The sequence below is a fragment of the Streptomyces sp. NPDC053560 genome (genome assembly GCF_044544605.1).
Taxonomy (GTDB): Bacteria; Actinomycetota; Actinomycetes; order Streptomycetales; family Streptomycetaceae; genus Streptomyces.
Window position 1 is genome coordinate 209710 of the sequence record NZ_JBITXI010000008.1, and the last position, 55440, is coordinate 265149.

Annotated in this window: 55 protein-coding genes and 1 pseudogene (1 of these 56 only partly in view); 32 read left to right on the forward strand and 24 right to left on the reverse strand. The window is 73.1% G+C overall.

Features of this window, described 5'->3' with window-relative positions; genetic code table 11:
* Window positions 1–164: 164 nt before the first annotated feature.
* Window positions 165–815 (reverse strand): endonuclease, encoded by a 651-nt coding sequence (locus ACIGQF_RS20715; RefSeq protein WP_399712034.1) that lies wholly within the window; start codon window positions 813–815, stop codon window positions 165–167.
* A 46-nt stretch (window positions 816–861) separates the two neighbouring features.
* Window positions 862–981, reverse strand: a complete 120-nt coding sequence (locus tag ACIGQF_RS20720) for an LPFR motif small protein (protein WP_281179349.1) — start codon at window positions 979–981, stop codon at window positions 862–864.
* Between the two features lie 265 nt (window positions 982–1246).
* Here ACIGQF_RS20720 and ACIGQF_RS20725 point away from each other — a divergent pair, with 265 nt between their 5' ends.
* The 4 genes from ACIGQF_RS20725 (at window position 1247) to ACIGQF_RS20740 (ending at window position 5039) form a co-directional block, all read left to right on the forward strand.
* The gene (locus ACIGQF_RS20725) at window positions 1247–1870 is read left to right on the forward strand and encodes a D-glycero-alpha-D-manno-heptose-1,7-bisphosphate 7-phosphatase (protein WP_399712036.1); all 624 of its coding nucleotides are present in this window, start codon (window positions 1247–1249) and stop codon (window positions 1868–1870) included.
* 45 nt (window positions 1871–1915) lie between these two features.
* Window positions 1916–3043 carry a glycosyltransferase family 9 protein gene (locus ACIGQF_RS20730; protein ID WP_399712038.1) on the forward strand — a complete coding sequence of 376 codons (1128 nt, stop codon included), beginning with the start codon at window positions 1916–1918 and terminating at the stop codon, window positions 3041–3043.
* A 215-nt stretch (window positions 3044–3258) separates the two neighbouring features.
* Window positions 3259–3807 (forward strand): type 1 glutamine amidotransferase domain-containing protein, encoded by a 549-nt coding sequence (locus ACIGQF_RS20735; protein ID WP_399712040.1) that lies wholly within the window; start codon window positions 3259–3261, stop codon window positions 3805–3807.
* 47 nt (window positions 3808–3854) lie between these two features.
* A complete protein-coding gene (locus ACIGQF_RS20740; RefSeq protein WP_399712042.1) occupies window positions 3855–5039 on the forward strand; it encodes a zinc-dependent alcohol dehydrogenase in 1185 nt (394 codons plus the stop codon).
* A gap of 84 nt (window positions 5040–5123) precedes the next feature.
* Here ACIGQF_RS20740 and ACIGQF_RS20745 read toward each other — a convergent pair whose 3' ends face one another.
* Window positions 5124–6086 (reverse strand): threonine/serine dehydratase, encoded by a 963-nt coding sequence (locus tag ACIGQF_RS20745; RefSeq protein WP_399712044.1) that lies wholly within the window; start codon window positions 6084–6086, stop codon window positions 5124–5126.
* A gap of 101 nt (window positions 6087–6187) precedes the next feature.
* On the reverse strand, window positions 6188–6988 hold the full coding sequence (locus tag ACIGQF_RS20750) for a helix-turn-helix domain-containing protein (protein WP_399712046.1): 801 nt from the start codon (window positions 6986–6988) through the stop codon (window positions 6188–6190).
* Window positions 6989–7059: 71 nt separating this feature from the next.
* Here ACIGQF_RS20750 and ACIGQF_RS20755 point away from each other — a divergent pair, with 71 nt between their 5' ends.
* Together ACIGQF_RS20755 and ACIGQF_RS20760 are read left to right on the forward strand one after the other, a co-directional pair.
* Window positions 7060–8274: an MFS transporter gene (locus ACIGQF_RS20755; protein WP_399712048.1), complete on the forward strand. Its 1215-nt coding sequence runs from the start codon at window positions 7060–7062 to the stop codon at window positions 8272–8274.
* Window positions 8275–8303: 29 nt separating this feature from the next.
* On the forward strand, window positions 8304–8597 hold the full coding sequence (locus ACIGQF_RS20760) for a hypothetical protein (protein ID WP_399712050.1): 294 nt from the start codon (window positions 8304–8306) through the stop codon (window positions 8595–8597).
* Between the two features lie 32 nt (window positions 8598–8629).
* Here the strand turns inward: ACIGQF_RS20760 and ACIGQF_RS20765 are convergent, their stop codons facing one another.
* Both ACIGQF_RS20765 and ACIGQF_RS20770 read right to left on the reverse strand, forming a co-directional pair.
* A complete protein-coding gene (locus tag ACIGQF_RS20765; RefSeq protein ID WP_399712052.1) occupies window positions 8630–10201 on the reverse strand; it encodes a glycoside hydrolase family 32 protein in 1572 nt (523 codons plus the stop codon).
* Between the two features lie 231 nt (window positions 10202–10432).
* Entirely contained in the window at window positions 10433–11446 is a 1014-nt protein-coding gene (locus ACIGQF_RS20770) for a LacI family DNA-binding transcriptional regulator (protein WP_399712054.1), read from the reverse strand.
* Between the two features lie 343 nt (window positions 11447–11789).
* On the opposite strand from ACIGQF_RS20770, the gene ACIGQF_RS20775 reads away from it, so the two are divergent.
* A complete protein-coding gene (locus tag ACIGQF_RS20775; RefSeq protein WP_399712056.1) occupies window positions 11790–13196 on the forward strand; it encodes a sugar porter family MFS transporter in 1407 nt (468 codons plus the stop codon).
* A 40-nt stretch (window positions 13197–13236) separates the two neighbouring features.
* Here ACIGQF_RS20775 and ACIGQF_RS20780 read toward each other — a convergent pair.
* Window positions 13237–13506: pseudogene (locus ACIGQF_RS20780) on the reverse strand (IclR family transcriptional regulator C-terminal domain-containing protein); the annotation flags it as partial.
* Window positions 13507–13778: 272 nt separating this feature from the next.
* Here ACIGQF_RS20780 and ACIGQF_RS20785 point away from each other — a divergent pair.
* The 5 genes from ACIGQF_RS20785 to ACIGQF_RS20805 all read left to right on the forward strand — a co-directional run bounded on the left by ACIGQF_RS20785 (window position 13779) and on the right by ACIGQF_RS20805 (window position 18108).
* Window positions 13779–13976, forward strand: coding sequence for a hypothetical protein (locus ACIGQF_RS20785; protein ID WP_399712058.1), 198 nt, complete (start codon window positions 13779–13781; stop codon window positions 13974–13976).
* Window positions 13977–14261: 285 nt separating this feature from the next.
* Window positions 14262–14642: an HPr family phosphocarrier protein gene (locus ACIGQF_RS20790; protein WP_399712615.1), complete on the forward strand. Its 381-nt coding sequence runs from the start codon at window positions 14262–14264 to the stop codon at window positions 14640–14642.
* Window positions 14643–14727: 85 nt separating this feature from the next.
* A complete protein-coding gene (locus tag ACIGQF_RS20795) occupies window positions 14728–15999 on the forward strand; it encodes an aspartate aminotransferase family protein (RefSeq protein ID WP_399712061.1) in 1272 nt (423 codons plus the stop codon).
* A gap of 194 nt (window positions 16000–16193) precedes the next feature.
* Window positions 16194–17705, forward strand: coding sequence for an NAD-dependent succinate-semialdehyde dehydrogenase (locus tag ACIGQF_RS20800; protein ID WP_361562177.1), 1512 nt, complete (start codon window positions 16194–16196; stop codon window positions 17703–17705).
* 133 nt (window positions 17706–17838) lie between these two features.
* A complete protein-coding gene (locus ACIGQF_RS20805; RefSeq protein WP_399712063.1) occupies window positions 17839–18108 on the forward strand; it encodes a chaplin in 270 nt (89 codons plus the stop codon).
* Here ACIGQF_RS20805 and ACIGQF_RS20810 read toward each other — a convergent pair.
* The 6 genes from ACIGQF_RS20810 to ACIGQF_RS20835 form a co-directional block, all read right to left on the reverse strand.
* Window positions 18026–19108: a DUF6545 domain-containing protein gene (locus ACIGQF_RS20810; RefSeq protein ID WP_399712065.1), complete on the reverse strand. Its 1083-nt coding sequence runs from the start codon at window positions 19106–19108 to the stop codon at window positions 18026–18028. The genes ACIGQF_RS20805 and ACIGQF_RS20810 overlap by 83 nt on opposite strands.
* Before the next feature lie 167 nt (window positions 19109–19275).
* Window positions 19276–19734 (reverse strand): MarR family winged helix-turn-helix transcriptional regulator, encoded by a 459-nt coding sequence (locus tag ACIGQF_RS20815; protein ID WP_399712067.1) that lies wholly within the window; start codon window positions 19732–19734, stop codon window positions 19276–19278.
* A gap of 209 nt (window positions 19735–19943) precedes the next feature.
* Window positions 19944–20846: an anthranilate synthase family protein gene (locus ACIGQF_RS20820; RefSeq protein ID WP_399712069.1), complete on the reverse strand. Its 903-nt coding sequence runs from the start codon at window positions 20844–20846 to the stop codon at window positions 19944–19946.
* Window positions 20847–20973: 127 nt separating this feature from the next.
* Window positions 20974–21396, reverse strand: coding sequence for an O-methyltransferase (locus ACIGQF_RS20825; protein ID WP_399712071.1), 423 nt, complete (start codon window positions 21394–21396; stop codon window positions 20974–20976).
* Complete coding sequence (locus ACIGQF_RS20830) at window positions 21308–21622, reverse strand: hypothetical protein (protein WP_399712073.1); 315 nt, start codon at window positions 21620–21622, stop codon at window positions 21308–21310. The genes ACIGQF_RS20825 and ACIGQF_RS20830 overlap by 89 nt, the downstream gene beginning before the upstream one ends.
* 88 nt (window positions 21623–21710) lie before the next feature.
* Window positions 21711–22031: a hypothetical protein gene (locus ACIGQF_RS20835; RefSeq protein WP_399712075.1), complete on the reverse strand. Its 321-nt coding sequence runs from the start codon at window positions 22029–22031 to the stop codon at window positions 21711–21713.
* 222 nt (window positions 22032–22253) lie between these two features.
* On the opposite strand from ACIGQF_RS20835, the gene ACIGQF_RS20840 reads away from it, so the two are divergent.
* The 5 genes from ACIGQF_RS20840 to ACIGQF_RS20860 all read left to right on the forward strand — a co-directional run bounded on the left by ACIGQF_RS20840 (window position 22254) and on the right by ACIGQF_RS20860 (window position 27116).
* Window positions 22254–24551 (forward strand): ATP-binding cassette domain-containing protein, encoded by a 2298-nt coding sequence (locus ACIGQF_RS20840; RefSeq protein WP_399712077.1) that lies wholly within the window; start codon window positions 22254–22256, stop codon window positions 24549–24551.
* A gap of 108 nt (window positions 24552–24659) precedes the next feature.
* Window positions 24660–25025 (forward strand): FAD-dependent oxidoreductase, encoded by a 366-nt coding sequence (locus ACIGQF_RS20845; protein ID WP_399712079.1) that lies wholly within the window; start codon window positions 24660–24662, stop codon window positions 25023–25025.
* A gap of 11 nt (window positions 25026–25036) precedes the next feature.
* Window positions 25037–26167, forward strand: coding sequence for a flavin monoamine oxidase family protein (locus ACIGQF_RS20850; RefSeq protein ID WP_399712081.1), 1131 nt, complete (start codon window positions 25037–25039; stop codon window positions 26165–26167).
* Entirely contained in the window at window positions 26164–26850 is a 687-nt protein-coding gene (locus ACIGQF_RS20855) for a hypothetical protein (RefSeq protein WP_399712083.1), read from the forward strand. Before ACIGQF_RS20850 ends, ACIGQF_RS20855 begins: the two co-directional genes overlap by 4 nt.
* A complete protein-coding gene (locus tag ACIGQF_RS20860) occupies window positions 26847–27116 on the forward strand; it encodes a hypothetical protein (RefSeq protein ID WP_399712085.1) in 270 nt (89 codons plus the stop codon). The genes ACIGQF_RS20855 and ACIGQF_RS20860 overlap by 4 nt, the downstream gene beginning before the upstream one ends.
* On the opposite strand, the gene ACIGQF_RS20865 is transcribed toward ACIGQF_RS20860, so the two are convergent.
* Window positions 27090–28370: a PP2C family protein-serine/threonine phosphatase gene (locus tag ACIGQF_RS20865; RefSeq protein ID WP_399712088.1), complete on the reverse strand. Its 1281-nt coding sequence runs from the start codon at window positions 28368–28370 to the stop codon at window positions 27090–27092. The two genes, ACIGQF_RS20860 and ACIGQF_RS20865, sit on opposite strands and share 27 nt — an antisense overlap.
* Window positions 28371–28667: 297 nt before the next feature.
* Between ACIGQF_RS20865 and ACIGQF_RS20870 the strand changes: the two genes are divergently transcribed.
* The 7 genes from ACIGQF_RS20870 to ACIGQF_RS20900 all read left to right on the forward strand — a co-directional run bounded on the left by ACIGQF_RS20870 (window position 28668) and on the right by ACIGQF_RS20900 (window position 37975).
* Window positions 28668–29204: a Dps family protein gene (locus tag ACIGQF_RS20870; protein WP_399712090.1), complete on the forward strand. Its 537-nt coding sequence runs from the start codon at window positions 28668–28670 to the stop codon at window positions 29202–29204.
* 186 nt (window positions 29205–29390) lie between these two features.
* A complete protein-coding gene (gene rhaI, locus ACIGQF_RS20875) occupies window positions 29391–30566 on the forward strand; it encodes an L-rhamnose isomerase (RefSeq protein WP_399712092.1) in 1176 nt (391 codons plus the stop codon).
* Between the two features lie 180 nt (window positions 30567–30746).
* The gene (locus tag ACIGQF_RS20880; RefSeq protein WP_399712094.1) at window positions 30747–32786 is read left to right on the forward strand and encodes a bifunctional aldolase/short-chain dehydrogenase; all 2040 of its coding nucleotides are present in this window, start codon (window positions 30747–30749) and stop codon (window positions 32784–32786) included.
* Between the two features lie 68 nt (window positions 32787–32854).
* A complete protein-coding gene (locus ACIGQF_RS20885; protein ID WP_399712618.1) occupies window positions 32855–34264 on the forward strand; it encodes a rhamnulokinase family protein in 1410 nt (469 codons plus the stop codon).
* Between the two features lie 80 nt (window positions 34265–34344).
* Entirely contained in the window at window positions 34345–34887 is a 543-nt protein-coding gene (locus ACIGQF_RS20890) for a 2Fe-2S iron-sulfur cluster-binding protein (RefSeq protein WP_399712095.1), read from the forward strand.
* Window positions 34884–35882: an FAD binding domain-containing protein gene (locus tag ACIGQF_RS20895; RefSeq protein ID WP_399712098.1), complete on the forward strand. Its 999-nt coding sequence runs from the start codon at window positions 34884–34886 to the stop codon at window positions 35880–35882. The genes ACIGQF_RS20890 and ACIGQF_RS20895 overlap by 4 nt, the downstream gene beginning before the upstream one ends.
* A complete protein-coding gene (locus ACIGQF_RS20900; protein WP_399712101.1) occupies window positions 35882–37975 on the forward strand; it encodes a xanthine dehydrogenase family protein molybdopterin-binding subunit in 2094 nt (697 codons plus the stop codon). The genes ACIGQF_RS20895 and ACIGQF_RS20900 overlap by 1 nt, the downstream gene beginning before the upstream one ends.
* A 24-nt stretch (window positions 37976–37999) precedes the next feature.
* On the opposite strand, the gene ACIGQF_RS20905 is transcribed toward ACIGQF_RS20900, so the two are convergent.
* The 3 genes from ACIGQF_RS20905 to ACIGQF_RS20915 are packed head-to-tail and all read right to left on the reverse strand — an operon-like array spanning window position 38000 to window position 40495.
* Window positions 38000–38725, reverse strand: a complete 726-nt coding sequence (locus tag ACIGQF_RS20905; protein WP_399712103.1) for an N-acetylmannosamine-6-phosphate 2-epimerase — start codon at window positions 38723–38725, stop codon at window positions 38000–38002.
* A gap of 43 nt (window positions 38726–38768) precedes the next feature.
* Window positions 38769–39788, reverse strand: coding sequence for an ROK family protein (locus ACIGQF_RS20910; protein ID WP_399712105.1), 1020 nt, complete (start codon window positions 39786–39788; stop codon window positions 38769–38771).
* Window positions 39785–40495, reverse strand: a complete 711-nt coding sequence (locus tag ACIGQF_RS20915) for a GntR family transcriptional regulator (protein WP_399712108.1) — start codon at window positions 40493–40495, stop codon at window positions 39785–39787. Before ACIGQF_RS20915 ends, ACIGQF_RS20910 begins: the two co-directional genes overlap by 4 nt.
* A 130-nt stretch (window positions 40496–40625) precedes the next feature.
* Between ACIGQF_RS20915 and ACIGQF_RS20920 the strand changes: the two genes are divergently transcribed.
* A complete protein-coding gene (locus ACIGQF_RS20920; protein WP_399712111.1) occupies window positions 40626–42026 on the forward strand; it encodes a sugar porter family MFS transporter in 1401 nt (466 codons plus the stop codon).
* A gap of 7 nt (window positions 42027–42033) precedes the next feature.
* On the opposite strand, the gene ACIGQF_RS20925 is transcribed toward ACIGQF_RS20920, so the two are convergent.
* Window positions 42034–43332 carry an MFS transporter gene (locus tag ACIGQF_RS20925; RefSeq protein ID WP_399712114.1) on the reverse strand — a complete coding sequence of 433 codons (1299 nt, stop codon included), beginning with the start codon at window positions 43330–43332 and terminating at the stop codon, window positions 42034–42036.
* A gap of 414 nt (window positions 43333–43746) precedes the next feature.
* On the opposite strand from ACIGQF_RS20925, the gene ACIGQF_RS20930 reads away from it, so the two are divergent.
* The 3 genes from ACIGQF_RS20930 (at window position 43747) to ACIGQF_RS20940 (ending at window position 47077) form a co-directional block, all read left to right on the forward strand.
* A complete protein-coding gene (locus tag ACIGQF_RS20930; protein ID WP_361552423.1) occupies window positions 43747–44016 on the forward strand; it encodes a hypothetical protein in 270 nt (89 codons plus the stop codon).
* Between the two features lie 164 nt (window positions 44017–44180).
* Window positions 44181–44657: a hypothetical protein gene (locus ACIGQF_RS20935; protein ID WP_399712116.1), complete on the forward strand. Its 477-nt coding sequence runs from the start codon at window positions 44181–44183 to the stop codon at window positions 44655–44657.
* Between the two features lie 113 nt (window positions 44658–44770).
* Entirely contained in the window at window positions 44771–47077 is a 2307-nt protein-coding gene (locus ACIGQF_RS20940) for a tetratricopeptide repeat protein (protein WP_399712119.1), read from the forward strand.
* 42 nt (window positions 47078–47119) lie between these two features.
* Here the strand turns inward: ACIGQF_RS20940 and ACIGQF_RS20945 are convergent, their stop codons facing one another.
* From ACIGQF_RS20945 to ACIGQF_RS20965, 5 genes are all read right to left on the reverse strand, one after another.
* Entirely contained in the window at window positions 47120–49078 is a 1959-nt protein-coding gene (locus tag ACIGQF_RS20945) for a PAS domain S-box protein (protein WP_399712122.1), read from the reverse strand.
* A gap of 287 nt (window positions 49079–49365) precedes the next feature.
* Window positions 49366–49851, reverse strand: coding sequence for a DUF1269 domain-containing protein (locus ACIGQF_RS20950; RefSeq protein ID WP_399712125.1), 486 nt, complete (start codon window positions 49849–49851; stop codon window positions 49366–49368).
* Between the two features lie 65 nt (window positions 49852–49916).
* The gene (locus tag ACIGQF_RS20955) at window positions 49917–50411 is read right to left on the reverse strand and encodes an RDD family protein (protein ID WP_399712127.1); all 495 of its coding nucleotides are present in this window, start codon (window positions 50409–50411) and stop codon (window positions 49917–49919) included.
* Window positions 50408–51091 (reverse strand): hypothetical protein, encoded by a 684-nt coding sequence (locus tag ACIGQF_RS20960; protein ID WP_399712129.1) that lies wholly within the window; start codon window positions 51089–51091, stop codon window positions 50408–50410. The genes ACIGQF_RS20955 and ACIGQF_RS20960 overlap by 4 nt, the downstream gene beginning before the upstream one ends.
* A 214-nt stretch (window positions 51092–51305) precedes the next feature.
* Window positions 51306–51767: a MarR family winged helix-turn-helix transcriptional regulator gene (locus tag ACIGQF_RS20965; protein WP_399712131.1), complete on the reverse strand. Its 462-nt coding sequence runs from the start codon at window positions 51765–51767 to the stop codon at window positions 51306–51308.
* 290 nt (window positions 51768–52057) lie between these two features.
* On the opposite strand from ACIGQF_RS20965, the gene ACIGQF_RS20970 reads away from it, so the two are divergent.
* Window positions 52058–52249 carry a ferredoxin gene (locus tag ACIGQF_RS20970; protein ID WP_399712137.1) on the forward strand — a complete coding sequence of 64 codons (192 nt, stop codon included), beginning with the start codon at window positions 52058–52060 and terminating at the stop codon, window positions 52247–52249.
* A gap of 48 nt (window positions 52250–52297) precedes the next feature.
* Window positions 52298–53515 carry a cytochrome P450 gene (locus ACIGQF_RS20975; protein WP_399712141.1) on the forward strand — a complete coding sequence of 406 codons (1218 nt, stop codon included), beginning with the start codon at window positions 52298–52300 and terminating at the stop codon, window positions 53513–53515.
* Between the two features lie 174 nt (window positions 53516–53689).
* Here ACIGQF_RS20975 and ACIGQF_RS20980 read toward each other — a convergent pair whose 3' ends face one another.
* Window positions 53690–54205 carry a DoxX family protein gene (locus ACIGQF_RS20980; protein ID WP_399712143.1) on the reverse strand — a complete coding sequence of 172 codons (516 nt, stop codon included), beginning with the start codon at window positions 54203–54205 and terminating at the stop codon, window positions 53690–53692.
* A 180-nt stretch (window positions 54206–54385) separates the two neighbouring features.
* On the opposite strand from ACIGQF_RS20980, the gene ACIGQF_RS20985 reads away from it, so the two are divergent.
* Together ACIGQF_RS20985 and ACIGQF_RS20990 are read left to right on the forward strand one after the other, a co-directional pair.
* The gene (locus tag ACIGQF_RS20985) at window positions 54386–55327 is read left to right on the forward strand and encodes a metallophosphoesterase family protein (RefSeq protein WP_399712146.1); all 942 of its coding nucleotides are present in this window, start codon (window positions 54386–54388) and stop codon (window positions 55325–55327) included.
* Window positions 55324–55440: the start of a 4'-phosphopantetheinyl transferase gene (locus tag ACIGQF_RS20990; protein ID WP_399712149.1), read on the forward strand. It continues 552 nt past the right edge of the window; 117 of the gene's 669 nt are visible here — the first part of the coding sequence; its start codon is at window positions 55324–55326; its stop codon lies beyond the right edge, outside the window. Before ACIGQF_RS20985 ends, ACIGQF_RS20990 begins: the two co-directional genes overlap by 4 nt.

Here is a 55440-nt window from a genome sequence, read left to right on the forward strand (position 1 = left end):
AGGGGGCGGGGCCAGCTGCGCGGGGCCGCGGGGCCGCCGGTGGCGGGATTGGTGCGCGCCGCCTGCGCCTGGGCGGGGGCGCTGCACACGGCCCCGCGGGGCCCCGCGGCCCCCGGCGGCGCGGCGGCCGGGCTCAGCGGGCCCGGTTTCGGCGGGCCGGGGGTTCAGGAGGTTTCGGCCTCGACGTCCTCCACCACGTCCTTCTCCAGCGCGGCGCGTACCAGGGCGGCGGCGAAGACGGCGGTGTCGTCGGCGGGCACCAGCCGCGCCAGCGCGTCGGGGTCCTTGGGGAGCCCCAGCCGCTCCGCGCCCTGCAGGGCCTTGCCGTCGATGTACGGGATGAGGTCCGGCCAGACGGCCTGGGCCTCGCGCAGGAAGATGCCGGCGCCGGCCGGGCCGAGCCCCGGTACCTTCTGGAGCAGCTCACGCAGCCGGCCGACGTCGCCGCCGGCCTCGTCGCGGAGCTTCCGCAGATCTCCCTTGTAGTCGTCCAGCAGCAGTTGCGCTCCGTCCCCGAGCTGGGTGGCGGTGCGCTCGTCGTAGCGGCGATAGCTGCCCCGGCCCAGGGCGTCCACCCGCTGCTGCCAGGTGGCGTCCCGCATGCTCCGGGGGTCCCGCATGCCGGCCTCGAACAGCTCGTGGGCGGCCGAGACCGCCACCGAGGCCCGGATGCGGGCGCTGAGCAGGCAGGACAGGACGAGCAGCTGGTACAGCGGCTGCGGGGTGTCGCGGAGCGTGATCCCCGCCTCCGCCGCGTATGTCCGCCCGTGCGTCGTCAGCAGGGCCTGTGCGGTCTTCCGCTGGTCACCCGTCATACGCAGGGCTCCTCGTGCGGGTCGGTTCGCGTGGGATACGTGGGGACTAGTGCGCGCCCCGCGAGGCACCGCCGAAGAGGCGGGCGAGTGCGCGGAAGGGGAGCGTCACCACGGCGGCGATGGTGCTGCCGATGGCCCGCAGAACGTCGGCGATGGCGCTGAGCACGATTCCTCCTTGTATGGGTGGACTGTTCCTGTCCCTCGGGTTACCGGAATCGCGGAACGTAATCATGGCCGGTGGGACGCGCGGGCCCGGTGCCGTTCAGCCGGGCGGGTCACCCGGTCGGCGGGGTGCGTACAGGGCCTCCGGGGCGCACTCGGCAGGCGCACCCGGGCCGTCGCCGGTAGAACGGTACGAGATACACAGGGGTCCCGAGAGGCGACACCCCGTGATGCCGTCCACCCGCGTGCTCGTCCTGGCGAGGTGCCGCATGACCGAATTCGTTCACGACGGCGCGCCCCGCGCGGGCGGCCGTCCCGCCGGGCGGCACGAGCGGCCCGCCGCCGTGCTCTTCGACCGTGACGGCACGCTCATCGAGGACGTGCCCCACAACGGCGACCCGCGGCTGGTCCGCGTGCTGCCCGGGGTGCCCGAGGCGCTCCGGCTGCTGCGCGACGCCGGCATCCCCACCGCCGTCGTCAGCAACCAGTCGGGCGTGGGCCGCGGCCTGCTGACCGAACAGCAGGTGCGGCTGGTCAACGCCCGGGTGGACGACGCGCTCGGCGGCTTCGGCACCTGGGTGTACTGCCCGCACCGCCCGGACGCCGGCTGCCACTGCCGCAAACCGAAGCCGGGGCTGGTGATCGAGGCGGCCCGGCGGCTCGCCGTACCGGCCGAGAGATGCGTGGTCATCGGCGACATCGGGGCCGACGTGCTGGCGGCGCAGGCCGCCGGCGCCCGCGCCGTCCTCGTACCCAACGCCGTCACCCGCGCCGAAGAGATCGCGGCGGCGTGCTGCACCGCACCCGACGTGCTCACGGCCGTACGGGGGCTGCTCGGACCCGGCCCGGAGACCGTGCCCGTCGTCGCCGAGACCTGGGGGTGGGACCGGTGATGTCCCTCGTGGCACGCCTCGTACGCTCCGACAGGATGGTGTGACATGACCACCGCAGCCGAACCCACCGGACCCTGCTCGCCGCGGCCCCGCCTGCTGGTGCTGCGCGCGCTGGGCCTGGGCGACCTGCTCACCGCCGTCCCCGCACTGCGCGGCATCCGCCGGCACTTCCCCCACCACGCCGTCGTGCTGGCCACGCCGCCGGCGCTCACCGACGCGGCGCTGGCCACCGGGGCGGTGGACGCGGTGCTCGCAGCGCAGGCGCCGGGCCGCGGCGTCCCCGCACTGCGGCACTGGCCCGGCGCGGCCCCCGACGTCGCCATCGACCTGCACGGAAACGGCCCGGACAGTGCGGATGTGCTGGCGGAGCTGCACCCCGGGCGGCTCATCGCGTACGCGGCGCGGGACTCGCCCGCCGCGGCGCTCGGCGTCTGGGAGCGCGGCGAGCACGAACGCACCCGCTGGTGCAGCGTCCTCGCCGCGTACGGCATCGCCGCCGACCCCGAGGACCACCGGCTCCCGGTACCGCGGGACCACTCGCCCGCGCCGGGCGCCGTGGTGATCCACCCCGGGGCCGGCGCCGCGGCCCGCCGCTGGCCGGCCCACCGCTTCGGTGCGGTCGCCGCGCGGCTGCGCGCGGCCGGACGGCGAGTGGTGGTGTTCGGCGGGCCGGGGGAGGAGGACCTGGCCCTGACCGTGGCGGCGGCCGGGGGGCTCGGGCCGGGCGAAGTCCTCACCGGCGGGCTGCCGTTCGGCGAACTGTCCGCGCTCGTCGCGCGGGCCGCCGTGCTCGTCAGCGGCGACACCGGCACCGCCCACCTCGCCACCGCCCACGGCACGCCCTCGGTCACCCTCTTCGGCCCGGTCCCGCCGCGCCTTTGGGGGCCGCCGCCCAGCGACCGGCACACCGCCCTGTGGCACCCGGGCCCGCCCGGCGACCCGTACGGCACCGAGCCCGACCCGCTGCTGCTGCGGATCGGCGTGGACGAGGTGGTGGAAGCCGCGCTGTGGCACGACCGCGAGGTCGCCCCCATGCCGCGGGCCACCGAAGCCGGCGGCGCGCCGGTCGGCCGCGCCCGGCTGCGGCGCAGGGTGCGGGCGCCCGGCACGCTCCCGCACCGCGGCGCTCCCGGCACGGCACGGCCCCGGGCCACCGGGGAGGTCGGACCGTGACCGCCGAGTGGCAGGCGTCCCTGTCGGGGGTGCGTGCGCCCGGCAGGCGTGGGTACTGCGACAGCGGGTCGCCGCTGCCCGGCGGTACGTGGACCGGGCAGCCCGGAGGCGCGTTCGGACCAGTCGGCACGCATGATCCACGGTGAGCGTGGAACTCTGGACAAGGCGCCCATAACGCCCACTTGATTCCGATGATCCGTGAGGACGTGAACACCATGCAGGTGGCATTCCTGGTGGCCCCCGAAGGCGTCGAGCAGGTCGAGCTGACGGAGCCCTGGCAGGCAGTGAAGGACGCCGGTCACGAACCGCGGCTGGTCTCCACGAAGTCCGGGCAGATCCAGGGCTTCCACCACCTCGACAAGGCCGACACCTTCGACGTCGACTCCGCCGTCGCCGACGCGCGGGTCGAGGACTACGGCGGCCTCGTCCTGCCCGGCGGTGTCGCCAACCCCGATTTCCTGCGCATGGACAAGAAGGCCGTCGCCTTCGTCAAGGGCTTCTTCGACGCGGGCAAGCCCGTCGCCGCGATCTGCCACGCCCCCTGGACGCTGGTCGAGGCCGACGTGGTGCGCGGCCGTACCCTCACCTCCTGGCCCAGCCTGCAGACCGACATCCGCAACGCGGGCGGCGTCTGGGTCGACGAGCAGGTCAAGGTCTGCACCGGCGGCTCGAACACGCTGATCACCAGCCGCAAGCCGGACGACCTGAGCGCCTTCAACGGCGCCCTCGTCAAGGAATTCACCGCTCAGGACCACCGGTCCTGAGCCGGCCCCTCACCTGACCCACAGCTCTCCGCGAGCAGGAGGCAGCGATGCGCGCCCTCACCTGGCACGGGAAGCGGGACGTACGGATCGACACCGTCCCCGACCCGAAGATCCAGGATCCGACCGACGTCCTGGTGAAGATCACCTCCACCGGCATCTGCGGCTCGGACCTGCATCTGTACGAAGTGCTCGGCCCCTTCCTGGAACCGGGCGACATCCTCGGCCACGAGCCCATGGGCATCGTCGAGGAGGTCGGTCCCGAGGTCACGCGGCTCAAGGCGGGGGACCGGGTCGTGGTGCCCTTCAACGTCTCCTGCGGCACCTGCTGGATGTGCTCCAAGGGCCTGCACTCGCAGTGCGAGACCACCCAGGTCCGCGAGCGCGGCAAGGGTGCCTCGCTCTTCGGGTTCACCAAGATGTACGGCCAGGTGCCCGGCGGTCAGGCGGAGTTCCTGCGGGTGCCGTTCGGCGACCAGCTGCCGATCAACGTGCCGCACGGGCCCCCGGACGACCGCTTCGTCTACCTCTCCGACGTACTGCCCACCGCCTGGCAGTCCGTGGAGTACGCGGACATCCCGCCCGGCGGCACCCTCACGGTCCTCGGCCTCGGCCCCATCGGTGACATGGCGGCGCGGATCGCCCTCCACCGGGGCGCGTCGAAGGTCATCGGCGTCGACCTGGTGCCCGAGCGCCTCGCGCGGGCGCGGGCCCGCGGCGTGCACACCCTGGACCTCACCGAGTACGGCAAGGACACCGCCGACGAGATCCGCCGGCTCACCGACGGCCGGGGCACCGACGCCGTCATCGAGGCCGTCGGCATGGAGGCGCACGGCACGTCGGGCGCGAAGCTGGCCCAGCAGGCCGTGGGGCTGCTGCCGAGCGCGGTCGCCCAGAAGGTCACCGAGCGTGCCGGGGTGGACCCACTCGCCGCCCTGAACCTGGCGATCGACGCGGTCCGGCGCGGCGGCACCCTCTCCATCTCGGGCGTCTACGGCGGCAACGTCGACCCACTGCCGCTGCTGACCATGTTCGACAAGCAGATCCAGATCCGCATGGGCCAGGCGAACGTCCGCCGCTGGGTGGACGACATCCTGCCGCTGCTCGACGACTCGGACGTCCTCGGCGTCGAGGACTTCGCCACCCACCGGCTGCCGCTGGAGGAAGGCCCCCAGGCCTACGCCACCTTCCAGGCCAAGAAGGACGGCATGGTCAAGACGCTGCTCCAGCCGTGAACTGACACTGCGTCACCAGGCGTACCGTGGCGGGCCCGCCGGACTCCGGCCGGGCCCGCCACGGTACGCCCGCGTCCGTGTCCCTCATGCCGGCAGGCCGAAGTCCGCCGCCCAGCGCATGACGTCACCGGGCGAGGCGTTGCCCCCGCAGAGCACCAGGCCGATCCGGGCGTCGTCCCCGACCCGCTCGATGACCTGCCGGGCCGCCGGGAGCAGGCAGCCGGCCGCCGGTTCGGCCCAGACCTTCGCGTGCTCCGCCAGGTCGAGCACGCCCCGTACGGCGTCCCGGTCCGGCACCACCAGCACCTCGTGCACCAGCGCCGCCGTGTGCTCGTACGTCAACCGTGAGGCCGCCGGGGCGCTCAGCGTGGAGACGATCGAGGACAGCCGCACCGGTACCGGGCCCCCGGCGGCCAGCGCCTCGGACATGGCCTGCGCGCCCTCCGTCTCCACGCCCCAGACCCGCACGCCGGGCCGGAGCGCGTGCAGCGCCGCCGCGACGCCCGAGATCAGCCCGCCGCCCCCGATGCTGACCAGCACATCGGTCAACTCCCCGGCGTCCTCGGCGAACTCCTTGCCGACCGTGCCCTGCGCGGCCACCACCACCGGGTCGTCGAAGGGGTGCACCAGCGTCAGGCCCTCGGCCTCCAGCTCCTGCACCAGCTTGAACGCACCGTCCATGTCCTCGGTCAGCTGCACCGAAGCGCCGGCCGCCGTCGCGATGTCCACGGCCCTGGCGGGCGCGGACCGCGGCATCACCACCGTCGCCTTCAGCCCCAGCACTCCGGCCATCACCGCGAGTCCGATCCCGTGGTTGCCGCCGCTGACCGCCACCACGCCCGCCGCGCGGTCCGCCTCGCTCAGCGAGAGCAGCTTCGCCGTCGCGCCGCGCGCCTTGAAGGAACCGGTCCGCTGCAGCAGTTCCAGCTTGGTGGTGACCGGCACGCCGAGCAGCGCGGAGAGGCCCGGACTCGGCACCGTCGGGGTCCGCACGACGTGTTCGCCGATCAGTCCGGCCGCTGCCTCGATGTCCGAGATGCCGATCACGGCACCCTCCCTCTCCGTTGGCGTCCGCTCCGCTGCCACCTGCGCTTCCGCGACGGCGGCGCCCCCGACCCTACAACCGGGCGGCGGGGGCGGAGTCGGGCTCAGGACAGGCCGGCCGACGGGTCCGCCGCGCCGGCGAAGTAGGCGGTGGGCGTCGTCCCGAGGGCGCGGTGGAACATCGCGGTGAAGGCGCTGGGCGTGGCGTACCCGACGGCGCCGGCGACGGTGGTGACCGGCGTGCCCCGGGCGAGCAGGGTGACCGCGTGCACGAGCCGGGCCTGCTGCACCCAGCGGGCGAGGCCCATGCCGGTCGCGGCGGCGAACCGGCGGTGCAGGCTGCGCGTGCTCAAGTGCGCGGCGGCCGCGGCCTCCGAGGCCGTCCACCGCTCGCCCGGTCGCCGTTGGATCGCCGCGCACACCTCGGCCAGTTGCGGGTCGGCAGGCGCGGGGAGGTGCAGTGCCGGGACCGGGTGCGGGGTGAGTTCGAGCAGCAGCAGATCCATCAGCTTCCCGTCCCGGCCCTCGCGGTCGTACAGCACCGGCAGCCGGGTCGCCTCGTCGATGAGCTCCCGCAGCAGCGGGGAGACCGAGACGACGGTGGGCACATCGGGGAGGCGCAGGGCCGTCCGCCGCTCGATGTAGAGGGTGCGCATGGCGACCGGCCCCGCACAGGTCATCGCATGGGTGAGACCGGGCGGCAGCCAGACGCCCCGGGTGGCGGGCACCACCCACGCGCCGTGCGCGGTGGTGACCGTGATCGCTCCGGACGTGCCGTAGATCAGCTGCGCGCGGACGTGCCGGTGCGCGGGGATGTGGTGCCCGTCGGGCAGATCGCGCGCCATGGCGGCCAGGGGCCTCGGCACGTGCTGGTAGTCGTCGCGGTTCTCGCTCTTGCCGTACATGGCGCAATCTCGACAGGTGATGGCGTGACAGCGAAAGTATGCCACCGGCGGGCGTCCTAGCGTCGGCGTACGTGAACGCACCACTGACCGCAGCTCCGGGCCGCGAGCAGGCCCGCCCCCCGACCCTCCTCCTGGCCGCCACCAGCGCCGTGACGGCCGCCAACGTCTACCTCGGCCAGCCGCTGCTCGGCTCCGTGGCCGCCTCGATGGACGTGGCACCCGACGCCCTCGGGGCCGTGCCGACCGCCACCCAGCTGGGATACGCGGCCGGCATCCTGCTGATCGTCCCGGCCGGTGACAGCCGCGACCGGCGCCGCCTGATCCTCGGTCTGGGTACCGCCTCGGCGGCGGCGCTGCTCGCCTGCGCGCTCGCCCCCTCGGTGTGGTGGCTGACCGTGGCGGGCTTCGCCCTGGGCGTGCTCTCCCCGGTCCCGCAACTGGTCACGCCGTTCGCCGTCGCGCTGTCCGGGGCGCCCGGCGGAGGGGGCAGCGGCCGGATCGTCGGCACCGTCCAGGGCGGCCTGCTGGTCGGCGTACTGGCCTCCCGCGCCTACGCCGGCGCCCTCGCCGACCTCGCCGGATGGCGTGCCGTGTACCTCTGCTCGGCGGTGCTCACCCTGGCGCTCATGGCCGTGCTCCGCCGGACCCTGCCCGCCGCCCCGGTCGCCGCCACCACCCCGTACCGGGCCTCGCTCGTCTCCCTCCCGCGGCTCGTCCGGCACCCGCTGGTGTGGCGGGTCGTCCTCTCCGGAGCGCTGGTCGGCATCGCGTTCGGCGCCTTCTGGACGACGCTGACGTTCCTGCTGGCGCACCAGTACGGGCTCGGCGCGACCGCCACCGGGTTGTTCGGGCTGGTGGCCGCGGTCAGCGCGCTCGCCTCGCCGTACGCCGGGCGGGCGGCCGAGCGCCTGGGGCGCCGCGGTGCGCTCGCCCTTCTCACAGGGCTGGTCGTGGCGGGCTGGCTGATCATGCTGCCGGGCGGCACGGCGCTCGTCCCGCTGATCGTGGGCGTCGTCGTGCTCGACATCGGCGTCTGGGGCGGCCAGGCCGTCTGCCAGACCGTCCTGTTCACCCTCGACCCCGCCGCCCACAGCCGGCTGAACACCCTCTACTTCACCCTGCGCTTCCTCGGCATCGCCCTCGGCTCGCTGGCCGGGACGCTGGCGTGGGCGGCCGGCGGCTGGCCCGCCGTGGTCGGCACCGGCGTCGCCGCCGCGGTGGCCGGCCTGCTCATCGGCGTGATACCGACCGGTAGGCAACCTTTTCGGGACCTCGGCGGTCTTTGAAGCACGCACGTCCAACGGGGGAGTCGCGCATGACCGGAAGCCGCTTGATCGTCAGCCTCATCGGCGCCGTCCTCGCTCTGTGGGGCCTCGTCATCTACGGACAGCATCAGAGCGCGGCCGGCCCGGCCGACCGGACGGCCGTCAGCGCCGGTGACGACCGGTACGGCGTCTTCGCCGCGGTCGGCACCGACAGCGCCGGCCCGGCGGCGGGCGGTGCCGACGCCGAGCTCGTCCAGCAGGGCAGGACGCTCGGCATCGGCATGGCCGGCGCCGGTGTGCTGATCGGCGTGGTGCCGTGGATCGTGCGGCGCCGCACCGGCTGACCCGCCCCGCCCCGGTCGCCGAGGGGGCTACGTCACCAGGCCGACCGCAGCGGCCACACCGTCAGCCGCTCGACGCGCACCCCGCCCTCCTCGGCGAAGGTGCCCAGCCCCGTGGCGTCCGGGCCGGGGAAGATCTGGTCGGTCAGGCAGACCGCGCCGCCGTCGGCGAACACCTCCACCGACGAGCGGTCCACGAGCACCCGCAGCTTCAGCACGCCGTCCGTGAGCGCCAGCGGCGCACGGTGCACGGCCGGGAAGTCCGCCGAGAACCCGACGTCGCCGGAGGCGGTGCGGTCCACGTACAGCTCGCCGCCGGCGGTGTCGTAGCCGATGCGGGTGCGCTGCCCGCCGTCGGTCCGCACCTCCAGGCCGTAGCGCCGCGCCCTGTCCGGCCGCAGCTCCGCCTCGATCTCGTACGTCAGTGCCGCGTCCCGCAGCAGCCGGGCGGTGCCCGCCGGGGCTCTGCGCCCCGCGATCCGCAGGGCGGGACGGCGGCGCAGCGTGGCCAGCTCGGCGACCGGCTGCTGCACGAGGACGGCCGCGCCGTCCGCCGCGGCCCGCAGCCCCAGCTCCCGGGGGAAGCCCATCGCGCTCCGCCACGGATCGGTGGGGATCTTCTCGCCGTACAGCCAGTTGTTCATCCAGGAGACCAGGACCCGGCGGCCGTCCGGCGCGTCGTTGTAGGTGACACCCGCGTACGCGTCGGCGCCGTGGTCCAGCCAGCGTGGCGCGTCCTGCGGATCGGCGGTGAAGGTGGTCCCGTCGAAGTCGCCGGTGAAGTACTGCCCTGCCGAACCGCCCGCCGGGCCACCGGGGTTGAGGTTGACGATCAGTACCCACCTGCGGCGTCCCGGGGCGCCGGCCACGGGCAGCTCGAACAGGTCCGGGCACTCCCACACGCCGCCGGTCGCCCCGCTCGGCCCGAAGTCGCTCAGGTGCGTCCAGGTCTTGAGGTCGGGCGAGGCGTAGAAGCGGATGCGGTGCTCGGCGGCCATCGCCACGGCCATCACCCAGCGAGCGGTCGGCGCGTGCCAGAAGACCTTGGGGTCGCGGAAGTCGTTCGAGCCGATGTCCAGCACGGGGTTGCCCGCGTACCGGGTCCAGGTGTCGCCGCCGTCCGTGCTGAAGGCGAGGGACTGGCGCTGCCGCCCGGTCGCCTTGACCATGCTGGTGTAGACGGCGACCAGCGGGGGAGCGGTCGCGCTGCCCAGGCCGCTGGTGTTGTCCCGGTCGAAGACCGCGCTGCCGGAGAAGACCATCTCCTCGTCGTCGTGCGGGATCGCGACAGGTCGCTCCTCCCAGTGCACGAGGTCGGGGCTGGTGGCGTGGCCCCAGGACATGTTGCCCCAGGTGTTCCCGGCCGGGTTGTACTGGAAGAAGAGGTGGTACGTGCCGTCGTGGTGGAGGAGCCCGTTGGGGTCGTTCATCCAGTTCCGGGCGGGAGAGAAGTGCACCTGGGGCCGGAAGGGCTCGTCGTACGCGCGGAGTCCGGCCGCCGTGGCCGGCGTGGTGGACCAGGTGGTCAGGGCGCCGGTGCCGGCCAGCGCGAGGGCGGCCGTCAGGACGTTGCGCCGGCTCACGGGGCGGTGCGGGGTGTCGGGCATGAGGTGCCTCCAGTCGGGCAGCGCCATGCGGGCTGCTACCAGGGAAGGTGGGCCGTACCAGGGAGGTGGCCCGCGTCCTCGGCTCCCGACGAACCGGACGGCTGAGCGGTCGATCGCGCGGCGGCCGCTGCCGACGAATGGCGGCCGCACCGCGGGACGTTGCCCGGCGACACCCGGGCGCGGTCCGCCGCAGACTGTAGGAGGCCGGACCGGCCGTGTCCAGAGGGGCGGTCAGCGCACCGGCTCGGCGGGGCAGCCGCAGGACGTGCGGTGCACCAGCGTCGGTTCCAGCAGCACGGTCCGCTTCGCGCCGTCGGGGTCCGCGAGCCGGTCGATCAGCATGCGTACGGACCGGGCGCCGATCTCCTCCACCGGCTGCGCGATGGCGGTCAGCTGCGGCTGGAGCAGGTCGGCCCACTCGAAGTCGTCGAAGACGCTCAGCGCGACGTCCTGGGGCGCCTTGAGGCCCAGCCGGGACAGCGCGCGCAGCACGCCGAGCGTCATGTGGTTGTTGCCGACCACCAGCGCGGTCGGCGCATCCTTGCCCCGCAGCAGCTTCTCGGTGACCTGCTCGGCCATGTACGCGTGGCTGTGCCCGGGGACGACCAGCTCCTTCGCCGGGTCCAGGCCCTGCCGCCGCATGCCGCGCTGCCAGCCGCGCACCCGCTCCGAGCTGGTACGGATCCCGCGCCGTCCGGCCACCATGCCGATGCGGGTGTGGCCGAGGTCGGCGAGGTGGTCGACCAGGCGGGCCGTGGACTCCACGTTCGCGGTGCCGATCTGGTCGAAGGCGGCGGAGGCGCAGCGGTCGATCAGGACGGTGGGCAGGCCGGTGTCCTTGAGGTAGCGCAGGGCGGCGCCGCGGGCGCCGGCCGCGGTGGCCAGCAGCAGGCCGTCGACGCGGCGTTGGTGGAGGTTCTGCACGACCCGCAGCTCTTCGGCCGGGTCGTCGTGGGTGTCGGCTATCAGCAGGGTGTAGCCGGCGGCGCGGGCCGTGGCGTCGATCGACGAGACCATGTCGGCGAAGTGGAAGTTGGTGACGGCCGAGACCGCGAGCCCGAGGGTCTTGGTGCTGGAGGTCACCAGCGAGCGGGCGATGGTGTTCGGGATGTAGCCGGTGTCGCGCATGGCGGCGTGCACCTGGTCCCGGGTCTCCTCCTTCACGAACCGGGTCTTGTTGATCACATGGGACACGGTCGAGACCGAGACACCGGCCCGACGTGCCACGTCGGCCATGGTCGCCATGCGTGCCTCCTCAGCGGTCTGTGCGTCCCCGCGATCGTACGTGAGGCCGGGTCCGGGAAAAGCGCTTGCGCAAACGCTTGCGCGAAATCGTTCGACAGGTCACGATGCCGTACCGGCGGTCACTTCCCGACCGGACCTCCGGCACCCAGCGTCGCGTGCCGGAGGTCCGTGACCGCCCCCTACGGCTGCCGTGCGACGCGGCACCGGCTCCCGCCGCCCGTCCCGCCGACGGACGGTGGCGGGAGCAACCGCACGCACCGGACCGCCGGACGACCGGCCCGGCGCGTGCGGTGCGCACCGGTACCAGCTGACTTCGCGTCAGCCCACCTGAAGGAGAGCCGTCTTGTCCCGCACCGACACCGTCCTCCCGCCCGAACCGGGCGCACCGCCGCGCACGCGCGGCCGCGCAGCGGTCCTCGGCGCCTCCGCGGTCGCCGCGCTCGGCGGCTTCCTCTTCGGGTACGACACCGGGATCATCTCCTCGGCGCTGCTGCACATCACGCCCGAATTCCACCTGAGCGCCGGCATGCAGCAGATCACCGTGGCGTCCCTGCTGCTCGGCGCGATCGTCGGCGTGCTGGTCAGCGGCGCGGTCACCGACGCGGCGGGCCGCCGCCGCACGCTGCTCACCGCCGCCGGCATCTTCACCGTGGGCGCCTTCGGCTGCGCCGTGGCGCCGGGTGTCGGCGTGCTGACCGGCGCCCGCTTCGTCCTCGGCCTCGCCATCGGCACCGCCTCGCTCGCCGTCCCCGCGTACATCGCCGAGATCGCGCCCAAGGAGAGCCGCGGCAAGCTGGTCTCGCTCAACCAGCTGATGATCACCGTCGGCATCTTCGTCTCCTACCTCGTCGGCTACGCCTTCGACGACGTGGCGCAGGGCTGGCGCTGGATGCTCGGCCTCGGCGTCGTACCGTCCCTGCTGATGCTCGTCGGCGTGGCGCGGCTCTCGGAGAGCCCGCGCTGGCTGCTCACCCACGGCCGCCCCGACGAGGCGCGCGCGGTCCTGCGCCGTACGCGCACCGATGAGGAGGCCGAGCGCGAGATCCACGAGATCCAGACACTGGCGGCCCAGGAGTCGAAGATCGGCTACCGGGACCTGCTGCGCCCCGCCATGCGCCCGGCCGTGCTGCTCGGCGTGGTCGTCGCCGCCACGAACCAGCTCGTCGGCGTCAACGCGGTCATCTACTACGCGCCCACCATGCTCCAGCAGGCCGGCTTCGCCAGCTCCGCCGCGATCCTCTCCTCGCTCGGCATCGGCCTGGTCAACATGGTCCTCACCGGTGTCGCGCTGCTCCTCGTCGACAAGGTCGGCCGCCGCCCGCTGCTCCTCGGCGGCACCGCCGTCGTCGTCCTCGCCCTGGTCCTGCTCGGCGCGCTCTACCTCGCCGGCGACGGACAGCCCGCGCACAGCGGCCTGCTGGTCGCCGGACTCTGCCTCTACATCGGCGCGTTCGCACCCAGCCTGGGCCTGGCGATCTGGCTGATCAACAGCGAGATCTTCCCCACCGCGGTCCGCGGCAAGGCCTCCTCCTTCGGCAACGTCACCCACTGGGGCCTGGACTTCGCCATCTCGCTCACCGTGCTGACCACCATCCAGGCCCTCACCCCCACCGGCCTGTTCTGGCTCTACGCCGCCTTCGGCCTGCTCGGCATCGCCTACCTCCACCGCAAGCTTCCCGAGACCAAGGGCCGCAGCCTGGAGGACATCTCGGCATCCCTGCGCGGCGGCCGCACGCCGACGGAGGGCTGACCGCCACCGAGCTCACTTGCTCAGCGGGGTGGCCCGGCGCTCACAGCCGCCGGGCCACCCCGCTCGCCGCTTGCCGCACCGCCGGGGCGAACTCCGTCGGCTGGTCCTCCGTCACCAGGAAGGCCAGTGAGGACACCGAGACCGCGCCCATCGGGTAGCCCTCGGCGTCCAGTACGGGCGCTGCCGCCGAGCACACCGCGCCGTCGGCCTCCTCGTACTCCGTCGCGAAGCCCTGCTCCCGTACCGTCGCCAGCTCCGCTGCCAGCCGGTCCCGGTCGGTGATCGTGCGGGGCGTCCGCGTCGGCAGGCCCGCGGTCCAGCAGCGTGGCCGCCTCGTCCGTCGGGAGGTGTGCCGGCAGCACCTTCCCGGCGGCGTCGGCGTGCAGCGGCAGCGCCATGCCGACCTCCGTGGCGATGCGGTACGCGTGCCCGGGGTCCACCTTGTGCGTGTACGTCGCCGAGCCGCCGCTGAGCGCCGCGAGGTGCAGGGTCTGCCCCAGCCGCTGCTGGAACGCGCGCAGTACCGCCTCGATGCCCGTCGCGTCCTCGGGCAGCACTTCCGAGGCCAGGGCGCGCCAAAACATGGCGGACAACGTCTTCTGCGCCTCGCTGGACCTGACGCCCGCCGTCTACGCCAACGGGAAGATGACCGCGCTCGGCGGCAGCCGGCCGTCCGAGGAGACGGTCGCCGCCATGGCCGAAGCGGCCCGCGGCCACGTGGTCATGGACGACCTGCTCACCGCGGCCGGGCCCAGTACGCGGGCATCGGACGGCCGATGAGGGTCGGCAAGGAGACGGTGGCGGGTCTTCCCGCGCGGCCACCACGCGGCGGAGGGGCGGCTCCCCGTCGGCCCGCGCACCCTCACCGCCGAGGAGGAAGAGCTCCTCGTCCGGCGGCTCACCGCCCTGCTGACGGCAGCGCCCGCATGACCGGAGGCGGAACCGCCCTGCTGACGGCAGCGCCCGCATGACCGGAACCGCCGAGCCGACGGGAGCGCCCGGAACGTCCGACCGTCCCGCCACTCTCGGGAAGGATCCGCCGTGCCCACCCTGGAACGCCGCCTGGTGGTGACCGAGGACGCCGGGCTGCACGCCTGCCCGGCGGCCGCCTTCGCGCAGGCCGCGGCCCGTGCCGCGGCCGAGGTCACGTTCGCCGGGGCCGACGTGGGGGCCGCGCGCCCCGTGCCGGCCCGCAGCGTCCCTGCTCGGTCTCAACATCCGGCGCGGCGACGAGATCGTGCCGCGGGCCTCGGGCGCGGACGCCGCGCGCACCCTGGACGCCCTCGCGGCCGTCGCGGCCCCCACCTGACCGGCGGTTCCCGCCCGTTCCGCCGGTGCCGAGACGATCACACGGTCCCGGGCGGAGGACACATCGTCCACAATCGCCGCGCGCGGCGAACCCGTTGGTCGTTGACCCTCCCCGCCCCTCTCCCACAAGGTGAGTAGAAGCCTGTGTCCGATCCATTCTGGAAAGGACACCGGCCGCACCGTGCATCCGCACCGCCTCAACGCCGTGGGAGAGAGCTGTCGTATGAGCCACCTTTCCGAGCATCTGCGCCAGGCCACACCCGTCGTCGCCGAACGCGGCGAGGGCGTCCACCTCTTCGGTACGGACGGCCGCCGCTATCTGGACTTCACCGCCGGCATCGGCGTCACCAGCACCGGCCACTGTCACCCGCGCGTGGTCGCCGCCGCCCAGGAGCAGGTGGCCACCCTGATCCACGGCCAGTACACGACCGTCATGCACCAGCCGCTCCAGAAGCTGGTCGAACGGCTCGGCGACGTACTGCCGCAGGGGCTCGACAGCTTGTTCTTCTCCAACTCGGGAAGCGAAGCGGTCGAGGCCGCGATGCGGCTCGCCCGGCAGGCCACGGGCCGGCCCAACATCGTCGTCTGCCAGGGCGGCTTCCACGGCCGCACGGTCGCCGCCGCCTCCCTCACCACCTCCGGCACCAAGGTCCGTACGGGCTTCGGCCCGCTCATGAGCGGCGTACACGTCACGCCCTTCCCGAACACCTACTACTACGCCTCCCGTTACGGCTGGGACGAGGAGGCCACCACCCGCTTCGCGCTGCGCGAGCTCGACCACCTCCTGCAGACCGTCACCGACCCCGACGACACCGCGGCGATCATCGTGGAGCCGGTGCTCGGCGAGGGCGGCTACACCCCCGCCAACACCGCCTTCCTCCAGGGCCTGCGGGAGCGCGCCGACCGGCACGGCATCCTGCTGATCCTGGACGAGGTGCAGACCGGCGTCGGCCGTACAGGGCGGTTCTGGGGCCACGACCACTTCGGTGTCCGGCCCGACATCATCATCACCGCCAAGGGCCTGGCCAGCGGCTTCCCGCTGTCCGGCATCGCCGCCTCCGACGAGATCATGTCCAAGGCCCGGCCCGGCTCGCAGGGCGGCACGTACGGCGGCAACGCGGTGGCCTGCGCAGCGGCCCTCGCCACCCTCGACGTGGTCGAGGAGGAGGGATTGGTGGCCAACGCCGCCACGATGGGTGCCCGGCTCCGCGCCGGCCTGGAGGACGTGGCCGCCAAGACCCCGGCCATCGGGGACGTACGCGGGCTCGGCCTGATGCTGGCCAACGAGTTCGTCACCGACGACGGGGAGCCGGACGCCAAGACCGCGGCGCGCGTCCAGCAGGCCGCCGTCGACGAGGGACTGCTCCTTCTGACCTGCGGCCCGTGGGGCAACGTGGTCCGGCTGATCCCGGCGCTGATCGTGTCCGAGGAGCAGATCGACGAGGGGCTGCGGGCCTGGTCCGCCGCCGTCCAGGCGGGCTGCGCCGACCGCTGAGGCGCCGCACCGACCGGACCGGCCGGCCCCCGCACGGCAGGGGGCCGGCCGCCCGTACCGCTGCCTCTGTGGCGCCGACGGCCCGGTCCCCTCCGTACGGCGCCGGCGGCCTGTCCCCTCCGTACGACGCCGGCCGCCCGCCTCCGTCCGCACTCCGCCCGCTCCGCGCACCCAACCGCCGGGAGGCATCGATCATGACCACGACCACCAGCACCCAGCCGTCGGGCGCCGCGGACGCACCGCGCTCCGGCATCGGCGTCGTCGACGCGGCGCCCAAGCAGCTGTTCCTCGACGGCCGGTGGCAGGACGCCGCCGGCGGCCGCACCCTGCCCGTCGACGACCCGGCCACCGGGCGTGAGCTCTGTCAGGTCGCCGACGCCGCGCCCGAGGACGGCCGGCGCGCCCTGGACGCCGCGGTCGCGGCCCAGGAGTCCTGGGCGGCCACCGCGCCGCGCGCCCGCAGCGAGATCCTGCGCCGCGCCTACGAGCTGATCATCGAGCGCAAGGAGGACCTCGCCCTCCTGATGACCCTGGAGATGGGCAAACCGCTGGCCGAGGCGCGCGGCGAGGTCGGCTACGCGGCGGAGTTCTTCCGCTGGTTCTCCGAGGAGGCCGTACGCATCGACGGCGGCATGTCCCGCACCCCCGACGGCGCCAACCGCGTCCTGGTGATGCGCCAGCCCGTCGGCCCCTGCATGCTCATCACCCCGTGGAACTTCCCGCTCGCCATGGGCACCCGCAAGATCGGCCCGGCGGTCGCGGCCGGCTGCACGATGATCCTCAAGCCCGCACCGCAGACCCCGCTCTCCAGCCTGGCGCTGGCCGCCATCATGACCGAGGCGGGTCTGCCGCCCGGCGTCCTCAACGTCGTCACCACCACCGACGCGGCCGGCGTCGTGGAACCCCTGCTGCGCAGCGGCGACATCCGCAAGCTGTCCTTCACCGGCTCCACCCAGGTGGGCCGCATCCTCCTGTCCCAGTGCGCCGACACCGTCGTCCGCACGTCGATGGAGCTGGGCGGCAACGCGCCGTTCCTCGTCTTCGCCGACGCCGACCTGGACAAGGCCGTGGACGGCGCGATGGTCGCCAAGATGCGGAACATGGGCGAGGCCTGCACCGCGGCCAACCGCTTCTTCGTACACCGCTCCGTCGCCGACGCCTTCGCCACCCGCCTCGCCGAGCGGATGGGCGCCCTCACCGTCGGCCCCGGTACCCAGGACGGCACCGACGTCGGTCCGCTGATCGACGCGGCAGGGCGTGACAAGGCCGCCGGTCTGGTCCAGGACGCCGTACGGCGCGGCGCCAAGACCGTCATCGGCGGTGAGGCGCCGGACGGCGCGGGCTACTTCTACCCGCCCACCGTGCTCACCGGCGTGCACCCGGACTCCGAGCTGATGTCGACGGAGATCTTCGGCCCGGTCGCCGCGATCCTCACCTTCGACGACGAGGACGAGGTGGTCCGCGCCGCCAACGACACCGAATGGGGCCTGGTCGGCTACCTCTTCACCGAGAACCTGGACCGCGCGCTGCGGGTCGGCGAGCGGCTGGAGACCGGCATGGTCGGCGTCAACACCGGCCTGGTCTCCAACCCGGCCGCGCCCTTCGGCGGCGTCAAGCAGTCCGGGCTGGGCCGGGAGGGCGGCCGCGTCGGCATCGAGGAGTTCCTGGAGTACAAGTACCTGGCCATCCCGACCGGGCAGGGCTGACCGGGGGACGCCGAGGCCCCGTTCGGCCCGATGTGCTACTGCAATCAGGCGGTACCGGCGCTTTCCAGGTGGCGAACCTGCCGCGAAGGGTCATTCTCCCCATGAACAAGCACCCCTCTTCACGGGAGAGAACATGTCCATCCGTACCGCCCTCGCGGCGACCGCACTGGCCGCAGCGACCGTCCTCGGCGGCGCCACCGCCTCCTTCGCCGACGCCAACGCGGGAGGCAAGGCCCACGGCAGCCCGGGTGTCCTGTCCGGCAATGTCGTCCAGGTGCCGGTGGATGTGTCCGCGAACGTCTGCGGCAACAGCATCAACGTCATCGGCCTGCTGAACCCCGCGGCCGGCAACGGCTGCGCCGCGGACTCGGACCACCACGGCAAGCACCACGGCCGCTACTGACCGGCTGTCGCCACCCACCGCATCCGCCGCCGGGTCCCGGACCCGGCGGCGGATGCGGCTGTGTGCCGCGCCGCGGCGGCCACCCGGAAGCGGGTCGGCTACGCGGGCGGGCCCGCCCTGCGGCAGACGCGGTACGTGCGCGACAGGCTGAACAGGCACTGCTTCTCGTCGGTGAGGTCACCGAGGGAGCGGGCGAAGACCGCCGCGCTGTCGTGCGGGGCGGGGGCCCCGTGTCCATGCCCGGCGGCTCGTCGCAGTCCCGCAGGGCCAGGATGGCGTCCCGGGCCTCGATGATCTTGCGGTAGGCCAGGAGCTGCCAGGAAACCCGCGGCCACAAGATCTCCAGAACGCGGCGGCGGGGCTTCATGAAAGCGACGCACGGTACGGCCTGCACCAGGTCGTACCAGAGCGGCCACAGGCGCCGGATCGTGGCGATCTCCGCGACGTTGCGCCGCGCGGCGACGAATGAGGGCATGAGGAGCGCGACCGTCCGCACGACGCCGTGGAGGCCCATGGCGAACGGGAGAAAGGGCAGCGGCCCCTGTATCTGCAGGGTGCTGTGCAGCAGTTGGCAGAACCAGCATGCCCCGGCGAGCGCGGTGCCCGCTCCGAACGCCTTCAGGCTGAGCCGCAACGACCGGTTGTCCGCGCGCCGGGCGTACTGCCGGCAGAGCCAGGCACAGGAGACATCGGCCGTCAGGTGGGCGGCGATCATCACCAGCCAGTAGGCGGTGGACGGTATCGGCGGGCCGCCGAAAGGGACGCCGTGCCCCTGATGCGGCGGCGCCGCACGGTCCAGCACCAGCAGTGCCGCGACGGTGCCGCCCAGTAGGAACCACAGCACCCCGCGCAGCCGGCGGTTGCCGGTCGCGGAGGAGACGAAGTAGAGCACCGCTCCGGCGGACAGCACTCCGCACATGTTGCGGCCCAGGGCGACGGCGTGCAGCGTGCCCGTCGCGCGCAACGCGAAGTGGGTGACGACGGGGAGGTTGAGTGTCATGGCCGACGCTGCGGTGGCCACCGCCAGCCACAGTCCGCGCTGTTGCTGAACCTGATGCAGGCGGTGGCCGTGGCGGCCCACTGGCAGCAGCGCACCCCGGCCCGCAGCGGCGCCACGCCGGTCCTGCCGTCATAACGCCGTCACGGGCCGGTCGGTGCCCGGTCGCCTCAGTGCAGCAGGGTGTCGATCGAGGCGGCCACCTTCTGGCACATCTCCGTGAACATCGCCTGCTCACCGGGCGACAGCACCTCCGCGGCGGCCCGGACGTTCTCCCGGCGGCTGCGCGCTGCGGTGGCGAGGAAGGCATGGCCCTTCGACGTCAGCGACGTCGTCTGCTCCCGCTTGTCCTCGCCGAGCGCGGCCTGCTCGACCAGCTCCAGGTCCTTCAAAACGCGCAGCGCCTTGGACGCCGTCTGCCGCGACACGCCCAGGGATTCGCTCAGCACGGAAGGGCTCATGGCGCCCCGGATGCGCAGCATCTCCAGGACGTCGTACTGCTGCCAGTTGATGCCCTCGGGGTTGGTGCGGGTGCGCCGGGCGACCAGGACGCACTGCAGGTGGGACAGGGCGTCCTCCAGATCGGTCGTGCCGTGCTGCTGAGCGGGGACGGCCTGAGGTCCCGTCATCGGTGACACTCCATTCCGGGGCGCGTGCAGGGGAGTGCGGGCCGGCGCGACGCCGTTCCGCCCGGTGTTTGGTTTCCTTGCGGAAATTGTACAAGTGCGGCTTCTTCTGCCGCGGCCCGGCGGCGACGGTACGGGAACCGGCGTGGCCGGTGCGCGAGTACGGCGCGGGGCCGCAAGGGCCGTCCGGCCCCGCGGCCCCGCGCGCTCGGTCATCCCGCAGCGGCCCGCAGCCCGCTGCCGTGCCCGACGGTCTCAGTCATCAGCGACAGGAACAGTTCGGCGCCGGAGATGCTGAGGACGGATTCCGGATGGAACTGAACCCCGCCAGGCCGGGGCCCCGCAGCGCGATCACCTCGTCCGTGCCCGGGTGTCGGGCGACCTCCACGCCGGCCCGCAGCAGGGCGTCGACGCGGTCCCGGCCGGCCTACGGAGAAGGAGTTGCAGAAGCCGAGGGTCGCCCGGCGGCCGAACAGGTCCACCGTCCGCTGCGCACCCTGCTGCGGCCGCTCGCCGCGGAGCACGGGCAGCCCGAGGGACCGGGCCAGCATCGGGAAGCCCAGGCAGATGCCGAGTACCGGCTTCCCGCCGTCCCGGGCGGCGGTCAGCAGGTCGGTGGCCAGCTCCCGCAGTGTCGCGATGCGCGGGTCCGCCGTGTCGTCGGGGTCGCCGGGGCCGAGCACCACCGGGCCGCGGTGGGCGGCGAGCGCGACCCGCAGCCCCGGATCGTCGTACGGACGCACCGCCGTCCGCAGCCCGGCGGACCGCAGCAGGTGCGCGAGCATCGCGGTGAAGTCGTCCTCCGCGTCGACGACCAGCACCTCGCTCCCGAGGAGGCCCGATGCCGACGGGCGCGATGTCCATCGTGCGGACCAGGATGGGGAGTCCAGCCACGGTTCGCCGTGCGCGTCGTGGCCGAAGAGGGCGAGGGCGCCCGCGTAGAAGCCGCGGCCGGACGGTTCGTACCGGCGGATGACCCGGGAGGCGCTCTCCAGCGGGCTGCCGGTGACGGTGGCGGCGAACATCGTGCGGGACGGGACTTCCCGTACGTCGTGGGCGCCGTTCCCGCGGATGCCCCTGACCCGCTGACGCCGCGCGACCGTCGCGGCCGGCACGTGCGAAGGGCCCTTCCCCGTCGGGGGAGGGCCCTTCGGCGGTTCAGCGGCGCCGCTCACTCGTTCACCACCGCCAGGGTGAACCCGTCGTGTCCCTTGGCGCCCACGGTCTGGAGGGTCGTCGCGCTCACCCGCGCCTCCCCCGGCCAGCAGCTCGTGGAACGTCCGGGAAGCCGGCGACCGCCGGGTCGGGGCTGTCCGGATCGGCGACGGCGCCGCCGAGCACCACGTTGTCGACGACGATCACACTGCCCGGCCGGGAGAGCTTCAGTGCCCAGGCGAAGTACTGCGGAACGCTCGGCTTGTCGGCGTCGATGAAGATGAGGTCGAACGGACCGGCGCCTTCGGCCTCGATGTCCGGCAGCACCTCCAGCGCCTTGCCCACCCGCTGGTCCACCACGTCCGTCAGGCCGGCCCGCGCGATGTTCTGCCGGGCCGCCTCGGCGAAGAGAATGCCGGATTCAATGGTGATGAGCCTGCCACCCGGCGGCAGGGCGCGCGCCGGCCAGATGGTGCTGTAGCCGCCGAACGCCGATTTCCAGAATGGCACGGGCGCCGCGGACACGTGCCAGCAGATGGAGGAGCATGCCCTGGTCCGGGGCGACTTCGATGTCCGGCAGGCCGGCGTCCCTGCTCACTTCGGACGCGACCGCCAGCACGGGGTCCTCCGGTATGAGGAGGCTGTTGGTGTACGGGTCGATCGCGGTCCACTGGTCCTGGTCTATGACTCCTGCTCCGGCCTGGGTGGGGTGCGGAATACCGTTGGCGAACGCCAAGAAGATTGGACTTTGGAAACCGTATAGGGGTGACTCGCCGCTGGGGAGTGCCCCGCGGGTGAACGCCCGGCGGGGCGGGGCGCGAACGTCAGGCGGTGCGGGCGGCGGCGACCTCGACCAGCTTGCGCAGCGTGTCCGGGATGGGGCCGGTCACCGAAGTGGCGAAGCCCTCGGTGTCGGCGGAGGGGCCCTCGATCTCGGCCCGGTGTGTGACGCGGGTGCCCTCGGGCAGCGGGGAGAGCCGGTAGCGGAACCGCAGGAGTGTGCCGTCGGGGATGCCGACTTCGGTGGCCAGGCCGGTTCCCGCGGTGACCTCGGTGATCGTGAGGGGGGTCGGGGGCGCGCCGTGCAAGGTCAGGGTGGCGCGGACGCCGGAGGCCAGTGGCCCGTCGAGGGTCAGCTCCTGCACCTACGCGTGCCATGCGGGCCAGGCGGCCGGATCCGCGTAACAGGCCCACGGCGCGTCCGGGGCGACCTGAGTGTCGAGGGCGTACCCGTAGGTGTGACTGGCCATGGAGAGCCTCCTGTTGATCGGGGGTGTAGTGGGTGTGATGCTAGCCTATGATTGCCGTACGGAAATTACTTGAGTGGGCTGTCGGCGTTCGACCGACTGCTGCGGGGAGGGCGGAACATGGCGGACCGAGGAGGGGCACACTTCAGCGGCGACATCGTGATCGGCGGGGCCCGGGAGAACAACCTCAAGAACGTCTCCCTGACCATCCCCAAAGGGAAGCTCACCGTCTTCACCGGTGTCTCCGGCTCCGGCAAGTCCTCGATCGTCTTCGGGACCATCGCCGTGGAGTCCCAGCGACAGCTGAACGAGACCTTCCCGTGGTTCGTCCGCAACCGGCTCACCCGTTACGAGCGGCCGCGCGCCGAAGTCATGGCGAACCTCTCCACGGCCATCGTGGTGGACCAGAAACCGATCGGCGGCAATTCGCGCTCCACTGTGGGGACCATGACCGAGGTGCACCCCATGCTGCGCGTACTGTTCTCGCGGCACGGAACGCCGAGTGCCGGGCCGTCCAACCTGTACTCGTTCAACGACCCGCACGGCATGTGCCCGGCCTGTGAGGGCCTCGGCAGCACCAGCCGCGTGGACCTGGACCGCCTGCTCGACCCGGAGCGGACGCTCAACGAAGGCGCCATCACCTACCCTTCGTTCGCGGTCGGCACCGCACAGTGGCAGCTGTATGCCGAGTCCGGCCTCTTCGACCCCGACAAGTCCGTCGGCAGGTTCACCGCGGAGGAGCGCGAACTCCTCCTGTACGGCGGCGGCTTCCGGGTCGACCGCCGGGGCCGGCACGGCGTCTACAAGAACGAGTACGAGGGCGTCGTCACCCGCTTCACCCGGCGCTACCTCAAGCGCGAGGCGGACTCGCTCAGCGACCGGGACCGCGCGGCCCTCGCCCGGGTCGTCACCCGCGGCCCCTGCCCGGACTGCCACGGCACACGGCTCAACGCCGCTGCCCGGCGGTCGAGGATCGGCCCGTACACCCTCCCCGACTGCACCGCGATGGAAGTCCGCGAACTGATCGACGTGCTGGGCGCGATCGGTGACCCGGTCGCCAAGCCCGTGGCCGCCGCGGCCCTCGCCGTACTGCGCCGCATCGACGCCGTGGGGCTGGGCTACCTCAGCCTGGACCGCGAGACCTCCACCGTGTCCGGTGGCGAGGCGCAGCGGCTGAAGATCGTGCGGCACCTCGGCAGCAGCCTCACCGACGTGACGTACGTCTTCGACGAGCCCAGCGTCGGCCTGCACCCGCGCGACGTGCACCGGCTGAACGAACTGCTGCTGGACCTCCGGGACAAGGGCAACACCGTCCTCGTCGTCGAACACGACCGGGAGGTCATCGGCATCGCCGACCACGTCGTCGACATGGGGCCCGGTGCCGGCACGCACGGCGGCGAGATCGTCTTCGAGGGCACGGTCGAGGGCCTGCGCGCCTCCGGCACCCCCACGGGACGTCGGCTCGGCAGGGTCCGCGGACTCAAGAGCCGCTTCCGCACCCCGACAGGCGCCCACACCATCACCGGTGCCGATCTGCACAATCTCAAGAACGTCACCGTCGACATCCCCACCGGAGTCCTGACCGCCGTGACCGGCGTCGCCGGGTCGGGCAAGAGCACCCTCATCGGCCAGGTCTTCGCGGCCCGGCAGCCGCAGGCGGTCTTCGTCGACCAGTCCGCGATCGGCATCTCCTCGCGGTCCACGCCCGCCACGTACGTCGACATCATGGACACCGTACGCAAGCTGTTCGCCAGGGCGAACGGCGTGGACGCCGGGATGTTCAGCTTCAACTCCACCGGCGGCTGCCCGGAGTGCAAGGGCCGCGGTTTCGTCGAGAACGACCTGGCGTTCCTGGACCCGGTCACCACGGTCTGCGAGGTGTGCGAGGGCCGCCGCTACCGCGCCGAGGCCCTGGAGTACCGGCTCGGCGGCCGGAGCATCGCGGAGACGCTCGCCCTGACCGTCGAGGAGGCGCTGGGGTTCTTCACCGAACGCACCGTCAGGCGCCGGCTCGCCACCCTCCAGGAGGTCGGGCTGGCCTACCTCACTCTCGGCCAGCCGCTGTCCACGCTGTCCGGCGGTGAGCGGCAGCGCCTGAAGCTCGCGGACCGGCTGCGGGGCACGGGCGGCCTCTACGTCTTCGACGAGCCGACGACCGGGCTGCACATGGCGGACGTGGAGAAGCTGCTCGCGCTGCTGGACCGGCTGGTCGACGGCGGCAACACCGTCATCGTGATCGAGCACGACCTGGACGTCGTCAAGCACGCCGACTGGGTCGTCGACCTCGGGCCGGAGGCCGGCCGGAACGGCGGCCATGTCGTCTTTCAGGGCACCCCGGCCGACCTGCTGACGGCCGAGGGCTCGCACACCGCCGCACACCTCAGGAAGGACCTGGCGCAGGCCACCGCGCGGTCCTGACGTCCTCCCCCTTCGCGCCCCCGGGGCACCCGCACCCGTGAAGGAGCACACTCATGCCGGAACCCACCGAGCGAGGTCCGAAGAGCCCTCGACACCGGGTTCGAGGGAATGCGATTCCCCCGGAAGGTCGTCGTGGTCGGGGCCGGCCTCGCGGGGCTGGCCGTCGCCCACGAACTGACCCGCCGCGGCAGCGACGTGACGGTCCTGGGGGCGAGCGCCCGCCCCGGCGGCCGGGCGTACACCCTGCGCGAGCCGTTCGCGGACGGGCTGTACGCCGAGGCCGGCGCCATGACGGTGACGCCGTACTGCCACTACGCGACGCACTGCATACGTGAGCTCGGCGTCCAGCTGGCCACCTCCTACCTGCTGGACCGGACTTCGCGTACTACCGCAACGGGCGGTTCGCCGGGCCCGAAGCCGCGTCCCTCGCCCGGCTCGGCCTGCTGCCGCTGCACGACCACGAACGGGACCTGAGTGTCGCGGACATGGTCGACCGGTACGTGCAGGAGCTGTGCCGCGAGCTGCAGCCCGACATCGCCGCACCCGAGTGGCAGGTCACCGGGCGTCTCGCGCCGTACGACCGCCGCTCGGTCCACCAGGTCCTCCGCGAACGCGGCGCCTCCGAAGCGGCGATCGAGCTGATGGAGCCGTTCTTCCTGGAGATGCGGGGCGGCGACCTCAAGGCCGCCTCGGCGCTGGCCTGGCTGCGGCACGAGGCAAGCCCCCACTCCCTGGTCAGGGCCGACCCCCGATGGTCCAAGATCAAGGGCGGTACGGACTCCTTCCCCCGGGCCTTCGCCGAGCGGCTCAAGGACCACATTCACTACCGAAAGCCGGTGGTACGGGTGGAACAGGACGCCGACCGCGCCCGGGTCACCTTCGTCGACCACGGCGGACCGCAGACCATCGAGGCGGACCGCGTCGTGGTGACCGTCCCCTTCAGCGCCATCCGCCACATCGACTTCGCCGACGCCGGATTCTCCGAGGCCAAGCACGAGGCGATGCGCCGCCTGAAGTACTCCTCCATCGTCCGGATCTACCTCCAGATGCGGGCGAAGTTCTGGAAGGAGCCCAACGCCAGCTACGCCACCGACCTCCCGCTGCGCTGGGTCCGCGACGCCACGCCCCATCTGCCGGGCCCCCGCAAGATAGTGGAGTGCCTGATCACCGGCTGGCGCGCCCGGGCGGTCGCCGCGATGACGGACGAAGAGCGGCTGCGGTTCGCACTCGACCAGCTCGAAGGGCCGATGCCGGGGGCCCGCGAGCACTTCGAGGCCGGCACGTCGGTCGTCTGGGACCAGCAGCCGCACATCGAGGGCGCCTCCCTCCCCCCGGGACCCACCACGCCGACCTCATGCCGGCCGTGCGCAAGCCCGAGGGGCGCGTGCACTTCGCGGGCGGGCACGCCGCGTTCGACCCCAACGGCGGCTCGACGACCTTCGCCCTGGAATCCGCCGTCCGCACCGTCGTCGAGCTCGCCCGCACCGGCGACGTCTGAGCGCCGGGCGCCTCGTACCGGCCGCCCGGGCACCGTCGTTCCCCCGTCCTCGGGCCCGGGCGGCCCCCTGACCTCCCTCGACGCAGCAGCACCGTACCCACCAGGAGGTACCGGGTGACCAGCACCGCCACCAGCATCGTGGAACTCACCAGCAGAGGCGGCCGGGAGGGGCACGCGCAGACCGACCGGCTGCGCGCCGCCGGCCCCGCCGTCCGCGTCCTGCTCCCCGACGGGCTCACCGCATGGTCCGTCACCCGCGGAGAGGTCGCCAGACATCTGCTCACCCACCCCGATGTCGCCAAGGACGTCCGGAAGTCCTGGCCCGGCTACCGGCCGGGCGCCATCCCCTGGCTCAACCCGTGGGTCGACATCGTCTCCATGCTCACCACCGACGGCGCCGATCACCAGCGCCTGCGGATGCCGTTCGGCAAGGCGTTCACGCCGCGCCGCATCGACGACCTCCGGCCGGCGGTCGAGGCAGCCGTGGCAGACCTGCTGGCAGACCTCGCGAACCCACCGCTCGGACAGGATGGTTCACGCGCCCGTGGGGGAGCGGGCAGTGCGGAGGGCGCAGGTGAGCCGACCGACCTTCGCGCCCCCTTCGCGCTGGCTCTGCCCACCCGAGTGATATGCGACCTCTTCGGTGTCCCCGACATCCAGCGTCCGGCCATGCTGCGCGCCCTGGAGGCCTCGCTGGAGACGGACGTCAGCCCGGAGGAGGCGGCGGCCACCCGCGAGGCCTGTCCGCCGCGATGCGAGCCCTGGTCGACCACGAGCGCCGCACGCCCGGCGACGACATGACCAGCGTGCTCCTGGCCACCCACGAGGACGACGGGGACCGGCTGAGCGAGGAAGAGCTGATCTCCACCCAGATCAACATGGTCGGGGCCGACTCGCAGACCACGGCCGCGGTCATCGATCACGCGGTGTTCGACGTCGAGGCCGACGACGATCGCCATCGGATGACCTCGGCGATCTCGGTCTGGGGGCTGGTCGCCTTGCGCAGCAGGCCGGGATTGTCGATTGCTTTCGATCGGAAATCAATCGATGGGGTGGTGGGAAGGTGAGGGGAGGCCTGCCAGGGCCTCGACCTGGTCGCGGTGGTACGGCGTGGGGCCGTGCCACTCCACCAGGAGGACGGTGGCGTCGTCGTCCAGCCGGCCGTGGTGGTAGTCCAGATGACGCCGGATCAGCCGACGCAGCGTCTCGGGGAGCGGCAGGCCGTCCGAGTGGCGGCGGATGAGGAAGTCGGTGAAGCGGTCGAGCCCGAACTCCTGGCCCTCGGGGTTGCGGGCCTCGGTGATGCCGTCGGTGTAGAGCAACAGCCTGTCACCAGGCTCCAGTTGGTCGTGGCAGAGGGAGGGAGAGGGCTCCAGGTCGGTGCCGAGCGGCGTACTCGGCGGGCAGTACAGGGAGAGCGCCGTGCGGCCGCCGCGGATGATGACCGGCGCGGGGTGTCCGCAGCTCGTCCAGCGCAGCGCGCCACTGGTGAGGTTCAGGTCGGCGAGGATCCCCGTGGCGTAGCGGCTGTTGTCGAACTGCGTGGCCAGCGCGTGCTCGACGGCCGCCGCGGTGCGCAGCATGCCCGACCGCTGGCGGCGGTGGTTGCGGCAGGCGGCGAGTGCGAGATTGGCGGTCAGCCCGGCGGCGGTGTCATGACCCATCGCATCGAAGATGGCCAGGTGGACGGTGTCACCGGTGATGCCGTAGTCGAAGACGTCGCCGCTGACCTCGTACGCCGGTTCCATCACGGCGCTGATCAGCACGCGGTCGGTGGCGAACGTGCGCGGTGGCATCAGCCGCCACTCCATCTCGGCGGCCACGTTCATGTCGCGGCGGCGCACCAGCCGGGAGTACGTGTCGCTCGTACCGCGCTTGCTGACCAGCAGCAGCGCGACCAGGGAGGCGAGGTTGCGCAGGTCGCGGGGGAGGGCCGGGTCGGTGGGTGCTTCGACCCGCAGGACGCCCATCCGCTCCGTGCCGTTGACCAGTGGTACCCACCACTGGCCGCCGCCCGCCGCGTTCGCGGGCACGATCGTGCCGAGCTGGAAGGCGCGGCCCGCGACCGTCCCTTCCACCCGCAGTTCGGCGGGCCGGTCCGCGCGCACCTGGCGGGCCGGCCCGTACATGGCCCGCGGGCCCCGTTCGGTCAGCAGGTGCAGCATCTGCTGCTGCAGGTCGGCGAGGTAGATCAGCACGTCGGGCCAGCCGGCCCGCGCCGCGTGCCGCGCGACCAGGCCGGGCAGTTGCTCCAGCGTGATCAGATGGCTGGCGGCAAGGAGGTCGCCCAGCAGCTCTTCCCGGGCGGCCGAGGTGCTCATACGGGGCCCTCCCTCGGCGTGGAGGCACGGCGCCCCCGAGACGGTCGCCGTGTGCCCGCAGTACCCGCTGCCGGTACCTCCGTAACACCCTGGGGTGCGGCACCGGGAGGAAGCCCGTACAACCGGAGGAACCGGGCGTTTGCCGCGCGAGGCCCGGTGGTACGGCTGTGGGCGCACGCCCGGCGCCCCGTCGGGCCGGGACGACCGGCAAGCCCGCCGGGCCGCCTGAAGACCGTCGAAGGAGACAGTGCCGTGGCCTCGAAAGCCGACCCGAAGCTCGCCTATACGGTTCCGGGCATGAGCGCCTCCGCAGGCTCGGAGGTCGTCCAGCTGCTGCGGATGCGGCTGCACGCACTCAACGACCTGGCGCTCACCCTCAAGCACGTGCACTGGAACGTGGTCGGCCCGCACTTCATCGCCGTACACGAAATGCTCGACCCGCAGGTGGACGCCGTACGCGACATGATCGACACGACCGCCGAGCGGATCTCGACGCTGGGCGGCGAGCCCGCCGGTACGCCCGGCGTCATGGTCGCCGAGCGTACGTGGGGGGACTACGCCATCGGGCGCGCCGAGTCCATCGAGCACCTGGGCGCGCTGGACGTGGTGTACACCGGCGTCATCGAGGACCACCGCGAGGCGGTGCGCGCCACCGACGAGCCCGACCCGATCACCCAGGACATGCTCATCGAGCAGCTCCGCAGCCTGGAGCTGTTCCAGTGGTTCATCCGCGCCCACCTGGAGAGCTCCGGTGGCAAGCTCAGCACCGCCAGCGAGACCAGCGAGGAGGGGGCCGCGCGGGCGGCCGGGAAGCAGGCGCGCCGGCAGCCCTGAGGCCCCGGAGCGGCGGGTGGCGGGTGCGTTACCTGAATCGTTTTTCACCGTGCCCGGCCATGCGGTGGCCGGGCACAGTGCTTTGTATGGGCAGCCTCTTGACGCTCTCTCCTCCGGCGGCCTAGCTTAGGGCACACTGAAACGATTCAAAAAGCGTTTCGCCGTCGCACACCGCCGAGGTGAACCATGCCGAGCACGCCCGCCCCGTCCGCCGTGAAGGCCGCCCTGAAGGAACAGGTGATCGAGACACCGTCCTGGGGTTACGGCAATTCCGGCACCCGCTTCAAGGTGTTCGCGCAGCCCGGCGTCCCCCGCGACCCGTACGAGAAGCTGGACGACGCGGCGCGGGTGCACGAGTTCACCGGAGTCGCGCCCCTGGTGTCGCTGCACATCCCGTGGGACACCGTCGAGGACTTCGGGAAGCTCGCGGAGTACGCGGCGGAGCGCGGTCTGAGGCTCGGCGCCATCAACTCCAACACCTTCCAGGACGAGGACTACAAGCTCGGGTCCGTCACCCACCCCGACCCGGCCGTCCGCCGCAAGGCCGTCGACCACCTCCTCGCCTGCGTCGACATCATGGACGCGACCGGCTCGAACGACCTGAAGCTCTGGTTCGCCGACGGCACCAACTACCCGGGCCAGGACGACATCGCCGGCCGCCAGGACCGGCTGGCCGAGGCGCTGGCCGAGGTCTGCGCACGGCTCGGGGACGACCAGCGGATGCTCCTGGAGTACAAGTTCTTCGAGCCGGCCTTCTACACCACCGACGTGCCCGACTGGGGCACCTCGTACGCCCACTGCCTGAAGCTCGGCCCCAAGGCACAGGTCGTCGTCGACACCGGACACCACGCGCCCGGCACCAACATCGAGTTCATCGTCGCCTTCCTGCTCCGCGAACGGAAGCTCGGCGCCTTCGACTTCAACTCCCGGTTCTACGCCGACGACGACCTGATGGTGGGTTCGGCGGACCCGTTCCAGCTGTTCCGCATCATGCACGAGGTGATCAAGAACGGCGGGCTGGAGCCCGAGCGCGGCGTGAACTTCATGCTCGACCAGTGTCACAACATCGAGGCGAAGATTCCCGCTGTCATCCGCTCCGTCATGAACGTGCAGGAAGCGACGGCGAAGGCGCTGCTGGTGGACACGGACGCGCTGCGGGCAGCGCAGGGTTCCGGCGATGTGCTGGCGGCGAATGACGTCCTGATGGACGCGTACAACACCGACGTCCGGCCGCTGCTTTTCGAGGTGCGGGGAGAGATGGGGCTGGACCCCGACCCGATGGCGGCGTACCGGGCCTCCGGCTGGCAGGAGCGGATTGTCGCGGAGCGGGTGGGCGGTTCGCCGGCCGGTTGGGGCGCCTGAGCGGCTACCGCGCCTGAGTGTCTGCCGCGCTCTGTTTGTCGGCGACTGCGGGCCGGCTGCGGCTGGTCGCGCCCGCGCGGCGGAGCCGCAAACAACCGCAGCCCCGCGCCCCCGAGGGGACGCCCCTACACGTACGCCATCGGCACACGTATGCAATCGTCGCGAAGGACTGAGAACACCATGGCATCCCACCCCGAAGTCGAAGCACTCCTGGAGCGGGCTCACCGGCTTGGTGCCGATCCGCGGAATACCAATTACGCGGGCGGTAATGCTTCCGCCAAGGGCAGTGCTGCCGATCCCGTTACCGGGCGGCCCACCGAGCTGATGTGGGTCAAGGGCTCCGGTGGTGACCTCGGCACCCTCAAGGAGTCCGGGCTCGCCGTGCTCCGTCTGGACCGGTTGCGCGCGCTGACCGAGGTGTATCCGGGCGTCGAGCGCGAGGACGAGATGGTCGCCGCTTTCGACTACTGCCTGCACGGCAAGGGCGGTGCGGCGCCGTCGATCGACACCGCGATGCACGGCCTCGTCGATGCCGCGCACGTCGACCACCTGCACCCGGATTCCGGCGTCGCGCTGGCCTGTGCCGCCGACGGGGAGAAGCTGACCGCCGAGTGCTTCGGCGACAGGGTCGCCTGGGTGCCGTGGCGGCGCCCCGGCTTCCAGCTCGGCCTGGACATCGCCGCCGTCAAGGAGGCCAACCCGCAGGCCGTCGGCGTGATCCTCGGCGGCCACGGCATCACCGCGTGGGGCACCACCTCCGAGGAGTGCGAGCGCAACGCCCTGTGGATCATCCGTACCGCGGAGAAGTTCCTCGCCGACCACGGCAAGGAGGAGCCCTTCGGGCCGGTCGTCGAGGGGTACGAAGCACTGCCCGAGGATGCGCGCAAGGAGCGGGCCGCAGCGCTCGCCCCGGTGATCCGCGGCCTCGCCTCCGCGGACAAGCCGCAGGTCGGCCACTTCACCGACGCCGAGCCCGTGCTCGACTTCCTCGCCCGTGCCGAGCACCCCCGGCTCGCGGCCCTCGGCACCTCCTGCCCCGACCATTTCCTGCGCACCAAGGTCCGGCCGCTCGTCCTCGACCTGCCGCCCACCGCGCCGCTGGAGGAAGCGGTCGCGCGCCTGAAGGAGCTGCACGCGGAGTACCGGGAGGAGTACCGCGCCTACTACGAGCGGCACGCGAGCCCCGACTCGCCGCCGCTGCGCGGTGCCGACCCGGCGATCGTGCTGATTCCGGGCGTCGGCATGTTCAGCTACGGCAAGGACAAGCAGACCGCCCGGGTGGCGGGGGAGTTCTACCTCAACGCGATCAATGTGATGCGCGGCGCCGAGGCGGTGTCCTCGTACGCGCCGATCGAGGAGGCCGAGAAGTTCCGCATCGAGTACTGGGAGCTGGAGGAGGCCAAGCTGCGGCGGATGCCCGCACCGAAGCCGCTGGCCACCCGGGTCGCGCTGGTCACCGGCGCGGGCTCGGGCATCGGCAGGGCGATCGCGCACCGGCTGTCCGCCGAGGGGGCCTGCGTCGTGGTCGCGGACTTGAACGCCGACGGTGCCGCCACGGTGGCCGAGGAGCTGGGCGGTCCGGACAAGGCCGTCGCCGTCGCCGTGGACGTCACCGACGAGGGGCAGATCGCCGCGGCCCTCCGCGCTGCCGTACTCGCCTTCGGCGGCGTCGATCTGGTCGTCAACAACGCCGGCATCTCGATCTCCAAGCCGCTGCTGGAGACCACCGCGAAGGACTGGGACCTCCAGCACGACATCATGGCCCGCGGCTCCTTCCTCGTCTCCCGCGAGGCCGCCCGCGTCATGACCGCCCAGGACATGGGCGGCGACATCGTCTACGTCGCGTCCAAGAACGCCGTCTTCGCCGGGCCCGACAACATCGCCTACTCCGCCACCAAGGCCGACCAGGCCCACCAGGTGCGGCTGCTCGCCGCCGAGCTGGGCGGGCACGGCATCCGCGTCAACGGCGTCAACCCCGACGGCGTGGTGCGCGGCTCCGGGATCTTCGCCGGCGGCTGGGGAGCGCAGCGCGCGGCGACGTACGGCATCGAGGAGGAGAAGCTCGGCGAGTTCTACGCCCAGCGCACCCTGCTCAAGCGCGAGGTGCTGCCGGAGCACGTCGCCAACGCGGTGTTCGCGCTGACCGGCGGCGACCTGACCCACACGACGGGACTGCACGTCCCCGTGGACGCCGGGGTCGCCGCGGCGTTCCTGCGCTGACCGGAGACGAGGTGACCAGCATCCGTACCTTCGCCGCCGTCGACCTCGGTGCCACCAGCGGGCGCGTCATGCGCGCCCGCGTGGGGCGGGACCGGCTGGAACTGACCGAGGCCCATCGCTTCCCCAACACCCCGCTCCGGCGGCCCGACGGGCTCCGCTGGGACGTGGACTCGCTCCACCGGGGCATGCTCGACGGGCTGCGCGCGGTGGCCCGGGCGGGCGGCGCGGACTCCGTCGGCATCGACACCTGGGCGGTGGACTACGGCCTGCTCGACGCCGAGGGGAAGCTGCTGGACCAGCCGTTCCACTACCGCGACGCGCGCACCGAGGACACGGCGGAGCGGGTGCGCGCGTCGGTGGGACCGGCCGAGCTGTACGCGGTCACCGGGCTCCAGCACCTGCCGTTCAACACCGTCTACCAGCTGGCGGCGGACCGCGACAGCGGCCGGCTCGCGGCGGCCCGCACCCTGCTGCTGATGCCGGACCTGCTGGTGCACCGGCTGACCGGGGAGGCGGGGGCGGAGGCGACCAACGCCTCCACCACCGGCCTGTTCGACGCCCGTACCGGCACCTGGTCCAAGGAACTGCTCGGCCGGCTCGGCCTCGACCCCGAGCTGCTCCCGCCACTGCGCCGCCCCGGCGAGCAGGCGGGCACCCTGCTCCCGCACGTCGCCGAGGCCACCGGGCTGCCGGCCACCACTCCTGTCACCACCGTCGCCTCGCACGACACCGCCTCCGCGGTGGCCGCGGTGCCGGCCGAGGAGCCGGACTTCGCGTACCTCTCGTGCGGCACCTGGTCGCTGGCCGGCCTGGAGCTGGATGCGCCCGTGCGCACCGAGGAGTCCCGTGCCGCGAACTTCACCAACGAGCTGGGCATTGACGGCACCACCCGCTACCTCCGCAACATCATGGGCCTGTGGCTGCTGAGCGAGACCCAGCGCACCTGGCGGGAACAGGGGCTGCCGTACGAACTGGGCCCGCTGCTGGCGGCGGCCGACCGGGCCCGCCCGTTCGCCGCCGTCATCGACCCCGACGCACCCGAATTCCTCGCCCCCGGTGACATGCCGGCCCGCATCGCCGCGTACTGCGTCCGGACCGGCCAGCGCCCGCCCGAGGACCAGGGGTCACTCGTCCGTACCATCCTCGAAGCGCTCGCCCTGGCTCACGCCCGGACCCTGCGCCGCGCCGCCGCACTCGCCGGGCGGGAGATCCGCACCGTCCACCTGGTCGGCGGCGGCAGCCGCAACGAGCTGCTCTGCCGGCTCACCGCCGACGCCACCGGGCTGCCCGTCGTCGCGGGCCCCGCCGAGGCCACCGCGCTGGGCAACGTCCTCGTCCAGGCCCGCGCGCACGGCCTCGTCCCGGACCGCACCGAGATGCGCCGTCTGGTCGCCGGCACCCAGCCGCTCCGCCGCTACACCCCGGGCGGCGACCGCGCCGCCTGGGACGCCGCGGCACGCCGCATCGGCCTGGAATGACGGCTCCCGGTTGGTCCGAGCGAGGTGTGGAGCCGGTTTGTCCGTTTTCGGGTGGCGCCTTCAGGGGCACTGGTGACTCCATGAGAAGCACGGAGGGTACAGGCGGCGCGGACACCACCACCGCGCTCACCCTGCACATCAACGGCGAACGCCAGGAACGCACGGTCGACAACCGCACCTCGCTCCTCGACCTGCTCCGCGAGGACCTGCGGCTGACCGGCGCGAAGAAGGGCTGCGACCACGGCCAGTGCGGGGCCTGCACCGTCCTGCTGGACGGCCGGCGGGTCAACTCCTGCCTGCTGCTCGCGGTGGCCGCCGACGGCACGGAGGTCACCACCGTCGAGGGCCTGGCCGACGGAGACGCGCTGCACCCGCTCCAGGAGGCGTTCCTCGCGCACGACGGCTTCCAGTGCGGCTTCTGCACCCCCGGCCAGCTCTGCTCGGGCGTCGCCGCGATCGCCGAGGCGCGCGAGGGCTGGCCCAGCGCGGTGACGCCGGACGGGGTGCCCGACGGGCCGGTGGAGCTGACCGGCGGCGAGGTGCGCGAGCGGATGAGCGGCAACATCTGCCGCTGCGGCGCGTACGTGAACATCATCGACGCGGTGCAGGAGGCAGCCCGGTGAAACCCTTCCGGTACGAGACGGCCACCGACCCGGCAGCCGCCGTCGACCTGCTCTCCCGCCGGCCGCGCGCGGCCTTCCTCGGCGGCGGCACCAACCTGGTGGACCTGATGAAACTCGGGGTCGAGGTGCCCGAGATGCTGGTCGACGTCAGCCGGCTGCCGTTCGACGAGGTCACCGAGACCGAGGACGGCGGGCTGCGGGTCGGCGCCACCGTACGCAACAGCACCCTCGCCGTGCACCCGCTCGTCCGCGCGCGCTACCCGGCGCTGTCCCAGGCGCTGCTGGCCGGCGCCTCGCCGCAGCTGCGCAACCTCGCCACGATCGGCGGCAACCTGCTCCAGCGCACCCGCTGCGTGTACTTCCAGGACATCGGCAAGCCCTGCAACAAGCGGCGGCCCGGCTCCGGCTGTCCCGCGCGCAGCGGCATCCACCGCGACCTCGCCGTCCTCGGCGCCTCCCAGCACTGCGTGGCCACCCACCCGTCGGACATGGCGGTCGCGCTGACCGCTCTCGACGCGACGGTGCACTGCGTGTCGGTCGAGGGCACCCGGACGCTTCCGGTGGCCGAGCTGCACCGGCTGCCCGGCGACGCGCCGGACCGCGACACCGTACTGGAGCACGGCGAGCTGATCACGGCCGTCGAGCTGCCGCCGCCCGCGCCCGCCGCACGCTCGGCCTACCGCAAGGCCCGGGAGCGCGCCTCGTACGCCTTCGCGCTCGCCTCGGCCGCCGCGGACCTGCGGGTGAGCGGCGGCACCGTACAGCACGTGCGGCTCGCGTTCGGCGCGCTGGCGGCCAAGCCCTGGCGGGCCCGGGCAGCCGAGGAGGCGCTGCTCGGCCGGCCCGCCACCGAGGAGTCCTTCGGCCGGGCCGTGGACCAGGAACTGGCGGCCGCCGAGCCGCTCCGCGACAACGGCTACAAGATCCCCCTGGCCCGCCGGCTGGCCGTCGCCCTGCTCACGGACCTGACCGAAGCCCACGCGGGAGGCGCGTGATGACGACCCTGCCCCGGACCCTGGGTGCGGACACCGCGCGGCTGGAGGGCCGCGCGAAGGTGACCGGCACGGCGCGGTACGCCGCCGACCACGGACACCCCGACGGCCTGTTCGCCTGGGCGGTGCCCGCCACGATCGCCCGTGGGGAGATCACCGGCGTGGACACCGGCGCCGCGCTCGCCGACCCCGCCGTCCTCACCGTGCTCACCCACGAGAACGCGCCCCGCCTCGAAGAGGGCGAGGACCCCACGCTCGCCGTCCTGCAGTCGCCGCGCGTCGCGCACCGCGGCCAGATCGTCGCCCTCGCGGTCGCCACCTCCCTGGAGGCGGCCAGGGCGGCGGCCGGGGCGGTCCGCCTGGACTACACCTCGGAGCCGCACGACGTCCTGCTCGGCATCGACCACCCGGGCCTCTACGCGCCCGAGACCGCCAACGGCGGCCACCCCGCCGACCGGGAACGCGGCGACTTCGACACCGCGTACGAGGGAGCGGCCGTCCAGCACGACGCCGTGTACGAGACCCCGCCGCTGCACAACCACCCGATGGAGCCGCACGCCGCCACCGCCTGGTGGGAGGGCGAGCGCCGGCTGTGCCTGTACGACTCCAGCCAGGGCTCGTCCACCGTCCAGCGGATGCTGGCCCAGCTCTTCGGACTCGGCCCGGAACAGGTGCAGGTCACCAGTGAGCACGTCGGCGGCGGCTTCGGCTCCAAGGGCACACCGCGCCCGCAGTCGGTGCTCGCCGCCATGGCCGCCCGCGTGACGGGCCGCCCGGTGACCCTCGCCCTGCCGCGCCAGCTGCTGGAGTCCGTCACCGGCCACCGCGCCCCCACGATCCAGCGGCTCCGCCTCGGCGCCGACCGCGACGGCCGCATCCAGGCGCTGGCGCACGAGATCGTGACCCAGTCCTCCACCGTGCAGGAGTTCGTGGAGCAGGCGGCGAGCCCCAGCCGCACGATGTACGACTCGCCGAACAGCCGCACCACCCACCGGGTGACGCGGCTGGACGTCCCCACGCCCTCGTGGATGCGGGCGCCCGGCGAGTGCCCCGGCATGTACGCGCTCGAATCGGCCATGGACGAACTGGCCCTCGCCTGCGGCCTGGACCCCGTTGAGCTGCGGCTGCGCAACGAACCCGACCGCGAGCCGGACTCCGGCCGCCCGTACAGCAGCCGGCACCTCGTGGAATGCCTGCGCGAGGGGGCCCGCCGCTTCGGCTGGCAGCACCGCGATCCGGCGGTCAGGGGCCGCCGCGAGGGCCGGCTGCTGCTCGGCACCGGCGTGGCCGCCTCGACGTACCCGGTGCTGGTCGCTCCGTGCCGGGCCGAGGCGCACGCCCGCGCCGACGGGCTGGTCGACGTACGGGTGAACGCCACCGACATCGGCACCGGCGCCCGGACCGTGCTGGCCCAGATCGCCGCCGACGCGCTGCGGATGCCGCTGGAGCGCGTCCGCATCCACGTCGGATCCAGCGACCTGCCCGCCGCCCCCGTGGCGGGCGGCTCGGCGGGCACCTCCTCGTGGGGCTCCGCGGTGCACAAGGCGTGCGACGGGCTGCGGCGGCAGCTGGAGGAACACAGCGAGGTACCGGCGACCGGGCTGACGGCCACCGCCGACACCACCGAGGACGCCAAGCGCGGCGAGGAGTACGCACGGCACGCGTACGGTGCGCAGTTCGTCGAGGTGCAGGTGGACACCGTGACCGGCGAGACGCGGGTACGGCGGCTGCTCGGCGTCTTCGCCGCGGGCCGCATCCTGAACCCGCGCACCGCCCGCTCGCAGTTCCTCGGCGCCATGACGATGGGCCTCGGCATGGCGCTGACCGAACACAGCACGATGGACCGGGAGTTCGGGGACTACGCGGAACGCGACCTGGCGATGTACCACGTGCCGGTCTGCGCCGACGTGCCCGACATCGACGTGCACTGGCTCGACGAGGAGGACCCGCACCTCAACCCGATGGGCTCCAAGGGCATCGGCGAGATCGGCATCGTCGGCACGGCGGCCGCCGTCACCAACGCCGTCCACCACGCCACGGGCGTCCGCGTCCGTGCCCTGCCGGTCACCCCGGACGCCCTGCTGCCCCACCTCTGACGGCGCCCGGCACCTGACGCACTGTCAGTGCTGTGGCAGGGCGGCGGCGAAACGGGTCGCGATGGCGGCGGGCGCGGTGATGGCGCCGCCCACGACGACGCCCCACGCTCCGGCCTCGATCGCGGCCGCCGCCTGCTCCGGCGTGTGCAGCCGGCCCTCGGCGAAGACCGGCACGGCCACGCGGGCCGCCAGCTCGGCGACCAGCTCCAGGTCCGGGCCCGGCTGCTGACGGCTGTACGGGGTGTAGCCGGAGAGGGTGGTGGAGACGACATCGGCACCGAGCGCGGCGGCCGCCACCCCCTCCGCCACGGTCGAGACATCGGCCATCAGCAGCCTGCCCAGGCCGTGCACCGCCTCGACCGTCTCGCGCAGCGGGCGGCCGTCCGGGCGCGGCCGGTCCGTGGCGTCGACGGCCACGATCTCGGCACCGGCCTCGGCGACGGCCCGCGCGTGCGCCGCGGTCGGTGTGATGTAGACGCCTTCGGCGCCGTCCTTCCACAGCCCGACGATCGGCAGGTCCACCACGGCCCGTACGGCCTCGATGTCCGCCACGCCCTGCACCCGGACGCCCGCGACCGGCGCGCCCGCGGCCACCGAGGCGGCCACCGCCGCCATGTGTTCCGGGGCATGCAGCGGGTCGCCGGGCGGGGCCTGACAGGAGACGACCAGCCGGCCGCGCAGCCCGCCGAGCAGCTCGCGGGCGCGGTCGGCGGGCATCGGGCCGTGATTGCGGGGTGCGCTCTCGGTCATGTGCTGTCCCTCGTTGTCTTCCGTCGGTCGGTGTGGTGGGCCGTCAGCGGTGCGCGGATCGTCGTACCGGGGCGCCCTCGCCGTCCTCCTCCAGCAGCAGTGCCGCCGCGCCGACCACCGCGGCGCGCGGGCCGAGCGCCGCCGGTACGGGACGCAGCCCCGAGGGGCCCGGCAGCAGCTCCGCTGCGAATGCCTCGGTCAGCGGCTCCCAGAACGGTGCGCCGATCGAGGCGACCCCGCCGCCGACCACCACCCGTTCCGGGTCCACGGTGTTGACCAGCCCGGCCAGGGCGCGGCCCAACGCGCCCGCGCCCTCCGCGAGGGCGGCCCGGGCGGCCAACGCTCCCGCCCCGGCCGGTCCCTCGGCCAGTGCCGCGACCTTGCGGAGGTCGTGCACGTTCCCGTCCCCGGCCAGTGCGCGGAACCGGGCGGTGATGGCGGGCCCGGACGCGACGGCCTCCAGGTGCCCGGGGCGGCCGCAGTTGCACGGCCGCCCCACCGCTTCCGCCACCGCCAGATGGCCGAACTCGCCCGCCGTCCAGTGCGCACCGCGCAGCAGCCGTCCGCCGCTGACCAGCCCGCCGCCGATGCCGGTGCCCACACTCACGTACAGCGCGGACGCGCAGCCGGCGCCGGCGCCGTAGGTCTGCTCGGCCAGCGCGAAGACGTTCGCGTCGTTGTCGGCGGCCACCGGCAGTCCGAGCCGGTCGCTCAGCTCCTGGCTCAGGCAGGTGCCCGCCCAGCCGGGGAGCAGTGCGTTGGCGGACAGCACGACGCCCCGGCCGCGGTCGACGACGCCGCCGGTGCCGATCCCGAGGCCCACCGCCTCCTCCCGGCCGGGCAGCTCACGGACGGCCGCCGCGATGGCGTCCAGCACCACGGTCCGGCCCTCCGCGGCGGGCGTGGGCCGGACGGCCGTCGCGAGCAGGGTGCCGTCGGGCGCGACGACCCCGGCGGCGATCTTCGTCCCGCCGACGTCGACGCCGAGCAGCGGGCGCGGCGCGGGGGAGGCGGGCCCGGACTCCGGTACGTGCCGCATGTGCGGCTTACGCGCCCCCGTCACGGCTGCGCCCTGCGGACGGTGAAGCGGATGTCGTAGCGGTCGGCGCGGTAGATCGTGGTGGTCGCCTCGACGGGGGTGTCGCGGCGGTCCAGGCCGACCCGCTGCACCCGCAGTCCCGAGCTGCCCACCGGCACACCGAGCAGGGCCGACTCGGTCTCGTCGAGGTCGACGGCGCGGATGATCTGGTCGGCCGAGCGGATGTCGAGCCCGTAGCGCACGTCGAGCAGGGTGTAGAGCGAGCCGCTCAGATCCTCGTCGACGAGCCCGGGAACCCGGTCGGCGGGGAAGTGGACGTTCTCCAGGCACATGGGGGAGCCGTCCGCCAGCCGCAGCCGGGAGACCCGCACGACGTCGGAGTCCGGGGCGACGCCGAGCCGGTCGGCGATCTGCCGGCCGGCCCGTACCGTCTCCGCGGCCAGCAGTCGCGAGGCCGGTTCGAGGCCACGGGCGCGCATGTCCTCGGAGAACGAGGTGAGGGTGAGCGACTTGGACACCACGGGCGGGGCGACGAACGTCCCCGCGCCCTGTACCCGGTAGACGTTGCCCGCCGCCTCCAGCGCGTCCAGCGCCTGCCGGACGGTGTTGCGCGAGACCCCGTGGTCCGTGGCGATCTCCCGCTCCGTGGGCAGCGGCGTGTGCGGGGGAGCCCCGGCCGTCTCGGCCAGCAGCGCCAGCCGCAGTTCCTCGTGCTTGGCCTGTCGGGCCACGCTTCACCTTCCCGGGTCGTTGCGTTTGGTGCCGACCAATGTCGGAATTATTACGGGAGATCTTGTGCAGTGCCAAACCGGGTGTCAGATTGGTACCTTCCAATCTCTGGTCGAGTGAAGGGATGGCGCGATGGCGTCACTCGGTACGGCAACGGTGACGCGGCGCGGCGGCGGCACCACACTGCGACCGGTGATCGGCGTGGCCCTGGTCGCCGCGCTCGGCGGACTGCTGTTCGGCTACGACACCGGCGTCATATCCGGCGCCCTGCTCACGATCGAGTCCGACTTCGGGCTCACGGCCTTCGGCTCCGGCGTCGTGGTGAGCGCCATCCTGGTCGGTGCGATGGCCGGCGCGGCCGCCGCCGGCAACCTCGCCGACCGGTACGGCCGCCGCCCCGTCCTGGTCGCCGCGGCGGGCATCTTCACCGCCGGCGCCGCCCTGGCAGCCCTCGCGCCGTCCGCCGCCGTGCTCACGGGGGCCCGTCTCGTCCTCGGCCTCGGCATCGGTACGGCGTCCAACCTCGTCCCGGTCTTCCTCGCCGAGGTCGCCCCGCCCCGCTACCGAGGGCGGCTGGTGGGCCTCAACCAGCTGATGATCACCCTCGGCATCGTCCTCGCCTACGTGGCCAACTACGCCCTGGCACACGCCACTCACGGCTGGCGCTGGATGTTCGGCATCGCCGCCGTGCCCGCGCTGCTCTTCGGGGCCGGCATGCTGCTGATGCCCGAGTCCCCACGCTGGCTGGCGCTGCGCGGCCGTACCGAGCGCGCCCGCGACGTCCTGGCGCGGCTCCGCGGCCCCGGCGACCCGGCGGCGGTCGATGCAGAACTGGCCGCGATGACGGCCGGACGCGAGGACCGTACGGCACCGGCCCGCAGGGGCCGCTGGCGGGCCCTGGCCGACCGCTCCGTGCGCCCGGCGATCGTCGCGGGCGTGGGCCTGCAGATCCTCGGCCAGGCGTCCGGCGTCAACACCGTCATCTACTACGCCCCGAAGATCTTCGAGAGCAGCGGCCTCGGCTCCTCCTCGGCCGTCCTCGCCACCGTCGGCGTCGGCCTGGTCAACCTGCTGATGACCCCGGTCGGGATGTTCGCCGTCGACCGCATCGGCCGCAAGAAGCTGCTGGCGTCCGGCGCCGCGGCGATGACGCTCGCCCTCGCCGGGTTGGCGGCCACCCTCGCGGCCGGCGGCCGGGGCTCCTCGTTCGGCTGGCTCGCCGTGGCGTTCGTGGTCCTCTTCATCGCCGCGGTCGCCACCACGCTCAACGTGGTTGTCTTCATCATCCCGTCCGAGCTGTACCCGCTGCGCATCCGGGGTACGGCCATGAGCGCCACCATGTTCGCCAACTGGACCATGAACTTCCTGGTCTCGCTCACCTTCCTCACCCTGCTCGACGCGCTCGGCGGGGCCGCCACCTTCACCGCGTACGCGGTGGTGTGCGCGCTGCTGACGCTGTTCACGGTCCGCTGCATCCCGGAGACCCGCGGCAAGAGCCTGGAGGAGATCGAGCGCGAGCTCACCCGGGGATGACGGTGCGTCAGCGGGTGGCCGCGCGCTCGGCCTCGACCTGCTCCAGCGGCTTGCCCGCCGTGTTCGGCATGAACAGGCCGATGACGGCGCAGATGAGGAGCGAGACGGTGAGGAAGGCGGCGACCGGCGCGATACCGGTGCTCGCCAGGGCGGGCACGAAGAACGACCAGATGCCGAGCACGACGCGGGAGGTGCCGAAGGTGATGCCCTGCGCCGTGCCGCGCAGCATCGTCGGGAAGACCTCCTGGCTGATGGTTTTGTAGACGGCCTCGCCCGCCATGGCCTGGCCGACACCGAACAGCACCACGTTGAACACGATCACGGGCAGCGTGAACGGCAGGAAGAGGAAGACGCCGTACGCGCAGACCTGCATGACCGAGCCCGCGATCCACATCGCCTTGCGGTATCGGTGGCCGCGGTCGGCGAACCGCATGTAGACCGCCACCGTACCGACGATCACCAGCGCGAAGCTGGCGCAGGAGAGGCCCACGCTGGTGGCCTGGCTGCCCGCGCCCAGGCTCTTGACCATGTACGGGGTGAAGATGCCGTTCGTACCGGCCGCCAGGTTCCAGAAGAGGTAGATGCCGCCGGTGAACAGCAGCGCCCGCAGATGGGCGCCGCGCAGCAGGTCGCGCACCTTCGGGCGGGCGGCGGCGCCGGCCTGCGCCGCGGTCCGCCACACCGCCGACTCGACCATGCCGCGGCGCATCGCGTACGTCACCAGCGCGACCACGAAGAGGTGCAGGAAGACGATGCGGATGCCGAGCAGCCCGAGGTCGGACAGGGCCAGCGCCAGCAGCAGCACGACCACCGGGCCGAGACTCCAGGTCACCTGGGTCAGCCCCAGCAGCTTGCCGCGCGCCTTGGCGGGCGAGAACTCACCGACGAGCGCGAGCGAGGTCGGCACGTCGGCACCCACGGCCAGGCCCACGACGAAGGTGCCGACGAAGAGCATCAGCGGATTGACGGCGAAGGCGATGAGCAGGATGGCCGCCGCGTACACCAGCAGGTCGTACTGGTAGATGCGCTTGCGGCCGAGCTTGTCGCCCAGCCGCCCGCCGATGAAGGCGCCGATCGCCGCACCGATGGCGTTGGGGCCGATGGCGGTGAGCGCGCCGAGCCCGTTCTGGGAGAGGCCGAAGCGGTCCTGGAAGAAGGCGAGACCGGAGCTGAGCGCGACGATCGACCCGGCGTCCAGGTATGACGCCATGCCGGCCAGCCCGGTCCACTTCCACTGCTGTCGCGATACGGCCCCGTCCCCGCCCGGGGCGTCCTCGGAGGGTGGGGTGCTCTGCAGGGATGTCACCTGGACTCCTTCGTCCTCGCACTGTCGTGAAGCGGGCTGCGCGAAGCAGCCGTGTCGCGTCGTGTTGAAACGACTCAAACAATGAGTGCGTGTAGCTCGGGGGTCAATACCCGGTGTGCAACTTTTCCCTGAAACCTTTCAATGGCCTGGCTGGGGCTGCTGGGGTGGAAGTGGTGACCGGACGTGCCGGGGGTGAGGGCTGCCGCGGACCCGGCTTCCCCTCCTGGTCGCCGAGGCGCCTCGCAGACCTTCGTGAATCCCCTCCGGAAAGTGTCTCCAGAGGGTCACAAATGCCCTCTGGCCAGCGACTTTTGTCAGTGGGGCGGGGTAATATAGAAGCAGTGTTCGAGAGAGCTCACGGGGGGATCCGGGGCTCTCGACCACGACAGGAGGGACCCTGTGACGGCTGCCGCAATGACCCCGACGTCCGCTCTGTTCGACCTTCCGTACTCCCCGCTCGCCAAGAAGCCGCTGCCCGCCGGCCGGCCCCGCGAGTGGTACATCGCCCACAACCGCCGGCTGAAGGCCATGCGCCTGGCCATCGCGCTGCTCGACTCCGGCGTGCACACGCCGGACCGCGCGCCGAACCGGCTCATCCGCGACACCGCCGCGCTCGTCGGCATCCACCGCCCGTCCGACACCACCTGCCACATGGTCCGCACGCTGATGCGCTACACCCGCTGACACCACTCCTGCACGCACAGGGAGGGGCGGCCCGGTCTTCCGGGCCGCCCCTCCCGCTTGTCCGGGCCGGCCCCACCGCCCGCCGCGCCGGGCTGTTGCTCCGCGGACTGCCGTGGTTCTCTGGGTACTTGACGCTGCGCTCGGCGACGGGGGGAACGATCGCCATGACGGAACTCGCGGAACTGGCCTCGGCCGGTGCCCTTGCGGTGATCCAGGCCGCGGGCACCGACGCCTGGTGGACGATGCGGGACGGACTGGTCCGGGTGTTCGGGAGGGGAGACGCGGCCGAGGCCCGTGCGACCGCCGCGCGCCTGGACCGTACCGCCGCCGAACTGACCGCCGCCGACGACGACCAGTACCGCCCGGCCCGCGAAGCCGCCCGCGCCGCCTGGTGCGTACGTCTCACCGATCTGCTGGAGGGCATGCCGGAGAGCGAACGCGCCGAAGCCGAGGAACAGCTCGCCACACTGCTCGCCGCCGTGCCGACGCCCGGGGCACCCTCGCCCACCGCCGGCGACGGCGGACTGGCGGTGCACGGGGACGTGTCCGTACAGGCGGAAGGGGGGTCCGTCGCCGGTGGCGTCATCAACGGAGGCGTACGCGTCGGGGACCCTTCCCGGCCGGGTGGCACGCCGGGCTGAGGCCACCTGGAACGCCGGAACCGCACATCGAAGCCCGTACCTCGCTCTTCGCGCACACCGGCGCGGTCGCCGCCGGGCGCGTCGGCGCCCTGCACATCCACACGGCCGCCCCGGTGCAGCCGCCGTCGGGAACGCCGGGGAGCAGGTCCCTCGCGGTACCCGCCGGGCGGCTGGACGACGCCTTCACCGGCCGCGAGCCGCTGCTGCGCGAGCTGGACCGGGTGGTGGGCGCCCCGCCGGGCGATTGCCGGAACCTGGTGCTGTGCGGTCTGGGCGGCTGCGGCAAGACCACCGTGGCGATCGCCGCTGCCCGCACCGCCGCGCGGAACGGCGTCGAGGCGTGGTGGGTCTCGGCCGCCACCCGGGCCGAACTCCACGACGGCATGCGGCAAGTGGCCGTACGGCTCGGCGCCGGCGACGCCGAACTCACCCGCGCCTGGAGCGGTATGGACAGCGCCACGGACCTGCTGTGGCGGATGCTGGGCCGGCACCCCCGGCCGTGGCTGCTGGTGGTCGACAACGCGGACGACCCGGAACTGCTGGCCGCCGAGGGAGGCGCCTTCGCGGACGGGACGGGGTGGCTGCGGCCGGTGGCCGCGGGGGCCGGGACCGTGCTCGTCACCAGCCGCCACCGCAATCCGCTGGCCTGGGGAGCCTGGTGGCGGCTGCGGACGGTCGGCCCGCTGACCCGGCCGGAGGCCACGCGGGTCCTGATGCGGGTGGCCGGACCCGGGGCGGGCACGGCGGCCGACGCGGCCGCGCTCGCCGACCGGCTGGGGCGGATGCCGCTGGCACTGCGGCTGGCCGGGGCCCAGCTCGCCGCGGCGGTCGGCGCCCCGTGGCCCGACGCCGTCACGACCTTCGACGCCTACGGGCAGCAACTGGCGGCGGGCGGCTGGCAGCAGTTACTGGAACCGGAGGGGGCCGGCATGGCCGAAGCGGACCGCGCACCCCGGCGCATCGTCAGCCGGACCTGGGAACTCTCGTTGGACCACCTCGCCCGGCAGGGCATGCCGGAGGCGCGCGAACTGCTGCGGCTGCTCTCCTTCTTCGCCGAGGCGCCCGTACCGTACGCGCTGCTGACCCCGTCGGTCCTCGGTGCGCCCGCCGGCGTACTGCCCGGCCTCGACGGAACGCGTCTGTGGCGGCTCCTGAAAGCACTCGCCGACCTGCACCTCATCGACATCCCGGAAAACGGACCCCGAAGCGGCAGCGCGCCGCCCGGGAACAGTGCCGGGAGCGCTGCTGCGGGCAGCGGGGCGGAACACGCCGCAGACGCCGGGAACAGGGGTTCGGACGAGGCCCCGGACGGCGACGGTGCCGAAGTGCTGCGCGACGCCGTCCGCCTCCACCCTCTGGTACGTGCCGCCAGCCGCCTCCAGAGCGAGGCGATGACGCGGCGGGCCGCGTACCTGGAGGCGGCGACGGACCTGCTCGCCGCGGCCACGCAGGGTGAGTCGCACGTCTCCCCGGAGGATCCGGCGCGCTGGCCCCTGTGGCAGGCGATCACACCCCATGCCCAGCACCTCCTGCACGAGACCGGCGCACATGCCGCCGGTTCCGCACGGGCGGTGGCACAGGCAGTCCGGGTGGCCGTGGCCACCGGACGTGCACTCCGGGCCCGCGGGCTGTACGGCCAGGCCGAGGACACCTTCGCCGCCGCTCTTGAGACCGGCCGGCGGGTCCTGGGCGAGGGGCACGATGCCACGCTGACCGCCCACCACGAGGTTGCCGCCATGCACCACGCCCGCGGCCGGCTGGCGGAGGCGGCTGCCGGTTTCCGGGACCTCGTGCGCCACCGGAGCGCGGCGCTCGGCCGTGACCATCCGCAGACACTCCTGGGCCGCCACATGCTGGCGTACGTCCGGCACGACCAAGGACGGCTCACGGAGGCGGAAGCCGAGTACCGGGCAGTGCTGCGGACCCGCACCCGCGTGCTGGGCGAGACCGATCCGCTGACCCTGGCCACCCGCTATCGCGTGGCCCGCGTACTGGACGACCTGGGTCGCCCGGCGGAGGCCGAGACCGAGTACGCGGCAGTGCTCGCCCTGCGGACCGAGGTGTTCGGCGCCGCACACCCCCGCACGCTGATCGTGCGCCGCGAACTGGCCCGTCTGCACCACGACAGGGGACGCCCGGACCTCGCCGGGCCGGAGTTCGACGAGGTCATCGTGGTGCAGCGGCAGGTGCTCGGCAACACCCACCGCGACACACTTCTCAGCCGCAGCTGCCGCGCGCGGCTCTGGCAGACCCAGGGCCGGACGGCGCGGGCCGCCGCGGAGTTCCGGGAGGTGCTCCGGGACCTCACCACGGTGATGGGAGAGGACCACCCGTACACCGCGACTGCCAGGCGCTACCTGGCAGAGGCGCTCGACGAACCGACCGGGCCGCCCGAGACCGGCGGCGGGGTGCCCGACTGATGCCGAGGCCGGTCCGTGACGTACCCGGCCGGGGCCCCTCTCTCAGGGCAGGGCGACCGAGGGGGCTTTTGCCGGGGGGAGGGCCGGGAGGTGGGTGGTGTCCTGGGGCGGGGGAAGCAGGAGGGTGAACCAGACCGTCTTGCCGACGGTGGTGGGGCGGGTGCCCCAGGCAGCGGCGAGGGTCTCGACCAGGATCAGGCCGCGGCCGCTCTCCTCCATGCTCTCCGCCAGGCGGGCCCGGGGCCGGGGCACGCTGTTGTCGCTGATCTCCACGCCCAGTTCGCGGACGCTGTGCCACACCCGCAGGCCGATCGGGCCCTCCGCGTGGCGCACCCCGTTGGTGAGGAGTTCCGAGGCCAGCAGCAGCGCGGTGTCCGCCAGCCCCGCCAGGCCCCAGGCCTCCAGGTGCTGCCGCAGGAAACGCCGTCCGGCCGGCACCGAGACGGCCTCGCCGGGCAGTTCCGTCTCCGCGGTCTCCAGCGGGGCCGTGGGGAAGCTGACGAGCAGCAGGGTCACATCGTCGGCGTACGCGGCGGTGTCCGGCAGGAGGGTGTGCAGCACCCGGTCGGCGGCCTCCTCCAGGCCGTCGGCGGTGTCCCGCAGCCCTTCGGCGGTGGTGAACACCTGCCCCAGCGTGGTCGCCAGCAACGCCAGCTGGTGGTCCAGGTCGCCGTGCGCGGTCTCCACCAGGCCGTCGGTGTAGAGCGCGAAGGCCGTGCCCGCCCGGAGCGGGAAGCGGACCTGCTGGTGCGGTACGCCGCCCACGCCCAGGGGGATGCCGGTCGGCATCGCCAGCTCACGCACCGGCGCGTCCGGTTCGATGAGGAGGACCGGCAGATGCCCGGCCGAACAGGCCGTCACCTCGCCCTGCGCCGGATCGGCCTCCAGGTAGACACAGGTGACGAACTGTTCGGGCAGGTCGTGGGTGAACGCGTCCAGGGCCCGCATCAGTTCCCACGGCGGGAGGCCGGCCAGCGCGAGGGCACGGGCCGCGGACCGCAGCTGCCCCATCACCACGGCCGCGTCCAGGCCGCGCCCCATCACGTCCCCGACGAAGACCCCCACCCGCCCGGCGCCCAGGTCGATCAGGTCGAGCCAGTCACCGCCGACGCCCTGGCCCTGCGTCGACGGCAGGTAACGGCTGGCGGCCCGGGCCCCGGGGATCTGCTTCGAGGACCCCATGAGGTTCAGCGCCAGGGAGATGTGCCGCTGCTGTGCGTACAGTTCGGCCAGCTCCGTCTCGGCGCGCTTGCGGTCGGTGATGTCGCGCATGATGGAGCAGGCGGCGATGATGGTGCCGTCCTGTCTCCGGATGGGCCACAGGGTGACGTCGATGTCCAGGATGCGCCCGTCCTTGGTGGTGCGGCGGGTCTCGTAGTGCTCGATCCGCACGCCGCGGGCAATGCGCCTCAGCAGCTCGTCCTCCTCGCTCTTGAGGTCGGGCGGTACGAGCATGCCGACGTGGCGGCCGACGGCTTCGGCGGGCGCGTAACCGTACAGCCGCTGGGCGGCCGCGTTCCAGAACGTGATCTCCCCGCCGAGGGTCTTGATCAGGATCGCGTCCTGGGAGGACTCGACCACCACCGCCAGCTCGTCGACGCGTGCCTCGGCACGTTTTCGGTCGGTGATGTCCCGCATGATGGAGCAGGCGGCGATGACGTTGCCGTCCTCGCCGCGGAGGGGCCACAGGGTGACGTCGATGTCCCGTACCCGGGCGTCGCTGGTGGTGCGGCGGGTCTCGTAGTGCTCGATCCGCTCGCCGCGGGCGATGCGCCCCAGGAGGCAGTTCTCCTCGTCCTTGAGGTCGGGCGGTACGAGCATGCCGACGTGGCGGCCGAGCACTTCGGTGGGGGTATGGCCGTACAGGCGCTGGGCGGCCGCGTTCCAGAAAGTGATGACCCCGTCGAGGGTCTCGATGAGGATCGCGTCCTGGGAGGCCTCGACGAGCCCCTGAAAGAGTCCGTACCGGCTCCCGTCGCCCCGCAGCGCTTCGATTGACAATTGGTGCCTCGCTTCATGTGGCGCCGCCGCACCCGGGCAACGAGGCCACGGCCCCCCTGTTCGCCCTGCGTTCCGCGCCGTTCAACACCTGCTGAGATGCCCGACATTGCAGCACATCGCCTGTCAGGAGCGTTAACTTGCAGGTATTTGACCGCGCCGGTTCGTAGTTGAATTCTTTGTGCACCGCTTCGGAAGATCACGGAGCGCAATGGGACCACTGGAACCACCAGAAGCGATCCGGGGAAGTTGCCGTCGAAGGGCAGCCGGTACGGCCGTTCCGGGCGGCTTCAGCCCTTCTGCAGTGCGTCGATCAGCTCCTCCTCGCGGTCCTTCGTGAGCGACGTACGGAGCACGACGGGCTCGAAGGGGCGCAGCGCCTCCCGTACCCGGTCCGGCGTCGACCGCCGTACGAGGGCGAAGACCGCCGCCCGGCCCGGCTCCAGCGTGCCCGCCACTTCCTTGATGAACGAGTCGTTGACCCCGACGTCGGTGAGCTTGCCGATGAGCGCGCCGGAGGCGGCACCGACGGCCGCGCCGAAGACGGGCATCAGGAACAGCATGCCGAACAGCGTGCCCCAGAGGGCGCCGCCCGCGGCCCCGGCGGCAGCGGGGTGGTACGTCTGTTCCACATGGATCTTGCCGTCCTGCGTCCGCCAGGCCAGCGCGGCGTCCTCCAGGTCGAGCAGCTCCTGGCGGGAGAGGTCCTTCCCGAGCCGCATGACGGCCTCGGCCTTCTCCTTGTCGGGGAAACCGAGCACGACGAGATCGGTCATAGCAGCCTCCTACGGATCCGGCGGATCCCGCGTCCCATTGAGCCGCCCGTGCGCGCCGCCGGGCGTCACCCGGAACGGGTGAGGTCCCGCCCCGGAGATCCGCGGTACCAGTCGTGCACCACCGTGCTGGCGGCGACCAGGTCCTGGAGCGACCTGCCGTACCGGCTGACCGGGATCCAGAGCAGCCCCCACGGGAAGGCGACGCACAGCACCGCCCGCAGCAGGGCGCGGCCGGGGCCGAGCGGCCGCCCCGACCGCCCGGCCACCCGAAGCCCCATGAGCCGGCCGCCGACGGTACGGCCGGCCGTCAGCCAGCTTCCCGCGAGGTAGCCGACGGCGAGTGCGGCCGCGCACCCGGAGCTGACCCGGGGCGGCAGGTGCGGCAGGGCGAACGGCGGCCCGGTCACCGTGAACCGGAGAGCGCCCGCGGCCAGCAGCGTCACGAGCCCGAGGCCGAGCACGACGCCCGTGTCGACGACGGCCGCGACGGCACGGGAGACGAGCCCGGCCGGCCGCCCCTGCATCGCGGCCGGGCCGGGCGGCGGCGCGGACGCCGTCACGGCGCCTCGGGGTGGGGGGCGTCCGGGGGAGGAGCGGGTGTGCGACCCGCGGTGTCGCCCCTGCGCAGCAGCCGTCCCGTGGCCCGGTTCACGACGTGGTCGGCGCGCATGGCCCGGAGGCGGAGCGCGTCGACGGTCTCCTCGGCCATCCCACCGCCCGTGTCCCGCACGATCCGGCCGATGTCGATCTCCTTGAGCACCTGCTCGACGATGGCCGCCAGATCGATCCGGGCCAGCACCGCGTCGATGTCGACACGCTCGGCGATCCGGTCTACGTCTACACGGTCGGCCACGCGGTGGACATCGATCCGGTCGGCGATCCGGTTCACGTCGACCCGGTCCGCCACGCGAGGAACGTCGACGCGGTCCGCGACGCGGTCGACATCGATCCGGTCGGCGATCCCGTTCACATCGACCCGGTCCGCCACACGGTGGACGTTCACCCGGTCCGCGATCCGGTCCACGTCGACGCGGTCGGCCACCCGGTCGACATCCACCCGCGCCACCACGGATTCCACATCGATCCGCGCCACCACGGCGTCCAGGTCCAGTTGGTCGAGCACGGCGTACACCGCGGTGCGTACCGCCGACCGGAGCGACGCGAGGACCGCCGCTCGCAACGCCGACCGGGCGGCGCCCGCCGCCTCCGTCACGCCGGCCGGTACGAGCCACCGTGTCACGGCCCGGCTCCAGGTGACGGCCCGTCCGCCGAGCGACACCGCACCGCGCACGCCGTACCCGGTGCGCCGGCACAACGCCGCCCCGACATGCCCCTTCACCCGGGCATCGCAGCACACCGGACCGGGGTGCGCCTCCTCCGTTGCGGGTGACCGGACGTTGCGAGTGGCCGACGCGGGGGACCGGGCCGGCGGCGGGGCGAGGCGGGGAAGCGGCTCAGCTCCGGTACACGTCCACGATCCGGTCGATCACCGCGGCGGTGGTGCGCAGTTCCTCCTCGGAGAAGCCGTGCAGCGCGTCGGAGAGCCACTGCCGGCCGGTCGCCTCGGCGCGCAGTACGACGTCCCGGCCCCGGTCGGTGACCTCGGCCCGGCGTACACGCTGATCCCCGGGCTCGGCCGTGGTCCGCACCAGGCCGAGATCCTCCAGGCGCCGGACCTCGCGCGTCACGTGCGGGGCACGGACCAGCAGCGCCTCCGCGAGTTCGCCCATCCGCAAGGGCGCGGGGGCGGCCGCGAGCGCGCGCAGCAGGGCGAGGGAGCCGCGGTCGACGGCTACTCCCGACTCCGAGCGGAGCCGCTTGTGCGTGCGGTTTCCGGCCATTACGTAGGCGAGGCCGGAGAGTGCGGCGTGCAGGTCGGCTATGGGTTCCCGGCCGGGGGATTCGGTGTGGTCCACGCCCCGATCATGTCGCAGTGGCGGGGAGCGGGGGCAGCACGGGGCGCGCATAAGGGCTGGCGAAAAACGTGCCTCTTGCATGTACCGGCTTGGACGAGGGGATTCCGGTGCGCTGATCGCGGTGTTAGCGTCAGCGGCACGTAGTTACTTTTGTTAAGTAATGCGCAGGCAATGCCCGTCCGAGGAGTTGGCAAGAAGCGCCGGAAGGCGAATCAACTGCCGCTCTGTACAACCGAATTCGCACCCCACCCGTGCGGGGCCCGCTCCGTGGGGGAGCAAGAGGAGAAACCGTGCGCATCATCATCGACGAGGACAAGTGCTGCGGTGCCGGGCAGTGTGTGCTGGCGGCGCCCGAGGTGTTCGACCAGCGTGACGAGGACGGCGTCGTGGTCCTGCTGGACGCCGACCCGCCGGCCGAGCAGCACGCGGCCGTCACGGAGGCCGCGCAGATCTGCCCCGCGGCGGTCATCGCGCTCGCCTGACCCACCGCCATCACCGGCTCCTGCCCGCCCCACCGTGGAAGGACAACCATGACCGAGGCTCCCGCCGCCCCTGCTCCCGCCCTCACCACCCGACGCGCCCCCGGCTGCCCCTTCGACCCGCCTCCCGTGACCCGGGAGCTGCGCGAGCAGGCGCCCGTGACCCGTGTGTCGTTGTGGAACGGCGCGACGGCGTGGCTGGTCACCCGGCACGAGGAGCAGGTCGCGGTGTTGCGCGACCCGCGGATCAGCGCGGACAACCAGCACCCCGGCTACCCCAGCGTCAGCGCGTCGTTCGAGGCGACCCGGGCCCACAACCGCACGTTCATCACGATGGACGAGCCCGAACACAACGCCCAGCGGCGCAAGTTCACCGGTGACTTCACCATCAAGCGCACGCAGTCCCTGCGGCCGCGCATCGAGCGGATCATCACCGACCTGCTGGACGCCATGGAGCAGGCGGGCCCGCCGGCCGACCTGGTCACCGCGTTCGCGCTGCCGCTGCCGTCCCTGGTGATCTGCGAACTGCTCGGCGTGCCGTACGAGGACCACGATTTCTTCCAGCGGTGCAGCGCCGTCATGATCGACACCCGCAGTGCGCCGGAGGCCGCCCTCGCCGCCTCCCAGGAACTGCTCGGCTACCTCGAAAAGCTCGTGGAGTCCAAGGCGGAGCAGCCCGGCGACGACCTCCTGAGCCGCCTCGCGGTCCAGTACCTGCTCACCGGCGAGAGCACCGTCGACGAGTGTGCCAAGCAGGCCCGATTGCTGCTGGTCGCCGGGCACGAGACCACCGCCAACATGATCGCGCTCGGCACCTGTGCCCTGCTCCAGCACCCCGCGCAGCTGGCCGCGGTCCGGGACGGCAGCCCGCAGCGGGTCGCCAACGCGGTCGAGGAGCTGCTGCGGTACCTGACCATCACGCACATGGGGCGGCGCCGCGTCGCGGTCGCCGACATCGAGGTCGGCGGGCAGCTCATCCGGGCCGGTGAGGCCGTGATCTGCGCCAACGACCTGGCCAACCGGGACCCCGAGGTCTTCGCCGACCCCGACCGGCTCGATGTGGACCGCTCCGCCCGGGCACACCTCGCCTTCGGCTCGGGCCCCCACCAGTGCCTGGGCCAGAACCTCGCCCGCATCGAACTTCAGCTCGCCTACCCGGCGTTGCTGCGCCGCTTCCCGGGCCTCCGGTCGGACCGCCCGCTGGAAGAGCTGCCCTTCCGTACGGACATGGCGGTCTACGGTCTGCACGAACTGCCGGTCAGCTGGTGAGACACCGGCCGGCCCCACGGGTCCGGCCGCGCCGGGCACGGACCCGCAGGTGCGCCGGGTGGGCCGAGTACGCCGAGTGCGCGAGGCACACCGGACGCGCCGAGTACACCGGGCGCGCGAAGTGCCTCGGGTACGCCGGGACGCGCGTCCGTACCGAACGGCGTCCCGGTGCGGTCAGCCGACCGGGAGCCGGCTGCTGATCTTGTGCGTCCTGCGGGCCGTACGGGCCCGCAGGGCCGCCTCCCGGCGTGCCTGGTGCGCCGCGTGCCGGCCCTGCCAGGCCAGCGACGGCTTGCCGTGGGTGTCGGCGCCGGCGATCAGCAGTCCGCCGAGCATGGAGAGGTTCTTGAGGAACTGAATGCGCTCCTGAGTGCGCGTCTGTTCGTCCTCGGCCTCCCAGAACCGGTGCCCGGCGAGCGTCGTCGGCACCAGGGTCGCGGCGATCGCCAGCGCGGACAGCCGCGGCAGCCGGCCGATCGACAGCAGCGAACCGGCGACCAGCTGGACGCCGCCGCTGAGCTTGACGAGCTGTTCGGTCTCCTGCGGCAGACCGGGCACGCGCCGGGCGATCGGCTGGACCACCGGCTCGGCGGCCGGAACGAGGGGCTCGGGGTTGCGGAAGGTCTGGTAGCCCTGGATGACGTAGGTCGAGGCCAGCATGGGCCGGGCGAGAAGTCGCAGTAGCAGCATGGCCCACGAGTGCCCCCTTCGGCCGGTCCTCATCCCTCGCTGCGGCCCTCGCCGCTCGGATGGGCCACATCGTGGACCGTGCGGTTGCGGACGCCCGCCGCACACCGTAGGGGTGCCGGGGCCGTGGGGTGGGGCCGGCGGGCCCTTCACTCTTCGCCCGGCACGGTCTTTACTTCAGTCGTGACCTATGAGATCCGTACCCTCCCCGGCGGCGCCCGGACCGTCCACCCGCGGCCCGGACCGCCCCGGGACGACCGGGCCGGCCGGGTGGTGGCCGTCAGCGACCTGCACGTCCGGTACGCGGAGAACCGCGACATCGTCGAACGGCTGGAACCGGAGTCGGCCGACGACTGGCTGCTGGTGGCCGGAGACCTCGGCGAGTACGTCGCGGACATCCGCTGGGCCCTGGAACGGCTCGTCGAGCGCTTCGCCAAGGTCGTCTGGGTACCGGGCAACCACGAGCTGTGGACGCCGGGCGACGACCCGGTGCAGCTCCGCGGCGTCGCGCGCTACGAGCATCTGGTCGGCATCTGCCGGGAGCTGGGCGTCGTCACCCCCGAGGACCCGTATCCCGTGTGGGAGGGCGAGGGCGGCCCGGTCGTGATCGCGCCCCTGTTCCTGCTCTACGACTACACCTTCCGCCCGGCGGGGACGGCCACCAAGGAGGCGGCGCTCGCCGTGGCCGAGAAGGCGGGCGTCGTCTGCACCGACGAGTTCTTCCTGCACCCCGACCCGTACCCGACGCGGGACGCCTGGTGCCGGGCCCGGCTGGCGGCCACCGAGGCCCGGCTCGCCGCTGTCCCGGAGGACCTGCCCACCGTCCTGGTCAACCACTTCCCGCTCGTCCGCGAGCCGGTACGGCCGCTGCGGTACCCGGAGTTCGCGCTGTGGTGCGGTACGGAGGCGACGGCGGAGTGGCCGCGCCGCTTCCGCGCCACCACGGTCGTTTACGGCCATCTGCACATCCCCCGGCTGGTGATGTGGGACGGCGTGCCCCACCAGGAGGTGTCCCTCGGCTACCCCAGGGAGTGGCGGCAGCGGTCCGGCCCTCAGGGGCGGCCCGTCCAGATCCTCCCGGCCGTGACCGCCCCGGCCGCCGCGCCCAGCGGGAGCCCCGCGTGATCGACAAGCTGCTGCCGGCGCCCGTGGTCACCGCCGAGACCTTCCACGACGCGCCGGTCTCGGAGATGTTCCCCGAGGAGTGGGCGCTGGTGGCCCAGGCCGTACCGAAGCGA

Excerpts from the sequence above, each read along its gene's own strand:
- ACIGQF_RS20730 (WP_399712038.1), top strand. The coding sequence starts at position 1,916 with ATGACCACCGCAGCCGAACCCACCGGACCCTGCTCGCCGCGGCCCCGC.
- ACIGQF_RS20750 (WP_399712046.1), bottom strand. The coding sequence starts at position 6,988 with ATGTACGGCAAGAGCGAGAACCGCGACGACTACCAGCACGTGCCGAGG.
- ACIGQF_RS20890 (WP_399712095.1), top strand. The coding sequence starts at position 34,345 with ATGAGAAGCACGGAGGGTACAGGCGGCGCGGACACCACCACCGCGCTC.
- ACIGQF_RS20865 (WP_399712088.1), bottom strand. The coding sequence starts at position 28,370 with ATGAGCACCTCGGCCGCCCGGGAAGAGCTGCTGGGCGACCTCCTTGCC.
- ACIGQF_RS20845 (WP_399712079.1), top strand. The coding sequence starts at position 24,660 with ATGCGATTCCCCCGGAAGGTCGTCGTGGTCGGGGCCGGCCTCGCGGGG.
- ACIGQF_RS20735 (WP_399712040.1), top strand. The coding sequence starts at position 3,259 with ATGCAGGTGGCATTCCTGGTGGCCCCCGAAGGCGTCGAGCAGGTCGAG.
- ACIGQF_RS20770 (WP_399712054.1), bottom strand. The coding sequence starts at position 11,446 with ATGGCGACCATGGCCGACGTGGCACGTCGGGCCGGTGTCTCGGTCTCG.
- ACIGQF_RS20930 (WP_361552423.1), top strand. The coding sequence starts at position 43,747 with ATGACCCCGACGTCCGCTCTGTTCGACCTTCCGTACTCCCCGCTCGCC.
- ACIGQF_RS20975 (WP_399712141.1), top strand. The coding sequence starts at position 52,298 with ATGACCGAGGCTCCCGCCGCCCCTGCTCCCGCCCTCACCACCCGACGC.
- ACIGQF_RS20715 (WP_399712034.1), bottom strand. The coding sequence starts at position 815 with ATGACGGGTGACCAGCGGAAGACCGCACAGGCCCTGCTGACGACGCAC.
- ACIGQF_RS20800 (WP_361562177.1), top strand. The coding sequence starts at position 16,194 with ATGACCACGACCACCAGCACCCAGCCGTCGGGCGCCGCGGACGCACCG.
- ACIGQF_RS20740 (WP_399712042.1), top strand. The coding sequence starts at position 3,855 with ATGCGCGCCCTCACCTGGCACGGGAAGCGGGACGTACGGATCGACACC.
- ACIGQF_RS20860 (WP_399712085.1), top strand. The coding sequence starts at position 26,847 with ATGACCAGCGTGCTCCTGGCCACCCACGAGGACGACGGGGACCGGCTG.
- ACIGQF_RS20950 (WP_399712125.1), bottom strand. The coding sequence starts at position 49,851 with ATGACCGATCTCGTCGTGCTCGGTTTCCCCGACAAGGAGAAGGCCGAG.
- ACIGQF_RS20765 (WP_399712052.1), bottom strand. The coding sequence starts at position 10,201 with ATGCCCGACACCCCGCACCGCCCCGTGAGCCGGCGCAACGTCCTGACG.
- ACIGQF_RS20840 (WP_399712077.1), top strand. The coding sequence starts at position 22,254 with ATGGCGGACCGAGGAGGGGCACACTTCAGCGGCGACATCGTGATCGGC.
- ACIGQF_RS20905 (WP_399712103.1), bottom strand. The coding sequence starts at position 38,725 with ATGACCGAGAGCGCACCCCGCAATCACGGCCCGATGCCCGCCGACCGC.
- ACIGQF_RS20815 (WP_399712067.1), bottom strand. The coding sequence starts at position 19,734 with ATGACGGGACCTCAGGCCGTCCCCGCTCAGCAGCACGGCACGACCGAT.
- rhaI (WP_399712092.1), top strand. The coding sequence starts at position 29,391 with ATGCCGAGCACGCCCGCCCCGTCCGCCGTGAAGGCCGCCCTGAAGGAA.
- ACIGQF_RS20805 (WP_399712063.1), top strand. The coding sequence starts at position 17,839 with ATGTCCATCCGTACCGCCCTCGCGGCGACCGCACTGGCCGCAGCGACC.
- ACIGQF_RS20935 (WP_399712116.1), top strand. The coding sequence starts at position 44,181 with ATGACGGAACTCGCGGAACTGGCCTCGGCCGGTGCCCTTGCGGTGATC.
- ACIGQF_RS20725 (WP_399712036.1), top strand. The coding sequence starts at position 1,247 with ATGACCGAATTCGTTCACGACGGCGCGCCCCGCGCGGGCGGCCGTCCC.
- ACIGQF_RS20885 (WP_399712618.1), top strand. The coding sequence starts at position 32,855 with ATGCGCGCCCGCGTGGGGCGGGACCGGCTGGAACTGACCGAGGCCCAT.
- ACIGQF_RS20900 (WP_399712101.1), top strand. The coding sequence starts at position 35,882 with ATGACGACCCTGCCCCGGACCCTGGGTGCGGACACCGCGCGGCTGGAG.
- ACIGQF_RS20810 (WP_399712065.1), bottom strand. The coding sequence starts at position 19,108 with ATGACACTCAACCTCCCCGTCGTCACCCACTTCGCGTTGCGCGCGACG.
- ACIGQF_RS20870 (WP_399712090.1), top strand. The coding sequence starts at position 28,668 with ATGAGCGCCTCCGCAGGCTCGGAGGTCGTCCAGCTGCTGCGGATGCGG.
- ACIGQF_RS20785 (WP_399712058.1), top strand. The coding sequence starts at position 13,779 with ATGGCGGACAACGTCTTCTGCGCCTCGCTGGACCTGACGCCCGCCGTC.
- ACIGQF_RS20920 (WP_399712111.1), top strand. The coding sequence starts at position 40,626 with ATGGCGTCACTCGGTACGGCAACGGTGACGCGGCGCGGCGGCGGCACC.
- ACIGQF_RS20850 (WP_399712081.1), top strand. The coding sequence starts at position 25,037 with ATGGTCGACCGGTACGTGCAGGAGCTGTGCCGCGAGCTGCAGCCCGAC.
- ACIGQF_RS20760 (WP_399712050.1), top strand. The coding sequence starts at position 8,304 with ATGACCGGAAGCCGCTTGATCGTCAGCCTCATCGGCGCCGTCCTCGCT.
- ACIGQF_RS20980 (WP_399712143.1), bottom strand. The coding sequence starts at position 54,205 with ATGCTGCTACTGCGACTTCTCGCCCGGCCCATGCTGGCCTCGACCTAC.
- ACIGQF_RS20795 (WP_399712061.1), top strand. The coding sequence starts at position 14,728 with ATGAGCCACCTTTCCGAGCATCTGCGCCAGGCCACACCCGTCGTCGCC.
- ACIGQF_RS20880 (WP_399712094.1), top strand. The coding sequence starts at position 30,747 with ATGGCATCCCACCCCGAAGTCGAAGCACTCCTGGAGCGGGCTCACCGG.